Genomic DNA, 57671 nt, shown 5'->3' on the forward strand with positions numbered 1-57671 from the left:
CCGATAGAAACGGATACCCCACAGCAGAAAAGGCAAAGGAAGGCTTTAAGCCAGGGCTAAGATCGGCGCGAGGAGTAGCAGTGGATAGCGGGAATAAGCTCCTGAAAATATATGATATGTTGTATTGCGGGACTGTTTGGGTTTCTATTCACGCATATCTGTCTAGATGGATCGGTGAGAACGTCGGTTTTATGGTCAGGATGCCATGTAAAGATGATATGAGAGGCTAATGTAGTTCTAATAAAAAAGCCTCTGGTAAAGACCAAAGGCTATATTTTTTAATTAGAATATCCGATTAATTCTTCTTTCTTTGAATTGTATATTCTGTATTCTAAATATTTAAAAGAATCTCTTGGGACAACAGTTACCCATTTTTTGTATTTCATGAACCATTTTGTCTGAATGCTGTTCAGCCCCTTTGTGAGGTAAGCTTCAACAAACGGATGAACATGCAAGTAGAGCTTTCCTTTTTCTTTTTGCATGATCGTTCTCAGGGTTTCACCCATTCTTTCCACAATAACTATAGGAGCAATGATTTCTCCGTCTTTATTGGGGTTTTCTTCTTTGGTTTCAATCTGTTTTTCCGGACGATTCCTTTGTCTTGTGATTTGTATCAGCCCAAATTTACTTGGTGGGAGTATTTTGTGGCGGGCTTTATCACGTTTCATTTCTTCCCGAAGATGCTCATAGAGATCTTTTCTGTGTTCGGGATTGGTCATGTCGATAAAGTCGATCACGATGATGCCTCCCATATCGCGGAGACGCAGCTGTCTTGCAATTTCGGTGGCAGCCATTTTGTTGACATTAAGCGCATGTTCTTTATTCACGGATGTTCCGGTGGTAATGTTGTTACCGGAGTTTACATCGACTACATGAAGGGCTTCGGTGTGTTCTATCACGAGGTAAGCACCTTTTGAGCTCGGTATGTTTACATGTTTCCCAAAGCTTTGTTTAAGCTGTTTTTCGACGTTGTAATACTCGAGGAGAGGAATGTGTGAATTGTAAAAGTGGACAATGTTTTTTCTTTCAGGAGCGATAACTTCCAGGTAATTCTTCATTTCATTAACCATATCTTCGTCGTCGCAGGTAATGCTTACGAAATCCTGATTAAAATTGTCTCTCAGAATCGCTGAAGCTTTATCGTCTTCGCTCAGAACTCTGGAGGGCACTTTATTTTTCTGGATATTCTTGAAGGTAGTTTCCCATTTCTGGATCAGCTGATTCATATCGTTATGAAGATCAGCTACTTTTTTTCCTTCTGCAACGGTCCTGATAATGACTCCGAAACCTTCAGGTTTGATGCTTTCGATCAGTGTTCTGAGTCTTTCCTTTTCCTCAGCGCTACTGACTTTTTTAGAAATTGAAACTTTATTGTCGAATGGAATCAGTACCAAAAAGCGGCCTGTGAGCGAAATCTGGGTAGATATTCGCGGCCCTTTTGTTGAGATGGGTTCTTTGGTAATCTGAAGTAAAACGACGTCATCTTTGGCGATTACTTTGTCTACAGTACCGTTTTTATCAATTTCCGGTTGTATTTCAAAGTTCTTTAAGCCTGAAGTATTCTGTTTTTTGGAAATCGTATCCCTAAGAAATTTTCTGTAGGTAAGGTATTGAGGTCCCAGATCCTGGTAATGAAGGAAGGCATCCTTTTCGTAGCCGATATTTACAAAGGCTGCATTCAGGTTGGGCGCCAGTTTTTTTACTTTTCCGATAAAAAGATCTCCAACTATAAAATCACTTTTGTCCTCTTGCTCATGAAGTTCACATAGTCTTCCGTCTTCCAGCAGTGCAATCTTTGTAAGATCATCCTCATGCGAAACTATTAGTTCTTTCTTCATTTTATTGTAAGATAAAAATTGTTAAGATGGTAGAAAACAGCCATATATTTCATCATATAAATTTATCCTTAAGTTAAGAATTAGTATTGAATGAATAGCAATTTTTTTGATAAAATATAAAATCCTTTCATTGGCATCTTAATAGTTGCAAAACAAAATATAGTCGGTGAACCTTTAAAAATTTAAAATCACCAACTATATTATATATTATAAATCTCAGGAAATGAGATTATTTTTTCTTGTGTCTGTTTGCTCTTCTTCTCTTTTTTCTTTTGTGAGTTGCAACCTTGTGTCTTTTTCTTTTCTTTCCGCTTGGCATAATTATAATTTTTTAGTAACTAGTTAATATTCAGTTGATTTATTTTACCTTAACTTTGGTTTTTACTTTCTCTACGAAAGATTTTGACGGCTTGAAAGCAGGAATGTTGTGAGCAGGGATTTCAATAGCAGTGTTCTTGGAGATGTTTCTTCCTGTCTTTGCTGCTCTTGTTTTAATGATAAAAGATCCAAAACCTCTCAAATAAACATTATCTCCATTATACATAGAAGTTCTGATTTCCTGCATAAAAGCTTCTACAACTTTCTGTGTTTCATTCTTTTCGGTTCCCAACTTATTTGAGATGGTGTTTACCAATTCTGCCTTTGTCATTTCCTTATTTTAATTTTAAATTTTAGGTGTGCAAATTTAGTTAAAAAAATTGAATATTAGCAAATTAGTGGCAAAATATTTTTTGGTAAGCGATTGAGAATTGTACGTTTACTCAATATTACGAAATGGTAAAATCTCTTTTTACATGCTGGAATTATAATATCCGTTCTCGACACAGAAGCGAATGAGGTGAAGTTTTGTTTTCAATCCGAGCTTTTCGGTGAGGCGGTTGATGTAGGTGTCTATAGTTCTTGTACTGAGGCTCAGTTTTTCACCGATTTCTTTATTGCTGAAGCCTTCGTAGCAGAATTTCATCAGCTGGATCTCCGTGGGTGAGAGTTCTTCCTGGCTTTTTTTCTGCCGGTCCATATACTCCATGACGGCGAGAGGCTGCTGCTCCCACTGTTTGGTATAGGCATCGTAATCGAAGCTGTCTGACGTTACCTTACCTTTGATAATCTCCTTGATGATGCTGCTTTTTTTCTGGCAGTAAAAAAGATTGGGAATTTTTGAAAGAATTTCTGCCATATCCTCCTGATAGGTACCCGAATAAGTAATAATGGGGGTCTCGCTGTTGCTTTTGCGAATGTACTTTATGGCTTCCAGACCGCTTAGTACAGGCATAAAAAGTTCTACAATGAACACGTCTTCCTGCCTCCGGTAATTTCTGCTGATCAGCTCATGTCCGTTGTTGCAATCATTAAGAAGCATATAAAACGGATTTTCGGTAAGCATTTTGATTAATATTTTTTTAAAATAAAAATCACTGTCTGCTATGGAAAACCGAACAGTATTGGTCAATAATTTGCTCACTTTAATATCGATTTGGTGAATGATAATTAAAAATCTGATCACTAAATTATGAAAATAAGATGAAAGTGAAAATTAATCTTAATTTAATTGGAAAAATAATATTACATCAACATAATATTTAAATTTTGTGAATAAATTATTTTTTTATAATTTCACATTCCAAACAAATCACATTATATGTCTTCGAACCGGGAGAAAAAACTAAACAAGGCAGACGTCAGGATAGGCATTTGGAAATTTGTTCTATCGTTCATCGTTTTATCAGGTGTTTCCTTCATCTGTGTATTTTTCTTTTTTAAAAGCTACGACATCCAAAGAGAAGGGATAAAGAATGAAGCAGACAGGTACCGGGATCTGCTTACCAGAAGCACTGTTTTGAAAGACCATATCGACAGTATATTTTACCGCATGGATCAGCTTGACATCAACAGGGTGCAGAATGATATTTTCCTGAGAAATGCCATCATGGAGGATGTCAGGAACGCCAGAGGAGCCATGGGGACAGACAGTGCGGGTAACTTTAAACACTATTCTATCCTGATGAAGCAGATCGAGCCAATGCTGGCCCTAAAAAAACAGATCATTGATGTTTCTTATAAGGAGCAAGTGGCGCTGAGAAATCTCAACGAATGCAAAGGGAAAATAGGAATTATCAATAGTGAACTTAAAGTAGATCCTACCAGGAAATTTTCAGGAATGAGAAGAAGAAGATAAAACGAACACTATGCAAGCACAAGTCACTTTATCAAAAAAAGAAAGGCATTACCAGTTTTTATACTTAATTCTGATGCTTTTTACAGCCCTTATTTTTATGGGAATCTTATTCTTAAGAGGTTATCAGTCTCCTTTTTCGGACAGCGATATCGTATCGGTCCAGATGCTGGAAGAGAAGGCTAAATTCGACCAAAAACAGAAATCGTCTTACAAAGTGCTGGACAGTACTTTTTCGATGATCAATAAGCTTACCGACGCAGCTCCGCAGCCTTTTGAAGAAAACAACATTATGTATGGCATCAATGATGTAGCCGGTTTTTACAAGAACGGGGAAGAAATCAATGATATCAGGAAAGAGGCATATCCGCAGATCGCCGAATTTTATAAAATGTACTTCAACGACAAAAAAATTATTTCAAGCAAAACTGAGAATATCAAAAACTTTGAAAAACAATTTGAAGAATGCTCCATCGGCTTCAAGGAAAAGAAAAGCCAGCTTTTCCAACGCGAAACAGCTTTGAATTCAAGGACTCAGTAATCTTTTTACACTAAGGAAAATTACAACACAATACACACATCACACATTAACTATGAATTACTTTCAGAAAAACAAGAAGAACATTATTATCGGTGTTATTACAACATTGTTGATAGCGGCATTGGTTGCATTATGGCTGCAGAAGAAAGTGATACACTCTTCCGCCGATATTGCCGGACTCGTCTATCCGTCTAACCTCAAGGAGGGAGATACGCTTTCATTCGAAGATAAAACGTCGTTTGCCAAAACCAAAAGATGGAATTTCGGAGACGGAACCACCAGCGATAAAAGCAAAGGCATCCACTTTTACAACAAGCCTGGATATTATCAGGTAACATTGATTATCGATAATAAATATTCCAAATCTTTTCCCGTCATTGTTTCCGCCAGAACAGTTCCGAAAATGGACAGCGTAAAAACGGTAACCCTTATCGACGCTCCTTCTCAGGCCATGCAGTTTGAAAACGTGCAGTTCCGTGCCATTTCAGACGGTAAGCAGTTTACCTGGAAATTCGGGGAAACCGGTAGAATCGATTCTAAAGATAAGCTGGCAATCTATTCGTATCAGAAGCCGGGTGATTATGTGGTGAGTCTTATTACCGATGAAACAGCAGAACCTGTTCTTCACCAGATCAAAATTCTTCCTTACTACGATGCGTTGGAAGATGAAGTAAGCGTGGAAGATACGTATGCTAAAATTGATAATGATTTTAAGTATCATCTTCAGCAGATTGCCTACGGAAATAACTTCAATATGCATTACAACTATCTCCTCAGAACGTACCTGTGTAATAATGAAAACACGGTAGTGAAGGTAAATGACAGCAAAGTCAATAACTTCTACATGTACTGCGCAGGACTTCAGTTTGATAAAAACAATGTTATTCAGACCGTCAAGGTAAATTTTGACGATGCACAGAACTGTGTTACCAAAGTAGACATCAACCAAAGCAAATAATATTCGTCCCGTTGAAGGACATCACCAATCATAAAAAGATAAACAGGATGAAAAATAAACTTCCTCTAGCAGCATATTATATCGGAATTTCGGTATTGCTGACCGCCTGTCAGGTAAAATTACCGTCAAAAAGAACACCCGAGCCGGCACATTACGGACAGGTTGATAACTCACCCGTCGTTAATGGTTTTCCGAAAAAAGCCGTTCCGTGGATTGCGATTTCAGACCGGTCCAGAAATACAGCTTATCTGGATAAAAGTGATGAAAAATCTTATAAAGAGGTTAAATTTCTTGAGCCGTTGATGGTCCTCAAACACCGCGACGGAATGGTAAAAGTAGCAGAATATATTCCTGATGCTTTAATGAAAAAAGTTTCCTCTAAACAGGTGAAAACCTACGGCTGGATCCCGGAATCTGATCTCCTTTTATGGAGCAACGCCCTCAAAGGAGAAAAAACAGGCTTTCCGGTAAAAGTGGCTGTCGTACCAAGCAACAGCGAAGTCATCAGAAACTCCGAAAGATATTATAAAAATGATTCGATCATGGTGTTTAATTCGCCAAGCCTCATCGAGGAAGCCGGAGTAAAAATACCGAATGGGCAGATGGTTTATGTCTACAAACAGGCCGAAAACAACAAAAGATATCTGGTAGGGAAGAAGCCTTCGGTTGATATAGACAGCATCGGGACAAGCCTTTACGGTTGGGTGAGTTCAAACGTTATTTCGAGCTGGGGCGAACGTTCTGCCGTTAAAATGAAAAACACAACCGGCATTACAGAAACCACCTTGGGAATTCACGAAGGGTCTCCCGGAGGAAATGACGCTGAAAACAGAACCGCAGTTCTTCTTACGGATGTCAACAAGAGAACACCTCTTGAAAATATTTTCCCGGTAACTTTACCGTTAAACGAAACACCGACCCCGGATTCCAAAACGAAATATTTTACCAATATCCTGGATTACAGCAAAAACTATGTTTTCAATGTGTTGGGTGAACCTATTGATTTTAACCGATACAGAGAGATCACAGAGAAAGATAAGAAAATAAACATTGTATTTACCCTTGATATCAGTGCGGCCAATGCCCCTTATGCCCCAATCGTAAAATCTTTGCTTCAGGATTTACAGCTAAGGTTTGAAAAGCCGTCGTATTTTAATCAGGTGCGGTACGGGGTGGTGCTCTATAAAAATAACACTTGTGGCGATAACGTAGCCGTTTCTCCGCTGAATACCGATTACAGTAAAATCACAGCATTCATCGATCAGAAGACCAATGAAATGAATTGTGCCAGCAACAGCGGGTATCAGCCGGTAAACGAAGGCCTCATGGCAGCAGGAAACCTTCTGTCGAATTTCCCGGATGAAACCAATATTGTAGTTACCGTGGGAACATCAGCAGCCCAGAACGGGAATATGTACGGCGTGATTAATTCCCTTACACAAGCCCAGGCGAGAGTGATCATGTTCCAGACGAGTTCAAGATCATCAGATACATACAATGATTTCGTTCTTATGGCCGAAAATGTGGTAACCAACACCGCCAAAAATATTGCCGAACTTAAAAAACAGAAAATCATTAATCAGAATGATGTTTTAACGAAAAATAATTTTAACCTTGTGGAAGGAGACGAAGGCTTTTTCTCCCTGGATTATCCTAAGCAAAGCATGTCTCAGGGGTTTGTCATTTTCCCTAAAAAAGGAGATATTGCAACGCCGGGTTATCTTAAGAAATCGGTAGACAGTCTCATTGCGCAGGTGACATTAGATAATACCACTCTGGATAAATCTTTAAACGATTATTTCCATTCTTCGGTAGGAGCAGGAAGAACAGATGTCGATCTCAAATACAAATACCTTTATCCGGGGCTTACAAATCCGGTTCCTGCAGGCATTGCCGCGCAGCTCATCAACTACGGAAGTCCGTTTCTGGTAAAAGGTTACATTCCTAAGGAGCTTAAAGATTATAAGCCGGGTCTGGAAAAAGGAATCCTTATCTCGGAAAATGAATATGATAATTTAAAATTATTCTACACCGAAGTTTATCAGAATACCGGCGCGGAAAGATCAGACTTCAGCCAGGGAAGGGCAGTCCGGGAATTTGTAAAACTTCTTAAAAAGTATAATCCGACCTTAAAATTCCTTGATAAGGGAGAACTCTACAAGCAGCCGATGTCATACGCGGTCGGTGTAAGTACCGGTTTTGATAACTCGGAAGAAGAGCTGATGTCAAAATACATGCTGAAAGGCTGGAAAAAATCCAAAATCGTTACCAATGAAACGGCCAGGAACTATTTCCGGCATTACAAAGATCTGGCCGACAGAATGCTGTCACACAGAAACGATCCGGCTGTGAAAATTCAGCAGAACGGACAGACTTTCTACTGGCTGAACGAATACTTTATGCCAACCATGCTTCCAACGGAAGAACCCGATTATACTAAACATTAATGACTTATAAAATCAAAAAGCGGAAATAATTTTCCGCTTTTTGATTTTATTCATGTAAATTTTTTATCTTTGATATTACCCAAATCATAGATATTATGTCACAGCAATCATCTCCTCATGACGGAAAGCATTTCGTCATACAGAAAGGTAAAGCCCAGTGCGATCAGGGTGATCAGTTTCCCATGTTTAAAGTAACGTCCCATCAGAAACATTTCTGGAATGATTCTGACGGTAATAATGATTTTCTGGCTGTTACAGAAGACGATCTAGAATTTAATCCTTCAGGCCCGAGTTTCGGAAAATGCAAACTGAAACCCAGTTCAGGAGGAAATCTGCCCTGTTCATACGCTCCTGCAGGAAAATGGAAGAAAACCTACGATAAAGTAAATATTTTAGGTAAAAAAATTGTCACTGAAGCTTCCGAACTATCATGTACCATTGGGGGGAAAATTACCATTAAAGACCACGGACAACGCGGACAGATGAGTAAACAGAATGTGAAAAATGCCGACAATAAAACAGTGCAGCACATCAATCCGCTGGTAAAAATGCAGGACTATAAAGAAAATGTTCTGGAGAATGAAATCGACGCATATTAATCATCCTTAAACACCTTTCTATGTCTAAAAAAGGAGTTTCAAAAATTTCCGGGAACCCTAGTCCCACAATAGGCGAAAAAACAACATACATTGTCGCTGACTGGTATCCTGCCACACCCGCTGCAGAGAGGAACCCCGCTGCCGTAACCTGGGAGCTTTTCAAAAAACGGAATGATGGGAGTTTCACCACCACCAATATCAGGAAAGTAGGAGACGGCAGTTTTACATTCGGTGACGTGGCCGCTAAAAATACGTACCGCATCGAAGCTTATCTTCATCAACCGGAAGGAAAAGGGCCGACCACCATGGATATCACGCCTCAGCCGGCAGGAATTCCACAAATCAATAAAGTTGATCTCCGATATGTCGACGATACTCCTGGTACTGTTTTCAGCTATACCGAAAAACTGGTGGCCAAAGCCCAATGTATAAATCTAACCGGAAAAAAACTGGTGTTCACACTCTGGGAAGATGATGCTGCCGGTGAAGGACATAATGCCAGTAATAAATTTGTGGAAAGCCGCGAAGCCATAGTAGACAGAACGGGAACGGCCACCACAGAATTTGTTTTAACGAAAGCTTTGATGCAGAAAGCCTCTCAGGGAGAAAGAGATCCTAAAGAGCTGGAATTCTATGTGACGGTAGAATATTATAAAGATAAAAAACACGCTTCCGAAAACCGCGAAGTAAAGAACCCTGATTATAAAGCCCCGGCAACACCGGCGCCAAAGCCAACGGCTCCGGCCACCGCTCCCAAAGCTCCTCCGAAGGCCGAAGGATCTCCTGCCTCCCAAAAGCCTCAGTCTAAAAAAGAGGAAAAAGGGATCATGGATAAAGCCGCAGAATGGTGGGATGAACTCTGGGACTATGCAGAATCAAAAGGCATCGTAAAACCCGAGAAAAAACCTACCCCTCAAAAACCGGAAGGAAAGACCGTAAGCGTAGTAAAAGATCAGGATGCCGGAAGTATCGACTGCGGTGAAAAATACTGCATCAAGAAAGGGGATAAAAATGAACTGATAAGAGAAATCAATATCCGCCTGGCAGGATTTGGTGGAAATGTGCCTACCGACGAGTTTACAGACCGTACCGAGAAAATGATAAAACAATTCCAGCGGGATTATATGAAGGTTCCTGAAACCGGTAAGGTATGTGGGAACGTTTTAAGGGCTATTGATGAGTTTTCGAGAAACTTTGATATCAGTGCCAGCTTATGGAATCAGTTGAAATGCAGCTGCTCTACCAAAGGCAAGAAAGCCAGAAGTAAGCTCCGCGGTATTGAAGAATTAAATAACTGTGACGGTTTCGGAGACGGAACAGGAAAAAATACCTATAAGAACGACGTAAAAAATGAGGCGTACCATAAATACGAATATCCTGGGATTCACCGTTCTCTTTTATTCGGATTTAAAGCTTTACGGTTTTATTTCAGTAAGCAGACAACCTATAAAATAGATTCTTTTTCTTCAGGGTACAGATGCCGTTTTAAAAATTATACGACCACCAACCATCAGGGAAAGGCGATGGATATCCAGTTCAGTAAAGGAACATGGGCGATCAGAAATGCCGTGAAAAAAAACCTCGTGGAATTAAGAAAAATACGGGACGACATTTTTAAGAAATACCTGGGAGCCCAGGAAGAATGGCCCAATCCGAATTTGTATTCGATAGAACCCATTGATTTGCTATATACGCCGAAGGGAGCTTTGCGCTATGACCATACTTTCAGCTGGATTCACATGGATGTGAGGAAATTTGATGCCGTTTACCTGGACGATAAATATTTCTGTAAAAGCCTCACCGCTCTCAATGGTAAACCTATCGTTGATCTAGCCATAGAATTAGGATTTACCAATACCTGCAAATGCTATAAAAAGTTCGAATCACAGACCGCGAAACCAGTTGCTGCAAGTTCAGATTCATGTGAGGATAAATTTAAAAAAGTCGCCCCTATCATTTTGGAGCATGAAGGCGGGTACAAAAATGAACCCAGCAAAGACAAAGGTGACCCTACCAATCGGGGAATATCCTGGCCTGTCTGGCAGAAATACGCCAAAGAAGATCTCGGTGTCGAACCAACAGAAGAGAATCAGAAAAAGCTTACTGAAGCCCAGGCCACCATAATCTATAAAAAGAGATACTGGGAACCTAAAGGATATTGTGAGGTCGAAAATTTAAAAGTTGCAATGATGGTGTATGACTGGAGCATTACCTCCGGAGGCGCCATCAGGGAGGTGCAGAAATTGCTGGTGAATGAGTTCGGCCAGACCATAACGATAGACGGAGGTATGGGAAAAGATACTGCAAAAGCTCTTAATGCACCTGAAGACCAGGAAAAACTCCTGAAAAGGATCAGCGAAATAAGAAAAGCCTATTATGATCACGGAGCCGAACAGGGATGGTTTTCACAGGATTATCTGAAGGGCCTTAAAGCCAGGGTTGATAAGTGTATGAATTATTCATTATAAATTTCAAATATGATTAATAGATTTTTGGTGCTGATGTGCATTATATGCACCATGATGGCCTGCAAAGGCGGAAATTCGGGAGATAAGATTACTTCCGACAGCTCAGCAACGGCAAAAAAAAATGAAGACGTTTTAAAATCAGTTGCGTTACCGGAAACCTGGCGATGGAGATCCGACGATAAAAGTCGTGAATTTACCGTTAAGATCTTAAGGCTGACCAAAGACTCACTGGTGGCACAATATTGCGCGGTCTATAATAACGGTGAAAAGATGGATTGCGATTTTGATCAGAATATCAACATAAAAGCGGCATTTGATAAAAAGAAAAATGCTTACGTAGGTACTTTTAACAGCTTTTTCAATTCCGGTAAAGGGATTTGCAGCATACAAAGATCTGACAACAGCCTTTCCTGGAAGATTTTAAAAATACCTGCAGGAGAATATTATGCACCAACGGACTGTATTCTTAAAAAACAGGAAAATGTTGTTGAAAAAGCACCGTCCCCGGACAAAAAGAATACAGGTTTAAATTCAAATATTTATCCTTTCGACAATAGCAATTTCAGTGAAAAGATCAGTCTCAAAACAACAGCTGATGATCAGCTGAAGCAGCTTTTCAATCAAAAATACCAGCTGAATATCGATGCGTATTCAGAATTGCCCTCCAATGGAGATTACAGTCTCTATCTTATCAACAATGTAAGCGGAGACAGCGATCTTATGTATCTTGTTACTGTGAAAGGACAGAAACTTATTGATGGTCTCGAAATCGCAAACAGCAACGGCGGCGAAGACGAAGAAACCGTGTTCTCGGTAGATAAAGCTGACCAAGTTTCGATTTACTCTAAAACAGGTGACCGGAAGACCTTGCAGGACATCTATCAATTATCGGATAACGGTAAATTTATCAAAAGAAAATAATAATATCTAAACGGTAAAATTCAGAGAAAGCCCTTGAAACAAAATCATCTGAAACAATTTAAACTCTAAAGTTAAGGGACTGTGCCGCGCATGGTCTCTTTCCGTTTGATGATTATTGAAAATAAAATTTTTTTGATGAAAAATTATGGTATTTTTGAGTCATCAACACATAAAGAAAATGGTATGATCACGAAGAATTTTATTGGTCTGTGCCTGCTCACAGCGCTTTCAGTAGCCTCATGCAAAAAGAATGAAGATAAACATGCTGAGCATAAAAAAGATTCATCAGCCGTTTCCCCGGCAATAAAACAGGTTCCGGAAGCTGTTAAGGGTCGAAAACCTGCCGAAACGGATTCAGCAGAGGTCGATACAAAGGACAACGGTAAAGCAAATGTGCCGGCTTCAAAAAAGGTGGTCGAAGGAACTTTTGTTGCAGAAAATTGTGACGGCGGAAGATTCTCAATAGAAATAAAAAATTCCGGCGGACAGTCTACTTTCAAAATTTTTGACAGGAAGAAAATCATAGCAGCCGGCAATGTCTCCTCTGAAACCGATGAGAAAACGGGAGAGATTACCAATCTTGAAATGGGTGAAATCGGAGGCCTTTATGACGGCGACAAAATTGTGATTCAGAATTACGGGAATTCTATGAATGAATTCGACCATTTTACCCAGTGCGGCGACAAATATCTGGAGTTTACGAGAGAACAGTAAGATCCGGCTTTTCGATCCGCGAAAGATAAATTTTTGTTAAATGGAATTTTTCTCCTAAATTAGGTTAAGCCAAAAACAGAATATATGACCGTTCATTTTATACTTTCCGGGGAAACGCTGGAAAGCATATCTGAAGAAATTAAACTGGAAAACCCAAAATACCTTAAAGAATTTCACAATCAGCATTGTGCAAGGGAAGATTATATTCATGAAGAGCTTGTTCCACATAAAAGGCTATTGATTCCGGATATCTATAAAATCCGTGAATACAACAGCCGGAATGATGCGCCTTTCAAAGCTCCGGAACTCAATCCTGTTATTCCTTTCAATCCTGAGAATTTCAGCAGGATATATGATGTTTTTACGGAAGAAAAGTACGAAAACGAGCTTGGAAAAAAACAAAACTCACTGTCGTATACGGTTTCCGTAAAGTGGATCAGAAGAGAACCGGATTCGCACATTTTCCATTTGTTTAAAAACAATTTTTCTGAAGAAAGAGAAAGCATGCTGGCCGATCTTGCCTCAGAATCCATTCGTTCTCTCCATCCGCTGGAGTTGAAAACGGATCTCCTGGGAAATGTTTTGACGGTAGGCCTCACTCCCCAGACGACCGATAATTTCGAAAAGATCATGGAACGCCTGACGGATCGATTTCCTGACCCATACGCGAAAATATATCTTGAAGAATTTAAAAGGGCAGTTCTGGATCGAGAGTTGTTCAATGTAAGAATGAAGGAGGATGTTTTCATTAAAACCTATTTTGCCGCTCTAAGAAGTTCGTTTGAAAACGGAAAATCATTCCTTCGGCAGTCGATTGGAGAAGAAAATACAGAGATAATGCTTCATCAGAAAGTTGAAAACGCGGAAAATGATCAGGAAATCGTATTGGTCCAGACCCTCACTGAACCAGCAAATGATACAAAATTTTCCGGAAAGTATATATTGGCAGCAGAGACCGGAATGTTAAAAAATATTGAAATTCGCTATACAATTTCCCAATATGGTGTTAAAAATTCATGTTATTTTAAAGCTGCCGAACTGTTGTAAGGCCCTTCATTAAAGGGTTTGTGAGGTAATATTTATCATGTGTCGTAGAATTACTACATCAAATCGTAGAATTACTACAAAAACTCAGATTAGGGTCAAAAAGCTTTTCTAAGAAAATTGGCTCTCCTACCTTTGTAACACAATCACCGAATCACAAAATATTATTAACGATTAAAATTTACCATCATGGCAGCAAATTCAAGAGGAATTCTTAAATTCAATGGAGGAGAAGGTCAAAAATTATTAAAGCTGAACTACAGCGTATCCAGATCTACGGACGTATCAGGTAGAGTAGCTTCAGATCCTTCCAACGCAATCATCAAAGTTACCGTAGAAGCAACTGAAAAATCAGATATTCTGGAAAGCTTACTGAACGGAAAATACAAACCTACAACAGGGGAAATCACTTTCAACAAATCTCACGAAGAAGGTACTTTAATTACTTTAAACTGGGAAAACGGATATGTGATTCAGCACGAAGTAGACTTCGATGCCGTAGACGAAAACAGCATGCTGATCAGCTTTATCATCAGCGCTGAAACTATTGATTACGGTAATTCCAAGTTTGAGGGACTTTGGCCTTCCAACTAAAAATTCACGTAATTTAATATTCATAAGGGAAAAGACTGTCATCAAGAGGCGGTCTTTTTTTACCATTATGAACCAGTCATTTATTATGTTTTAAATAATATTTTTTATTTCACATGGGTGAACGATTTTATCTTTTCAAAAAAAACTGATATATTAGTAAAAGGTAAAATTTCAGGCGATTATGGATTAATTTTTGCTGCTGTTAAGCGAAAACATAATCGGTGGAAAAATTGCCACACCACAATAGAATATTAATTTGAAAAATACACAATGGGAGTACTAGTAACCAACGAGACCGTAAAACAGCTGTTTCATATTGCACAGTCTATCGCGAAAGAAAATTACAACGCAAATTACGGTGGTCCGCATATCCTTCAGGCTTTAATGCATAAAGATATCGGTCTTTCAGATTTCCTTAAAAGCATTGATAAAGATCCCGGATATTTCTACGAATGGGCAGATGTCCGCATAGAAGATTATCCTAAAACCTCGCATCTCCCCGATGAGGTAAAAGAAGATGAAAACGTAGATACTATTGTTGAGGAAGCTGATGATATCCGTTTAAAACTTGGTCTGGACGAAATAACACCGATATGCATCCTTACGGCTATCGTAAAACCGCAGGTCGCTTTTTCACTGCAGCAGTTGAAATCTCTTCCATTGCGGGAACATGAAATTTTCAACCTTTACAGGAAAGATACTCCATATGAAAACTTGGGAAACAACGAATTTTCATCCGTTTTTTCAAACGGATCAGAATATTCCGACAATTCTTTTCCGTCTATTAAAAATTATTGTGTAGACCGGACGGCACAGGCCCGAAAAGGTGAGCTGGAAAACATTATCGGAAGAGATAAAGAACTGAGAATGCTGGTAGAGATCCTCTGTCGCAGAAGCAAACCGAATGTTATCATCATCGGCGAGCCGGGTGTGGGTAAAACCGCATTAGTAGAAGGCTTTGCTATAGAAATTACAAAAGGGAATGTTCCTGAAATGCTTAAAAACGGAACATTGCTGGAGTTGGACACAGGTGCATTGCTGGCCGGAACTTCTTATAAAGGCGAAATTGAAGACCGTCTCAAAAAAGTAATCAATGAATGCAAAAAAATAGAAAAAGCCATTCTTTTTATTGATGAAATTCATACCCTCTTAGATCCGAAAGGCAGCATCGGAAATGTTGCTAATTTATTGAAACCGGAGCTGGCAAGAGGGGAAATCACCGTAATCGGAGCCACCACACAGGAAGAGTACCGGAAAATTATCGAGCCGGAACAGGCTTTTAACAGACGTTTCGAAGTTCTTACCATTAATGAACCCGATGAAAAAACCTGTGTGAAAATGATCGACGTTTTGCTGGAAGGTTACAAAAAACATCACGGCATCGAAGTTGAAAAAACAGCCTTGCCTGAATGTGTACGCCTTGCTAAACGATATGCTAAAGGTAAAAAACTGCCGGATGCCGCGATCGATTTGCTGGACCGTACCATGGCTGCCATTAAAATGCTCGATGAGCTTTCTGAAAAAGAACTGGAAAGCTGGAAAAACAGATATGATGAAATTCTCAAGGAAGAATTTTTTGATGATAAAGATAAAGCGGATGAGCTGATCTGGACCTATAATTTACTGAGGGATAAAATCAGCCCGATCTTGTGGGGATCACTGAGTGAGCAGCCCCAGATCGACAATTCCATGCCGGTGGAGCAGATTCAGAAAACGATTGAAGATACTTATGCCGAACTTCTGCAACATGCCGCTAAAAAAAGAGAAAAAGTAGACCGCCTTGAGCTGGCAGCGGTGATGGCCGCAAAAACAAATATCCCGATCGGGAAAATTCAGGCTCAGGAAAAGGAAAAGCTCCTGAATATGGAATCCCTCTTAATGAACAGGGTTGTAGGACAGGATCATGCGCTTAAAATTCTTTCCGATGCCATTGTTGAAAATCGTAGCGGACTGAATAAGCCCGGGCAGCCGATCGGTTCCTTTTTCCTTCTGGGACCTACGGGAACCGGGAAAACAGAATTGGCAAAATCTATGGCAGAGCTTCTTTTCAATGATGAAAAAGCAATGGTCCGTTTCGATATGTCGGAATTTAAAGAAGAACATTCTGCCGCATTGTTGTATGGTGCACCTCCGGGATATGTAGGCTATGAAGAAGGCGGTATGCTGGTGAATAAAATCCGTCAACAGCCGTACACCGTGGTTTTGTTTGATGAAATTGAAAAAGCGCACCATTCGGTTTTTGATGTGTTTTTACAGATCATGGACGAAGGGAAAGTACATGATAAACTCGGAAAAGAAGGAGATTTCAGCAATGCTTTAATATTATTTACCTCAAACATTGGAAGCGAAGAAATTGTAAAGCAGTTTGAAGAAGGCAAAATTCCCGAATCATCTTCTTTAATGCAGATTATGTCGAACTCAGGACGTTTCAGACCTGAATTCCTGGCCAGGATTACAGAAATTATTCCTTTTGCGCCGATCACCGAATCTATTGCAGAAAGAATCTTTAATATTCAGCTGAAATCACTTCATACTTCACTCACAAGGTTGGGCATTGCTCTCAAAATATCAGATGTAGCCGTAAAAAATCTGGCATTGGGAGGATTCAGCAGTAAATACGGTGCCCGACAAATCTCGGGAGTTATAAGATCTCAGCTGGCAAGACCAATTTCTAAAATGATTGTCCGTGAAGAGGTGAAAGCGGGGCAGACCATTCATGTCGACTGGAATACAGAAGAAGAAAAATTAAACTGGAAAGTGGAATAAAACACACGGTATACGTTAAATTTTTAATTTACGTTAATAGTATATGAAACCAAATCTCAAGAATATCGTCCTTACAGGATTATTGCTGTTGTATTCACAGATCGTGAGTGCGCAGTTTCTCTCTGCTTCGGATACTTCAGAGAACAGTGTGAGGAAATATAAAAGTATCATCAGTGCCAATAAAGAAATTGTACAATTCATCGAATATTCTCTGGCGCAGAAAGGCTTGCCGAAACACCTGAGAAATCTTGCGCTGATAGAATCACATTTTAACAGAAATATCACTTCTGGCGCAGGCGCTGTAGGGGTGTGGCAATTTATGACGTCCCATGCCAATCAATACGGACTGACAGACCAAAATAGGAATGATCTATATAAAAGTACAAAAACGGCAGTGATCTCTCTCGCCAATTTATACAAAAAATACAACAACTGGGTAACGGTAGTCGCTGCCTACAATTGTGGAGAAGGAAATATTGCAAAAGCGATGGCGGCAGCCAATTCTTCTCAGTATCATATATTTTACAAGTTTTTGCCGGAAGAAACCATCAATCATGTCAAAAAATATCTGAACGCATGCTACGCCACCGGAGAACTGCAAAGTGTTCTGAGTAATTATAATTCATCCAGAATGAATACCGTATTTTTTGTTAATGGCGGCAGCGGCAAAAACAATGGAACCATGGCGGAAACAGATATTAATGCCGGTTTTAATTTAAATGTTATTGCCGATGAGCTTGATCTCGACGTAGCCAGACTTCTGTCCTGGAATCCGGACATTTCCAGGGAACTTCAGGACAAAGGTGAGGGAACGCTATATCTGCCGAAAGATATTATGCCGGATTTTTTATTAAGGAAAAATAAAATTCTCTCCCGGTCCGTAAAAGAGACCCATACAATGAACACCCAACCGTAAGAAACAACACTAAGCGATCATGTTTAACCTATCCAAATCACAGGTCTTATGAAAACAGAATCACCAAATATACCGCAAAGCCCATCATTCCGTCCTTCACAAAATGCAGACGGAATTTCGGAAAACCACCATTTCGGAATCAACCGGTTGGTAAAGCTTTCTCTTGTTATTGAAGGAAAAGTTATTAAATATTACAAACACTTTAAACTGACGCAAAGTACCAGGAAGCACCATGAATTCAGTGTTACTTTGGCGCATGATGCTTTGGGTGACCGGCAGACACATACCCTGGATGAGGCAAATAAATTTTTGGGAAAACGGCTTACCGTAGTGATTTCCTATAAAGATATCGATAACAGCCCTGAAAGAACGTTTGTCGGTGTGATCACAGGCGTAGGTTTCAGTCAGGAGAGAATGAGCCTTGGAAATATTGTGCTGACAGGCTACAGTCCTACCATTCTTTTGGATGGAGCGCCTCATATTCAGAGTTTTGGAGGAGAGTCGCCTGTGAATATGGGAATTATTGCCAATGAGGTAATCAAACAGGGAATTGATACAGGGCGTTTTGATGTGAGAGTTGATACCAATGATTATTCACAAATCATATACAGCAGCCAATACGACGAAACGCATTACAATTACCTGGCAAGAATGGCCGAAGCCTATGGCGAACAGTTCTATTATGACGGTGAAGTGCTTCATTTCGGAAAGCTTCCTCCACAAAATAAACCTATAAAATTAACGTACGGCAGCAGCGCAAATGACATTCGCGTTGAATTAAAAGCCGTTCATACCAAGCCCCAGTTTTATGGCTACAACAGCAGTAAAAATGAAAAGCTGACTTCGGGAGAAACACCTATCCAGCATGTGGGAGATTTAGCCAAAACAGCTTATGCTCACAATGAAAAAATTTATAAAACGCCAGCGCTTCAGATCGCCCCGATCAAAGCAACCACGCACCTTGATGTAGAATATTCCCAGAAAAGTACTTCGGGAAGCCAGGCTGTAAACGTATTTTCTCTGTCGGGAAATACCACCGTGCCGTTTCTGCATCCCGGATGTGTCGTAGATGTGCAAATGCGCAAGATCGACACCAACGAATCTTCCTATTTTACAAGAATTATGGTCACTGAAGTTTCACATGAAGTGGATACGAGAGGCCATTACAACGGAAGTTTTGAAGGAATCGCTTCTGATACAGGTTTTTTACCTAAACCTGAATTCAAAATTCCGAAAGCGGAACCACAGATCGCAACCGTAATTTCAAATACAGATCCTGAAGGTCAGGGAAGAGTGCAGGTGAAGTTTGACTGGCAGACGAATGATACAACTCATTTTATAAGAATGATGAGCCCCGATGCCGGAGGAACCGATCAGATCACTCAAAACAGGGGGTATGTAGCCATTCCTGAAGTAGGAGATCAGGTAATGGTGAATTTTGTGCATAGCCATCCCGACAGACCTTTCGTGATGGGAGGAATGTTCCACGGTGGCATAGGATTGGGTGGCGGTGTCGACAACCGTGTAAAATCGATTCAGACCAGAAGCGGGCACCGATTGATTTTCACCGAGGATGAAAGCATCATCATCACGGATAAATCAGGAAATAAAATTCACCTGGATACCACCGGCAGTAATATTACCATCACTGCTCCGGAAACCATGACGCTGAACTGTAAAAATATGAATATCAACGTAGGAGAAAACATGACGACCAACGTAGGAATGAATATCTCCGAAATTGCCGGAATGAACCGAAACAGCAATGTGGGAATGCTCAATATGCTGAGCGTAGGAACCGATTTCATTACCAACGTGACAGGAGAAATGGTAGAGTACATCCAGGGAAACAAGGAGTCTCATACTGATAAAGACCGCGTAAGCACCAGTAACGGGAAAATTACGTCGCAAAGTGTAGGCAACCACGAACATCACTCTGATAAAGAGGTACAGAATAATTCAGGAGAGAAATCTAAAAATTATTAATGCGCTATGAAACAGACATTCGTAGGTGGAAATATTTTGGAAACAACCGGAGGAAATAATCTTTCCTACGCCAAGGATGTTATTGAAAATGTCGGAAGTCAGGTCATTCAGAAAGGGCAGGAAAAAGGTGTAAGCTACGGAAAGCAGGCTGCCCCACCTAAAAATAAGAAGATTTATGATGTCGTCATGTTTGTTGCGGGAACTACGGATCCCGTCAATACTACCGGACTGAAACACCAAGCCAACACCGATTACTGGCAAAGCAGTAAAGATAATTTCTGGAACAAAATAAAAGAGCTGAAACCACAGTTTCTCAACCTTCATATCGAAGGCAGCTTTTTCAGCTGGTCGGGAGATAATGACACCAAAGAGAGAAATCTTGCCGCTGCCAGGCTTTTAGACCTTTTTTTAAGAGTTTATAAATTCTGGACCAATCAGGAGGTGCATCTCCATCTTATAGGGCACTCTCATGGTGGAAATGTGATCAATCAGTTTACAGAGCTTATTGCAAAAGATTCAAAATTTCCAAAAGAGTGGAAGGTAAAAAGTATCACCTATTTATCGACACCTTTTTTTCAGCACAAACATCAGCTCAATCATGCGAAGCTTCATAAGCAGTGTCAGATCATTAATGTTCACAATGAGTATGACCTTACGCAGCAGTTGATTGCAGATTTCAGCCTTGTCAATCTTGAAGGTCTCATCAAGCAGTTCCAGATGGAAAAGTTTGACAACGGAATCACAACACTGAAAAGTGTAAATAAGGAAGCGATTACAAAATACCTGAAAGGATTTCCTACCAGGAAAACAGCAACCGCCGCATGGGCAGAAATGGCAAAAGGATTTTTAGGGATCGGTATGATTACCAAAGAATTTATTGCCTATATCAATTCATTAAAGCTGGAAAATTCTAATCTTACGGCAGAAAAAGATTCATTTGTAAACCTTCTCAATCATTTCCTGCAATGGACCAATGATGTACGCAGAAACTACGAAAATGGCGGAAGCTACGATAAAATAACCTGGGCAAAAAACCTAAATCTTACCCAGGGAATGAGAGTTTTAAATATCCTTTTCGACATAAGAAGCGGAGTGAATGACAGCTATATTTTGAATTTACTGGCAAAACTTTTCAGGGCCCAGGCAGGAATTACAGATACCATCGAAGTAACCTCCTGGAATCCGTCGAAACAAACCAAGGGTTTACCGCTTACCCACGTTCCGATTTACGATAAAGATCCTTATCACAGCAGAAACAAAAGAAATCAGTGCAAAAACTTTATTGCGGGTGCTTCTGCTGCGGTACACAACAATAATCTTCAGGAAGTTTTAATGAGGCTGCTCAGTCAGTTTATAAAACCGGATCAACTGGCAGATTATATCGACTATATCAATTACGCCGAATTTGTTTTTACCGGAAATCTTGACGCCGAATTAAAAATATTAAGAGGAAATTTTGAGAGATATCATACATTGGTAGAAAGATATTATGCAGATCTGGTAACTCCTAAAGATGAAGCAGAAATAAAAGATATGATGCACAGGCCGGGAACCATTCCTTATCTTGCAATGGCATCTCACAGTCTCAGCCATACCCGCTTTTGGCCGGAAGTAGAAGAAGGACTCAAAAAATCTTTCAGCTCAGGCCGAAACCCGGGATATATTAAACAGTAGAGCATGAGGAAATCTAAAAAACCGGCAATAATAAGTATCATCGTATTTGTTCTGTCTGTGGCAGCTGCATCGTATTGGTATATTGTATTGCACTATTACCGGGAACATGATCTGAAGAATATTTCTACCATCATTACCCAGGTAGGGCTGGTATCGGGGGCGGTGACAACGTTGATATTTATATTGATCAATCTTGTGGTAAAAAATATAAAGGATAAAGGATTACGGGCTTTTCTTGTGGCTTTATTGGTTATTTCTTTCATTGTTTTTGTATATCATCTTACCCTGAATATGGTTTTTTATCATACAGACAGCCCCAAAACCTTTCTACAATCTTTACTGGAATTTTGATAAGATATCTGAAAATTTAACAATAATGAGAAAAACAGCTTTTTTATTCTTCTTTAGTTTGTCTCTGGCAGTTTTTGGACAGTCGGTTCAGAAGATTGTTAAAGATCTCGATGGAGATTCAGTAAAGGATACCGTACGTATTGACAATGGTTCCAGGACGATTATCTGCGCATTATCGACCCAAAAATATAAAAGGGTACAGAGCGGAAAAATTCAGAAACTCAATTTCGGAAATACGCTGGTGGACACCAAAAAAGGTTTCGAATTCTGGAATGACTTCGACAGATCGGGATTCAGATGCGTCTTCGAATATGATCCGAAAGCAAAAAAAATGCAGCTTGTTCAGATGAGACGGATTGATGATGTTTTGAGCTACGAATATGGAGATAAAGCCAAGGGAAAATCTACAGTAAATCTCATTACCCATCAATATACAGGTGATTTTTTTAAGGCAGTTCACGGAAAGCTTCAAAAGATCCCGACGATAAAAACGAAAATGATCTTTCCAAAAACTTACCTGGAAAATTTCAGCGATGCCATCTGTTTTGATTATGAATCAAAATGCCTGGCGTTGTATAAAAGCCACGAAAAGTGATAAGTTGTTTTTTTTATATATTGGATCCGACAGATACATTTTTCTGTCGGATTTTTTAGGCTTAAAATTTTAAATTATTCCATGTTAAAAATGTTTTAAAAATATCTTAAATAATCCTTAATAACTCCCTGTGTTGTGTAATGGTTGTATGTAATGATGTTTAATTTTTTAAAGATAAGGTATTGTTGATTAGTTATTTAAGATTATTTTTATATCTTTTATCGTAGAATTACGACATGAAATCGTAGAATTACGACAAAAAATAAAATTGATATTCTAAAACTTTTTAAATAGAAAATTGTGATCTATCTTTGACTCAACAAATCAGACAAACCAACCAAATCACAAAATATTATTAACGATTAAAATTTACGAATCATGGCAACAAATTCAAGAGGAATTTTAAAATTCAACGGAGGCGAAGGTCAAAAATTATTAAAGCTTAACTACAGCGTTTCGAGATCCACAGACGTATCTGGTAGAGTAGCTTCAGACCCTTCAAACGCATTGATTAAAGTGACAGTAGAAGCTACTGAGAAATCAGACATTCTCGAAAGCTTACTCAACGGAAAGTACAAGCCTACGACAGGTGAAATCACTTTCAACAAATCTCACGAAGAAGGTACACTTATCACCCTGAAATGGGAAAATGGTTACGTAATCCAGCACGAAGTAGACTTCGATGCTGTAGATGAAAACAGTATGCTGATCAGCTTTGTGGTAAGCGCTGAAACCATCGACTACGGAAACTCCAAGTACGAAGGGCTATGGCCAGGCGGTAAATAAAACCTGGAATCATCTTAGTAAAATAAAATTTGTTACAGAATAGCTCAGCTCGCCGGAGTAGCTATTCTGTTTTTTCATTTTGAATCAAATTATTTTGTGCGGCAAATGTACAGTCATCATAGTTCATTACGACTATGTAAGGTTATCTGGCCCGTTTCAGATAAATTCAGCATTTAAAAACAAACACACCAATAATCAAAATTTAAGGCTATGTTTCAGGATGATCATACACCGAAAATATCTTCTGGAGGAACTCCTTCAAAGATACAGCCTATGGGGGAAATCAGGAAAGTGGCGGAAGATCAGGCGGTAAATAAGGCGACCGAAAAGATTCAGGAAAAAACAAAAGACACCGAAAATAGGGTGACGCAGAAAATGGCGAAAGCACAGGCCTACACCGGTATTGCACAAAGTACTTCAGGAATGTTGCTCAACGAAAAGATGCAGCCCAATTCTCCCACCTTGGTAGAAAATAAAGTCTGGTCTCAACAACCCACATCAAAGATCCACAATGCCAATGCTATTCCTGAAAGCCAGATCCAGGGCATCAACCGGGTGGTAAAACTTGACATCATGGTGGAGGGAAAACCGGTAAAGCATTTCAAGAATTTCCGTCTCGATCAGAGCGCTACCAGGCATCATGAATTTACCTTAATGCTCGCCCACGATACTTTAGGAAATGCAGAAAACCATAACCTTGAAGAAGCACAAAGTTTTCTGGGAAAAAGAATCACCGTTACTTTTAAATACAAAGATGTTGAAGAAGGTCCCGAGAGAAGTTTTGTCGGCGTTATTACGGAGGTCGGTTTCAGTCAGGAAAAAGGAAGTTTGGGAAACATTGTACTCACGGGTTACAGTCCTACGGTTCTTTTGGATGCTGCGCCTCATATTCAAAGTTTCGGCGGCAGTCAGGAAATCAGCCTGAATAGTATAGCCGACCACATTATCAAAGAAGGCCTTGGAAACGGAAAATTTGATTTCCGGGTAGATGCCCAGCACGGAAATGTTTCATACAGTTCACAATATGAAGAAACCCATTACAATTATCTGGCAAGAATAGCAGAAGCGTATGGCGAGCAGTTCTATTATGACGGTGAAGTACTCCATTTCGGGAAGCTTCCACCGCAGGAACAGCCGGTAAAGCTTACCTATGGCAGCAGCGTCAATGACGTTAAAATCAGAATGAAGGCACAGCATGTCAATCCGAGTTTTTATGGGTACAACAGCAGTAAAAATGAAAAACTGACGACCGGAAGCTCAAAAATTACCCATACTTCAGATATTGCAAAACGCGCTTACGAAATCTCGGAAAAAACATTCACCACTCCTTCATTAAGGGTGGCTCCCATCAAAGCCATCTCTTTCATGGATGTGGAAGCCTCGCAGAAGGGAACCGCCGGAAGCAGGGCAGCAGATGTTTTTGTAACTTCAGGAACGACCACAGTCCCGTTTTTATATCCCGGATGTGTTGCCGACATTGAAATGCGCAAGACCGAGAGCAATGAAACCTCATATTTCACCAAATTAATGATTACCGAAGTCCATCATGAGGTAGATGCAAGAGGATATTACACAGGAACTTTCGATGCCATTGCATCAGATACGGGCTTTATTCCGCGTCCTGAGTTTCAGTTTCCGAAAGCCGATGCACAGTTTGCTAAAGTTATTTCCAATACCGACCCTTTAAATCAGGGAAGAGTGCAGGTACAGTTCGACTGGCAGAACGGATCGACCACTACAGAATACATCCGCGTAATGACTCCCGATGGAGGTGGCAGTGAGAAAGTGAGTAAAAACCGTGGTTTTGTGGCCATTCCTGAAGTGGGCGATCAGGTGGTCGTCAATTTCGCACACCAGCATCCCGACAGACCGTTTGTCATGGGCGGAATGTTCCATGGCGGTGTTGGCGGCGGCGGCGGTACCGGAAATAATATTAAAAGCTTAAGCAGCAAAAGCGGCCATACCATCAGCCTTGACGATGGCGGAGGAATGACCATGCGTGATAAAGATCAGAATACCGTTTTCCTGGACGGTGCCGGTAATATCAGCATCGACAGTAAAATCTCCATTGCCCTGACGTGTGGAAGCAGTTCCATCGTCATGGATAAGGACGGAAATATTACGATTAAAGGAAAAGAAATTATTGTGCAGGGCATTAATATCGGAGTTGGAGGAACCGCCAGCGTAGGAATTGGTGTCGGTCCTGAAGGCGGAGATCCGAGTTCAGGGATCGGTATTGAATCGGCAAAGCTGGATATCGGAACCACCACTCTTTCGATGGGAGCCCAATCAGAAGCAAACCTGAGCAGTAAAAAAATCAACATTGGCGGAGGACAGGAAACGAATATTGTAAGCGGTACGGTAAAACTGAATTAAATTTAAAGCTTATGAATCCGGTAGATCTGGAACTGGTTAAATTAAAAAGAAACTGGCATAATGTCGTTAAAAACAATATGCGGAAACCCATGTTTATTGCCTTGGGCGAAAAGCATGAAACCGATCTTTTCGACGGATTTATAAAATCAAGATTATCCGAAGATTATGATGGAGATGATATTTTTTTAATTCATTATCAGGAATTTACCGGATCGGATTCCTTTGGGCAGATCGTATTCGATGAATGGAAAGAGTATTATGAAATGCTAGAAAAGAACCAGAAAGGCACTCCGGAATGGAAATTCAATATTCCCGATAATGATTTTAAGACTGATGCTTACAAGGCTTTTTTTCCTCTCTTGGAAATAAAGAAAAATTTTCCGGCAGTTAGAGATGCAAAGATCTTTCTTTATATTGCTCCGATCCGGATCAGTAATATTGAAGAATTGTCATTGTGGGTAAAAGAATGGTGTAAAATCTGTGAAAATTCAGGAAATAACGATATCAAATTAGTCTGGGCCGAGCATCACACCTATAAAACATTACCGGAAAATCCGTCGGCGCATTATTTCAGGGTTGAGGTCGATATTCACCAGCTGATGCAGAACACGGCGGCCCACACCAACCGGAAGAAAAACAGTGCAGACACCGATTTTCAGCAGCAGATCCTGATAGCCAGTAACCATTTAAGCAAAGGCAGATTTAAAGAAGCAGAATTTTCATTAAAAAAGGCCGTAAAATTAGCTAGAGAGCAAAAAAATAAACAGGGCGAAATTTCTGCATATTTTATGCTTGCACAGGCCTATATCGCCGATAAAAAAAAGGAAAAAGCAGAAGATACCTACCGTACGATATTCGAAGAAGTGGAATCCGGGTCGTCCCTTGAAGTTCAGATGTACATGAATTACGGAAGTTATTGTCTGGGGAATTCAAAAAAAGCAAAAGCCGAAAAAGCATTTGAAAAAGCAGCTGAAGTGGCTTTATCAGCAGATGAGCCGGCAATGGCTATCGAATGCTACCGCATCACAGGAACTCTGAATGACACGGTACTTACCCGGGAAAAAATGATCCGGTATTTTGAAAAATGCCTGGAAATTGCAAAATCCATGACTCCGGCAACAAGGGAATCAAGCAGTCTCAAATTTGTCGCATCCATGCTTTTTATTAAATATGAAAGGGATACGGACAAGAAAACAACTTTAGATCAGGAAATGAAAGGTTATTTCGGAGAAGATTGGAAAGTAAGCGTCGAAAAGCCATCTTATGGTTAAAATACGCAGGAGTTAAAAAGTTTCACTATTGAGATTTTCATGGTTTAAATTTTTTAGATCAACCCAAAACAAATCAATCACAAATTGAAGTATCATGGCAGATCAGAACAAAATAAAAAAGATTAAGGTTACCAAGCCAGATATGAACCCCGACCGGTCGTGGATAGTAAATTCGGATGTCACCTCGTTGAGCAGGGATAAAACCACACAAGGCTGGAACAACGGGATGAAAAATAATTTCGATTCCCTGAACCCTGTTTCTATGGTTAAATCTCTTGCCGGTTCAGACAATGATGCTTCAGCATCTGGTGGCAGTGGCGGAGGTGAAACAACCGTGACCTCCCAAAATGCAGCCCCCACAAGCAAAGTAAAGCTGATTAAAGTGAATACTCCGGCCATCAGTCCGACTGCCATTCAGCATACCAGTAAACATTTTGACATTGTGCTGGCCATCGATATTCACTGGACCCTGATCCCGCCACCGCCCTCATTTATGCTGATCCCGCTACCGTTGCCGCATCCTTTTATCGGTATTGTTTTCGATGTGATGGATTATCTTACCTTCACCATACCGATACCGCAGTTCATCAGAAACCTGAAACCCGACCTGCCGGAAGGAATTCCGATGGGCGGTTCCATATTTGTTCACGGAAGACATAAGGCAACCACCACAACCAGTGTTATGGGGGTGGTTATTCCGTTCAGGCATGTGACTTCTCTTATTCCGGTGTACATGATTCCTTTTCTTCAGGAGGCGCCGCATGAAGGTGAAGTCTACTACGGAGCACAAACCGTTCTCGGACAAGGCAGCAAGATGAGCGGAAACCAGCCCCAGCAGGTTTTAACTTGTATGGGATTGCCTTTCGGAATGACGATGTTGCCTGCAATGCCCGATAAACCGAAGAAAAATCCGTTGGCTTACTTTGCCTTTTATAATAATTTTTCAAGTTTATATATTCAAATCAATACCGGCGGCCCGGTTCTCGTAGGCGGCCCGTTTGTTCCTCATGTATACACCCCGGGTGAAATGCTCATGCGTTTTGCAGGAATGGCTTTGATGAAAGGTTTAACGAAAAGCCTGGGTAAAGGTGTTACTAAATTTAATCATTTTTTGCAGGGGAAGTTCGGGAAAACAAATCCTGTTTCAAAAGCCTTGTGTAAAGTTGGTTTAGAGCCTGTCAATTTTGCATCAGGAGCGATGTTGTTTGAATGGGATGATTTCCAAATTGAAGCAGGAACACCTTTAGAATGGACAAATGTTTGGTACAGCGACAGACCTTACACCAAAGGAATGCTTGGTAACGGAATTTTTAATTCTCATGATCTTTATATTGTTCGTAACGAGGAAGATGGCGTTGCGGCATGGGCTCATCCCGAAGAATTGCAGCCAATGCCGATTCCTGTTCCACCGGTTGGAGAAGAATTGACCTATTACAGAAGTCAGAAAATCTGGCAGTACCGTCCAAGTGACAATATTTGGATCATCAGAAAAGGAACGGATATTTATACTTACAAACGTTTTCATCATATTACGGAAGGAAGTATTTTTAAAGTAATTCGTATTGAATATGGAGATGGAACAGTAAGAGAATATGAATATGAAGGAAGCAATATTGTTTTAAAAAGTATTCAAGATGTTAAAAGTGGTTTTAGTATAGAAACTACGATTCACCCTGAGCTTAAAAAAGTCACTGAAGTTTATTACTGTTTTAAAAATAAAAGAGATCTGCAGGTTCGCTATACGTACGACGAAAACGGAAACCTTACGCATGTCTGGGATATTCACAAAAAAGCAATCGTTTTTGAATATGATGATGTAAATCGTGTGATCCGAAGAACCAATCGAAACGAAATGAGCTATCATTGGGAATACGATAAAAAAAATCGCGTGGTTCATACAAAAGGGCTGGAAGGTTTCATGGAAGGTTTTTTAAATTATAATGAAGAAGAAGGCTACACGGAAGTTATTTATCCAAAACAGAATAATAAAGCCGAAAAATATTATTACGACGAGGATTTTTTAGTATATAAACAAGTTGACGGTGAAGGTGGAGAAACCTGGTACGATTACACCTCCCACAACGAATTGAAAATAACCGGAACACCGGAAGGAAGAGTTCAAGGATTCACTTACGATGACTTTGGAAATATTAAAACTTTCCATACCCCCGATGGTGAAGAATATCATTATCAGTATAATGAATTCGGACAGATTACCGCGCGTTTTTCCCCTGCAGGAACTTCAGAAACCTGGAATTATGATGAAGAGGGAAGATTACTAAGTTATACCGATCCCACCGATGAAACGGTCACTTATCAGTATCATGATGATGATAAACTTCCTGAAAGCAGCAGAAAACAGGAAATTGAAACGCAGTACGAATACAACAGCAGAAACCAGATCATCAGGCTGACGAATACGATTGGTGATGAGCAGTACTGGAAATACGATGATTATGGAAGGCTATTGGTTTTCAGCCCGAAACCTTTAAACAGAACCATTTGGAACCGTGATAAAATGGGGCGCGTGGTTGAAGTGCAAGAACCTGGGCAATTGCCGCTGAAACTTCGCTACGATGCTTATGATCTTCCAATATACGCGACCGACGGAAGAGCAGAATGGCTCATGAGCTACACACCGATGGGAAGCCTCAAAAGACAGGTACGAAGGAATGCTTTGACCTTTAAAAAAGAAGAAACCCTGATTTTTGGCTATAATGCTTATGAAAACTTAATGAGCATCACCAATGAAAAAGGCGAAGTTTATCATTTTGAAAGAAATAACAACGACGAGATTATCGCAGAAACCGGCTTCGACGGGCAACGTAAATTCTTTGTAAGAGATAAAGACGGATTGGTGATCCAGACCGGAAATCCGAACGGAAAACATATTTTCTATGAGTATGATTTAGGCGGCAGGTTAACCCAGGCTCATTATCCCGACGGAAGCTGGGAAGCTTATCAGTACGATACCTCAGGGCTTTTGGCCAGAGCCGACAACGAAAGCAGTACTGTTGTTTTTCAGCGTAACAAATTAGGATTGGTCACCAATGAAAAACAGGGTGAGCATTCAATTAATTACGAGTATGATGATCAGGGAAACCTCATTGGCCTGAACAGCAGCCTGGGAGCGGAGGTCAATTATGCCTACAATGAGATCGGTCAGCTTAAAAATGTAACGGCCGTCACAAAAGATGTTCACCAGCCTTGGCAAATGAATTTAAGCGTCGGTAGGGACGGTCAGTTATTCTCCCGGGAAATGACGGGAGGAGTAGAAAGTATATTCGAATTCGACCATGTCGGAATGCCAATAAGCCAGAAAGTAATGGTCAATAAAATCCAAATGGCTTTCCATAAAGAATATCAGTGGGGATCTGGTAGTCGTTTGACGCAGATCCTGGATCGGGTTACAGGAGGCAGAACAAGATTCGATTATAATGCTTTTGGAAGCCTTGTTGCTGCTGAATATCCGAATGGTGAAGTGCAGTTCAAAAACCCGGATGAAACGGGCTGCCTGTATGAAAGCGCCAAACGAACCGATCGTATTTACGATAAAGGAGGAAAATTGATGCGCGATAAAAACTGGTTTTATCATTACGATGAAGAAGGAAATTTATTGCTGAAAAGTAAAAGGCCGGTCAATAATGTAAAATCAGATCAAAAACATAAACAGGAAGATATACATCCATACTATAAATCAATCGCCGCCGACTGGCTCAATACACCTAAGCTTCGCGATAAAAACGATCTGCCGGATGTCCATGAAAACTCACCGGACCAGATACAGAGTCCCGAGTGGCAACCCGGCGACTGGGCTTACTTCTGGAAAGCCAACGGAATGCTGGATAAAGTAATACGTCCAAATGGTAAAGAAATAAGTTTTGAATATGATGCACTGGGAAGAAGGACTTCAAAAATTGGAAACAAGAAAATAACTCGGTATATTTGGGATGATGATGTTTTGCTACACGAATGGAGTTATGATATTGAACATATTCCTAAGACAAACATTGATGAAGAGGGAAAATTACAAATCAATCGAGAACCTGTAGAGAATATCATCACATGGGTTTATGACGGAGGGGGATACAGCCCTGTAGTAAAATTACTTGCAGATAAAAAATATTCTATAATAAACGATTATTTGGGAACCCCAATTCAGGTTTTTGATGAAGACGGGCATGTGGTTTGGAAAAGAGAATTGGATATTTATGGCAATGTAAAGGAAGAAAAAGGGGATTTTAACTTTATACCTTTTCAATATCAAGGTCAATATTATGATCATGAGACTGATCTTTCCTACAATAGATTCAGATATTATGATCAGGAGTCAGGATTGTATATTAGCAAAGATCCTATTGGTTTGGTAGGTGGTTTTGGGTTGTACAATTATGTGAAAGACTCCAATGTTTTGCTGGACGCTTTAGGCCTAATGCCTAATAATACGCCGATTGGAGATCTTGCTGAAGGAGATTTTGTTTCCGGCCTGAAAAAAAGAGGATGGAATGTATATGCAGAGATTAAAAATGGCTCTCAGAATGGGATTGACGTCGTTGCACAGCATCCATTGAACAAGAAAGTTTATGTATATGAGGTGAAAGCAAATTCTTCAAGATTAAGTCCTTTGCAAAAAGGAGATGATTATGTACAGAATATTCTTGATGAAGTAAGAAATAAAGGAACATTGAGAGGGCAGAAAGTCGATGCAGCAATGATAAGAACTGCCAATACAATAGACAGAGATATTAGAGCTCATGGTATACAAAGCAGGGAAGTACGATATAAAGTAGATAAGAGAACTAAGCGGGCAGAACTGAGAAAAATGAAAAACTGGAATCAGAAGTATAAATAAAACTATGGAACACAAAAAGATAATAAGCGAATTTAAAAAACAAATCGGTAAAACAAAAAAAGAGGGAGTAAGCCAAGAAGAAATCAATCAATATTATGATTTGATAAAGCAAAGCATTCAGGATGATATTAAAGACGGTTTCAAAGAAACAATCGCCAGAAACCTTACTTTGGGAATTGGAGTTCATGCCGGAGAATATCCTAAACATCTTATTTTGAACGATCAAAAAGAAGGTTGGAAATATATCACTCGTTTTTTACTTTGGCAGGAACATATTTTACAAAAACTTTTTACCTATAAAGAAGTTACATCAAGATCAATTGGCTGTATCATTGGCTTGTCGTTGCTTTGGAGTATGAATGATCTGGCAAAACTTTCGAGAGAGTATTTTCAATTGTTATTTGAAGAAGATAAGAAAAAGTATAAAGAAAAGGAAACTCATCATTTATTTATGGCTATTTTGCATGACTTAAATGAAACAAAAGAAGTCAATAAAGAATTATATGCTGTATTGCCAGAAGAGAATATTTATAAAAAGTTTCTTGATCATTGGCTGACAGCAGATGAAAAACTATTAAGCAAATTGCTTTTTGAAATGTGTGATTTCCATATTTACAGTTCATTAGATTTAAAAGATAAATTCTCTGAAATTCTTTCTTTAAATTATATTCCATACGAAATCAGACTGATTGAAAAAATTAGAGATGAACAAGGATTGGTTAACGTCAAAGTTGATCATCCATTATTAGAAACTCAATTATCAGAAATCCCTAAGACGGCTTATGAGTGGGATTTATCTAAAGATGAAATTTATCAGTTTTTAATAAGAAGAGAAAGCAAAAGTTAATAAATGTTATAAAAAATTAAGAAGCTGAGAAATTTATTATCTTTAATATCATTTAAAAATAATAAAGTATGGAAGCGTACAATTTTGAAACGGCCATCAGACCTTTCTTCTGGGTGGCCTCAGAAAAGACTTTTTCAGTATGTTTAAATGCAGGAACCTACAAACCCGAAATTTTCGAGTGGCGGAAAAATGAAGGTTTTGAAGGCAACGGGTACGACTGGGCGTCGCTGGCGAAAGTTTTCCTGGAAGAAAAAAGGCCGGACCTGGCAGAGGAAATCAAGTTTGATCCCGAAGCCGATATGTTCTGTGCCTATTCCGATAATCCCGACCGCCTGAAAGAATTCATAACAGACTTTAAGAAAACCTGCGAAGATGAAGTTCAGATCCAGGATCTCTTCCTGAAAGCAGAAATAGATTAAAATTAAAAAGACCTCATTGAGGTCTTTTTAATTTTTTAAATAAAAGCATGGATATTCGTAGTAATTTAACCTTAGCAAGAATAAAACCGGGGGAAGAGAGAAAATATATGAGCAGAGTAAATCCTCCTGAGAAGCATTATGCTTTGAGCAAAGCTCTCGCCCGAAACTTTTTTACAGAAAACTTCAATAAAAAAATATTAATTTAGATTAAAATCTGGAAAAATGCAACCCAACTTCTTCCCCACACCCAAAGAATTCCGCCAATGGCTCGAGAAAAACCATCAGACCGAAAAGGAACTGCTGGTGGGCTTTTATAAGGTCGGTTCCGGAAATCCTTCGATGACGTGGCCGGAATCGGTGAATCAGGCGTTGTGCTTCGGATGGATCGACGGGGTGAGAAGATCGATTGATAACGAGAGCTACAGCATCCGCTTTACGCCCAGGAAACCAACAAGTATCTGGAGTGCCGTCAATATCAGAAAAATAGAGGAACTCACCAAAGCCGGGCTGATGCAAGAGGCCGGACTAAAAGCTTTTAAACTCCGGAAAGAAGAAAAATCTGCGATCTATTCCCATGAAAATGAAACCGCTACCCTCAATCCTGAATTTGAGAAACGTTTTAAAGCCAATACAAAAGCCTGGAATTTTTTTACCAGTCAGGCTCCGTCTTATCAAAAAGTGATGCTGCACTGGATCATGGGTGCAAAACAGGAAAAAACCAGAGTTTCAAGGCTGGAAAAGACGATCCGAGAAAGTGAAATAGGAAAAAGAATGACATAATTATGATGGGTGGTATACGCTGTCATATTAAACCTCATAGGTTTTCAGAAACCTATGAGGTTTAGCGGTGATATCATTTATAATGGGCTGGTTTTTTCCTGAGATTATCATACCTTTGAAGCTTTAATTTAGAAAAAAGAACCAATGAATACGGATACATTAGATTTTTGGGTAGGAAATTTTCAGAGCGAAGAAGATTTTTATGATTTTGTGGAGGAAGATGAGAACTATTATCTTCTGGAAGAATCCGATGACATCCACATCTCCAAATTTGCCGCTTCGCAGGATACCGTATGGCTTGACCACGATTTTGTAGAATACGGTTTTGAAGACGGAAACCGCACGATTTACGAAAAGTTCGCCAACTATTCCTTTGCCGAGCAGTGGCTCCCGATCCTTGTCAACAGGCTGAATGAAATCAACCTGAAATTTGAGGTGAACTGCATCATCTTTTTAAACCGCGGGCAGGTTCCGAAGCCGGTTTCCGTAGAGGATGACTTTTTCTCGCTGACGTATGTAGGGGGAATTGAATTCAGTGCCTGACAGGTCATGGGAATAACGATAAAAAACTATGAAAATCTGCTGAAGGTTTTTTCTGAGCTGAGAAAATACGGCATTATTGAAAACAGCGTCATCACGGAGTGGGCAGATGGAATTTTAATGACAGAAAATACCTCGGATTACGAGTTTATTGAAGTTTCCACGACCAAAAGTACTCATGATTTAATTGTAATTTTAGACAAGAATTCTCAGCATGCCGATTGGAAAATAGTTTGCCGGGCCATGCTTGGAGCCCTTTACCATTCGTTGACAACAACATCCCTGGAATTTAAAAAAGCACTTCAAGTGATCCGTGAAGTTTCTTGTGAAGAGAAACTGACAAATGATGAACAGTTTCTGCTGTATGGATTTTCAGAAGTTTCAATGTATGATCTTAGAGGTAATTATGAAGGTTTTCGCCTGTTTAAAGAAGATTGTATAGAATTTTTAAAGATTTACAAAGAGTTCACCTTAGCAAATTATAAAGAATGGGATTTGATGCATGAAATTCTCTCAATTGGCCTTACCGAAAAACTGGAAAAAATCAATCATAACTTTCCTTACTGATAACATTAAATTTGACTATTGTGCATAAAACCATATCCCGAAAATTATTAATGGTAAATATTGCTGTTTTAGTACTGCTTTTTTCAGCTTACATTTTCGGGTATTACCTCTTTAATTATCCTTTGAAATTTAGCTTTTTTCAAATCATCAGAGACTGTGGAATTCATTATCTTTTCATTGCATTATTATTCCTGGCTTTGGTTTCCTGGATGATCAGTACGTTGAAAATTAAAAATCTTAATTCAATCAATAAGTTCCTTTTAATTTATACCATACTTTGTGGTTTACTGCTGGGTTACTTTCTTTACGTTTCCGCAGATACCTATATTTCAACCCAAAAAGCAATCAGAGAATCCGAAAATAAATACATTCTGCAGGCTAAAGAAGATATTAAAAAAGATGATGTAACCTACAGATTTGCGGGCGGATTTTCTATTCCGGAATACGATGCTGAAACGCTTGACAAAATTGATAGTATCCGGAGAAAATTTGGAATAAGTTATGAAAATACGGGCTGTGTCATTGATGCCATCGATATGGAAGGATAAAAGAAATATGAAGAGACCGTAAAGCCTTACCTCGATAAAAGAAACGGAAAAGGCTGGGAAGAAAGAATGGATAAAGAAATAGAAAAGGTAAAAAAAATTAAAGTATCAAATCCTGGTGATCGATAAATAAAAAACTTCCACTATCTGTGGAAGTTTTTTATTTAAAATTGTATTAATGAGCTTCCAGCCAGTTATCGCCCACGCCGACTTCTACCAGTAGCGGGACCTGCGTTTCAATCGCGTTTTCCATTTCCATTTTAATGATATTGGTGGCGACTTCTATTTCGTTCAGTGGCGATTCAAAAACCAATTCGTCATGTACCTGCAACAGCATTCTGGTCTGCAGCTTTTCTTTTTCCAGTTCTTTTTGAATTTTGATCATGGCCATTTTTACCACATCGGCAGCACTTCCCTGGATCGGCGCGTTTACCGCGTTTCTTTCGGCATGGCCACGCACCACAAAATTATTGGAATTGATATCCTTTAAATGTCGTTTTCTTCCCAGAATGGTTTCCACATAACCGATTTCGCGGGCTCTCTTTACCTGCTCTGCCATATATTCCTTCAGTTTCGGATACGTGGCATAATAGGCATCGATCATCTGTTTGGCTTCACTTCGGGATAACCCGGTCTGCTCGGCAAGGGCAAAAGCTCCCTGTCCGTACAGGATTCCGAAATTTACCGTCTTGGCCTGGCTTCTCTGGATCTTCGAAACTTCTTCGAGCGGAATATCAAACAGCCTCGCCGCTGTAGAGGCGTGGATATCTTCCCCATCCTGGAATGCCTTGATCATGTTGTCTTCGCCGGAAATCTCAGCGATCAGACGCAGTTCGATCTGGGAGTAATCCGCAGAAATAATCTTCTTTCCTTCACCGGCAACAAATGCTCCCCGGATCTGCTGACCTCTTAATGTTCTGATCGGAATATTTTGAAGATTCGGATTTACACTCGCCAGACGGCCGGTTGCTGCTGTCGTTTGCGAGAAATTGGTATGAACGCGGTTGTCTGTTTTTTCAATCTGGGACGGCAATGCATCCACGTAGGTGGATTTTAATTTCTGATAAGTTCTGTATTCCAGGATATGCTGGATGATTTCATGTTTGGATGCCAGTTTCTGAAGGATATCTTCCGAAGTCGCATACTGCCCGGTTTTGGTTTTCTTGGCTTTCGGGTCGAGCTGCATTTTTTCAAACAGGATTTCTCCAAGCTGTTTCGGGGAATTGACGTTGAATTCTTCTCCGGAAAGTTCGAATATTTTGGCTTCCAGCTGTTTCAGGTCGTTTTCAAGGTCGATGCTTTCCTGGGCAAGCCATTTTTCATCCAGGGAAATCCCGGCAAGTTCCATTTTAGCCAAAACTTCCATCAGCGGCATTTCTATGCTGAAGAACAGCTCTTCTAAGTTTTCTTTTTTCAGCTGCGGCGCAAAAAGTTCGTACAGCTGGAAGGTTACATCGGCATCTTCCGCCGCATAATCGGTCTGGGTCCTGAGATCCGCATCCCGGAAACTGCCTTGGTTTTTCCCTTTTTTTCCGATGATGGTTTCAATGGAAACGGGTTTATAACCTAAATACATTTCGGAAAGGTAATCCATACCGTGTCTTCCGTCCGGGTTCAGGAGATAATGGGCGATCATCGTGTCGAACATGGCTCCTTTTACCGTGATATTATATCTTCTGAGAATTTTATAATCAAACTTTAAATTGTGGGCTACTTTTACCAGATCTTCCTTTTCAAAAAACGGCCTGAAGATCTCAAGGGTCTGCAAGACTTCACCCTGGTCTTCGGAAAGCGGGACGTAATACGCCAAACCTTTTTTGTAAGAAAAGCTCATTCCCACCAATTCGGCTTCCAGCTCGTTGAGCGAGGTCGTTTCGGTATCAAAACATACCACTCTCTGTTGCAAAAGATTTTTCACCAGCATCTTTTGAGCCTTCGGATTGTCTATAAATTGGTATAAATGATCGTTTTGCTCAATGGTAGATTTGGTAGAAGTGGCCTGATCCAGCTCTTCGTAAGTTGCAAACAGGTCTAGCTGCCCGACCGCCTGGGCTACTTTCTGCTGCGGTGTGGTTTCCGTTACGGTAGTTTCAACATTGGCAACAGCGGCATTTTCGGTAACAAGCGGAGCAAAAGCCCTGTATAAATTATCATATAATCTTCTGAACTCGATTTCGTCGAAAATTTCTTTTACTTTTTTAAAATCGGGTATTTCAAGATCGTATTGTTCCTGGTGGAATTCAATAGGGGCATCACATATAATGGTCGCTAATTTTTTGGATAAAATTCCTCTTTCTGCTGAAGCTTCTACTTTTTCTTTTAATTTGCCTTTAAGTTCGTGGGTATTCGCCAGCAGGTTTTCTATGCTTCCATATTCTTTCAGGAACTTCATGGCTGTTTTTTCACCGACACCTTCCAGGCCTGGAATATTATCCGATGAATCTCCCATCATGGCAAGGAAATCAATCACCTGCTTTGGGTTTTCAATCTCATATTTAGCCTTGATTTCTTCAACACCAAGAATTTGAATTTCACCACCCCTAAAACCTGGTCTATAAAGCTTAATGTGATCAGTAACCAACTGGCCGAAATCTTTATCTCCGCTTACTATAAAACTTGTATACCCTTCTTTTTCAGCTTTACAAGCAATCGTTCCTATTACATCATCTGCTTCATATCCTTCAATTCCCAAACTTGGAACATGCATCGCTTCTAAAATACGATGTATATATGGAATGGCGATTTTAATTGCCTCCGGAGTATCGCTTCTATTGGCTTTATATTCTGCATAATCATCAGTTCTTATGCTTGCCTGGCCAACATCAAAAACAACGGCTAAATGAGTGGGCTGTTCTTTTCTTATCATTTCAATCAAAGAATTCATAAAACCGAAAATGGCCGTTGTTTCCATTCCGGAACTGGTATATCTCTGATTTTTGGTCATCGCGTGATACCCTCTGTAAATCATTGCATAAGCATCGATGAGAAATAACCTTTTATCTTGTGTAGCGTCCATAGTATCCATAGGCAACAAATATAAGAAAAAGTGTTGTTTTTATGTTGAAATAAGGGAAGGGATTGATATGGATGTTCATGAATCTGATTTGATTATTTACTATTTAAAAACCACCCTTTTTGCTTCAATTTCCACCCTTTTAGGCTGGTTTTTCAGTCTTTTAGGTTCACCGGTGAACCTTTTTGCCTGGTCGTTGAGTCTTTCATACTGGTTTTTGAGTCATTTTGCCTCGTCGTCGAGCCTTTTACACTCAATATTCACTCTTTTGCCTGGTCGTTGAGTGTTTAAGACTGGTTTTTGAGTCTTTTTTCCTCATCGTTGAGTCTTTTACATTCAATATTCACTCTTTTGACTGGTCGTTGAGTGTTTAAGACTGGTTTTTGAGTCTTTTTTCCTCATCGTTGAGTCTTTTACATTCAATATCCCTCCTTTTTGCATGGTTGCACAGTCTTGAAGGTTCAAATTTGAGTCTTTCTGACACGATGTTTTGAGAATTAACCACTGTGCTTGTCATTCCCGCAGGGAATCTCAACATCGTATTAGAGATTCGCATGGAAAGATTCGCGTTTGGATTCCCTTCGGGAATGACAAGCGAGACGCATATTCCGGCACTCGTCATGAAAATCTGGCTCCGTCAACTTATGTCATTCCTGCAGGGAATCTCAGCGTAGTATTAGAGATCCGCATGGAAAGATTCACGTCTGGATTTCCTTCGGGAATGACAAGCGAGACGCATATTTGGATCTGAAATGTTTAAATCGGCGAATCTTAACAAAAGACGCAGAGTTCTTTTTGTATTGCTTACATTTGTATGGCATTCTGGATTTTAGAATGAAAATGATTGATATGGCAGATAAAAAATACAGCGAAAAAATTCATAAAGATAAAAATTACGAATACTTAACGATTACAAATGATGAAAACAAGGTAAGAATCTACACCTTGAAGAACGGTTTAAAAGTCTTCCTTGCCCAGAATTTCGATGCTCCGAGAATTCAGACTTATATTCCCGTAAGAACCGGAAGCAACAATGATCCGGCAGATAATACCGGGCTTGCGCACTACCTGGAACACATGATGTTTAAAGGAACTTCAAAACTGGGAACCTCCGACTGGGAAAAAGAAAGTGTACTGCTGGATAAAATCTCAGATCTATACGAAGAGCACAAAGCGGAACAGGATCCTGAAAAAAAGAAAATCATTTATCGTACAATCGATGAGCTTTCCCAGGAAGCCAGTCAGTACGCTATTGCCAATGAATATGATAAGGCGATTTCTTCGCTGGGCGCCACGGGAACCAATGCCCATACCTGGTTTGATGAAACGGTATACAAGAATAATATTCCCAATAACGAGCTTGAAAAATGGCTTACCATTGAAAAAGAAAGATTCTCAGAACTCACATTGAGGCTTTTCCATACGGAGCTGGAATCGGTATACGAAGAATTCAACAGGGCACAGGATAACGATTCCAGACTGGTTCAGTATGAAATGATGGATGCCCTTTTCCCGAAACATCCCAACGGGCAGCAAACCACGCTGGGAAAGGCGGAACACCTGAAAAATCCTTCCATGAAGGCGATCCATAAATATTTTGACGAGTATTATGTTCCGAACAATTATGCGATGGTGATGGTGGGAGATCTTGATTTTGATGAAACGATCCGGCTGATCGATCAGTATTTCGGAACCATTCCTTACCGCGAGCTTCCGGAAAAAACGCCGGTGAAAGAAGAGCCGCTGACAGGAATCGTTGAAAGAAATGTGAAAAGTCCGACCACCCCGAGGGTTCAGCTGGCATGGAGAACGGACAGCTATGGAACAAATGAAGTGATGCTCGCCGATATCGTTGCCAATATTTTAAGCAACAGGGGAGAAGCGGGATTATTGGATTTAAATATCAACCAGACGCAGAAATTGCTCTGGGCACAGGCGTATTCGATCGGCTTAAAAGAATACGGTTACTTTTCCATAGTAGCCGTTCCGAAGGAGACGCAGACATTACAGGAAGCCAGAGATCTTGTATTGGAACAGGTTGAGCTGGTAAAAAAAGGAGATTTTCCGGAGTGGATGCTGACAGCCATCATTAATGATTTTAAAATTCAGAGAATGAAAGCCCTCGAAACGGCTGACGGGCTGGCTACCAATCTTTACGACACGTATATTAAAGGCAGAACGTGGGAGCAGGAACTCAATGAAATGGATGATTATGCGAAATTTACGAAAGAAGACGTCGTGAAATTTGCCAATGAATTTTTTAAAGAAAATTATGTTGTCGTTAATAAAGAAAAAGGAGTCAATGACAAGCTGATCCGCGTTGAAAATCCCGGAATAACGCCGGTAAAGATCAACCGTGAGGACCAGTCGGATTTCCTTAAGCAGATTTTAGCGGAAAAAACAGAAGACATACAGCCGGAATTTATCGATTACCAGAAAGAGATTACCACAGATCTGATAAAAGATAAAAAGCTGAGTTTCGTACAGAATAAGTACAATGATATTGCCCAGGTACATTTTATTTTTCCTTTCGGAAGTGATCATGACCGGGACATCGGAATTTCCACGCAGGTTCTGCAGTATCTCGGAACGGAAAGATTTTCACCGGATGATCTTAAAAAAGAGTTTTTTAAAATCGGCGTTACCAATGATTTTAAAACCACCAATGACCAGCTCACCATCTCACTGAACGGCCTTGAAGAGAATATCCCGAAAGGTATCGAGCTGTTGCAGCACTGGATGAGAGAATTGAAAGCCGACCAGGAAATCTATGAACAGTTCGTGGAAACGGTGCTGGAAAACCGTGCTGCCATGAAGAAAGACAAAGGAAGGATCATGACTGCGCTTACCAACTATACCAAACTGGGGGCTTTCTCACGTTTTACCGACGTGATTTCCAGGGAGGAGCTTGAAAGCATCCATGTTGAGGTTTTTGCGGAAAGAATGAAGAAACTGTTCCGTTTTCCGTATCAGATATTCTTTTACGGAAGAAACTTCGAAGCTTTTAAAGGATACATCGGTACTTATATCGAGACAGAAAGCATGGCCATCCCGGAACCGAAACAGTACCCCGAGCCTGATACCAGCGGAGACGTTTATTTCACAAGCTATGATATGGTGCAGATGGAAATGAGCCGCGTCGGAAAAGGCCGGATGGTGGATACCGGAAATTTTGGGAAGATCAATGTTTTTAATGAATATTTCGGGAGAGGATTGTCGTCCATTGTTTTCCAGGAAATCCGCGAGAGCAAAAGTCTTGCTTATTCTGCGTATGTATCTTATGCAGCCAACGCAGAGCTGGATCATCCGGATTATATTACGACGTACATCGGTACACAGCCGGATAAATTGCAGATCGCCGTGGATACTTTGACTACGCTGATGGCTGAGCTTCCTGAAGTTCCCGCACAGTTTGAGAACGCCAGAAATGCTGCTTTAAAACAGATCGCTTCCGCAAGAATTACCAGGACCAATGTTTTCTTTAATACCTTAAGGCTGAAAAAGCTGAATGTGTATCATGATTTAAGAAAAGATATTTACCGGCAGATCGAAAGCCTGAGTTTTGAAGATCTTAAAGGATTTTATGATGATTATATCAAACCGGTACATTTCAATACATCCATTATCGGCAAAAAAGAAAACCTGAATATGGAGGCTGTCCATCAAATGGGAACATTCAGAGAAGTAAGCCTGAAAGATATTTTCGGACATTAAAAATCTGATTTAAATACTATTGAAGTGCTTCACCGGCATTTTTGAAAAGCAAAAAACAGGCTGTCTCAATTTTGGGACAGCCTGTTTTTTATAAGGTGGAGTGGAATTTATTTCACAATTTTCATTTCGTTGATCAGCCACTTTGAATCGGCAAATTTATCAATGATGAAAAGAATATATTTGGTGTCTACCATAATATTCCGGCTGAAACGCGGGTCGTAGTTGATGTCGCTCATTGTTCCTTCCCACTGTCTGTCGAAGTTTAATCCGACAAGGTTTCCGTAGGCGTCGAGCGCCGGACTTCCGGAGTTTCCTCCTGTCGTATGGTTGGTGGCTGTAAATCCTACCGGAACATCACCCGTTTTGTCTTTATACTGCCCGAAATCTTTTTTACCGTAAAGGTCGATCAGTTTTTTAGGAACATCAAATTCATAGTCTCCCGGAACATACTTTTCCATAACCCCTGCCAGATGTGTCTGGTAATTGTAAGAAACGGCATCCCTCGGAGAAGAGCCTTTCACTTTTCCGTAGGTTACACGCAGCGTAGAGTTGGCATCCGGGAAGAATTTACGGTCTTTATCCGTAGCCATCTGCTGGGCCATATAGGTCTTCTGCAAGGCATCAATCTTTGTCTGAAGAGCCATAAACTGAGGATCTGCTTTCGTCATATAAGCATCTCTTATCACGATGTAGATCTGGAAGACAGGGTCTTTTTTCAGGGTTTTGATTAATTTATCCGGATTAGAAAACGCTTTGTCGATGTCTTTGCTTAAAAAAGCACCATTCACATCACTTCTTCCGGTGATAATGGAGTTTTTGGAAGCGTCTTCAATCGCCTGGATGTTCTGGGCTTCATTTTTATACTTGTCGAATCCTGCAGGTAAGAACTGAGCGTCTGTTTTATTAGCATATAAAGCCAGTAATTTTGCCGTCACTTTTGCATCGAGTTCAGCGTTATAATCTTTGTAGAAAGAGGTAAGCTTCTTTTTAAGGGCAGTGGTTCCTTTTTCGTCCATTCTCCCGGTTTCTACTGAGGCAATATAGTTGTAATACAGGCTGGCCAGCGTCAACGTCTCGGCATTTCTGATGGTTTCGGTATAATAAGCGTTATTTAGGGCAAAAGGCGCCTGGTCGTTGTATAGCTTGTTTAATTGATCTAAAGTGGTTTTGATTTCAGGATTTTTAGCCACTAAAGAACCTTCGTACATCACTTTTTTCTCTACGGCATTGGATTTCTTCAGGCCTTCCACTTCGCCGATCCATTTTTTCCAGTAATTGGCTACTGAAGCGTATTTGGAAGCGTATTGAATACGGGTGGCATCATCGGTACGCATTTTTTCGTCTAATGTTTTCAAAGCGACATCTCTCACGGCGATTCTTGCAGGATCGATCTCCTTCATGATTTTTTCAACTGCAATGGCAGGAAGGTATTCGGTCGTTCTGCCCGGAAACCCGAAGACAAAAGTGAAGTCATTTTCATTTTTATCTTTAATGGAAACCGGAAGATAGTGCTTTGGGACATAAGGTATGTTGTCTTTGGAGTATTCCGCAGGCTTGTTGTTTTTATCAGCATAAATCCTGAACATCGAAAAATCTCCTGTATGTCTCGGCCACACCCAGTTGTCGGTATCGGAACCGAATTTCCCAATGCTTTGTGGCGGAGCACCTACCAGGCGGATGTCTTTGTAGGTTTCAATGGTATACGCGTAATATTTGTTTCCATAATACATGGGTTTTACGGAAATCGACTGATAAGGCTCTACTTTCTGCGAGTTCTTATAAATTTCGATATTTTTTGCTACCTGTTTGGAAAGCTCCGGCTCTGTAAGATGATCCGTTCCCTGAGTGATCTGTGGGGTCACTTCTTTAATATCAACAATAAAATCAACGGTTACACCGGGATTCGGAAGTTCGCCTTCGGTATTTTTGGCCCAGAAACCATTCGACAAGAGATCATTCTGAACGGTGGAGTGCGCCTGAATCTGGCCGTATCCACAATGGTGATTGGTAAGCAGCAGGCCTTTGGGAGAGATGATTTCCGCAGTACATCCGCCGTTAAACTGTACGACCGCATCTTTTATGCTTGCTTTCTGAGGGTTGAAGATGTCTTTGGCAGAGATTTTCATTCCCAGATCTTTCATTTCCTTTTCATTCAGCTCTGTCGGTATCCACATTCCTCCGTATTGCTGTGCGAAAGTCATTACAGCCGGCAAAAGAAATACGGATAAGAGTATCTTTTTTGTCATAATCAAAATTTTGCTCCAATTTACGAAGAAATTACGAGTTTGGTGTTTTTGGGGGATGCTGTTGTTTTAGATATTGGAAATGAGTTTGTTGTGCTTTTGTTTCTCAATTTAAAAACGGCTTATTCATTCATGGTTGGTGAAATAAATTAACCTGATGTTAGAAACAGGATAAAAAATAAATCAGTTCTGGCTAAAACTGATAGGCAATGATACGTTCATCTTCCATAAGGCTTTTCATCAACGCTTCATGATTGATATTTTTTCCTGTAATGATCCAGGACGTAGCAAGATTTCCCTGGGTATACTGCTGTTTTGAAATGGCGTATCTTAAGTGATGCTTTTTGAAGAGGTCTTCACAATGAGGAACATCGTGATAATTAACAACCGCAATTTTATATTCCCTGATTTTATGCTCCCTGTCGATAAATTTTTCAAAGCGGGTCAGTGAGCTTAGTATCAGCAGTACCAAGACGGTACCCATCAATGCGAGGTAAACGTATCCCGAGCCGACTGCCATTCCGATGGAGGCGGTTGCCCAGATGGTGGTGGCGGTGGTGATGCCGTCTATTTTGTTGTCGCCTTTAAAAATAACGCCGGCTCCCAGGAAACCGATTCCCGTAATGATATTGGCGGCAATACGATCGGGATCATCTACGCCGATTTTGATGGAAAGAATGGTAAAAAGGCTGGATCCGAAGCAGATCAGGATAAAGGTGCGGAGTCCGGCCGATTTATTTCTGTATTCGCGCTCAGCACCGATCATCAGGCCCAGCACCACTGAGATGAAAACCAACAACAATTCATTTTGAATGGAGTGATCTTTTAAAAATTCCATAATTAAAATATTTAGCTTCGCAGAATAAATGTACAACAAAAAATATTTTCCCCGTATGATTCAGATTAAAAACGAAAAAGACTGCCCAAACGGACAGTCTTTGTATTATTTATTCTGGAATTAATTCCTGATAAATTTCTGAGTGAATACTTTATCCTTTGTGTACAGTTTGATGATGTAATTTGCTTTTGCCAATTCAGAGACGTTGATGGAATTTCCTTTTACCGAAGTTGAAATTAAAATTCTTCCGGCTGCGTCAAAGATTTCCGCTTTCGTAATTTCATTTTTAGATTGAATATTTAAAATATCTTTTACAGGATTCGGATAAATTGAAACGGTATTGTTTTCTTTATTGCTTTCCGCAGCAGCCAGAGTGTTCTCAACGGTCGTGATATAGTTGTTTGTGATGATCGGCGCATTGTAATCAAAATAAATACTGGCTTTGTTGCTGAAACTGTCGCCAAGGGTCAGTGTAGATTTGGTTTTGATCTTAAATGAAACATAGCCGTCATTATTGGCATCGTCAAAAGGAAGCTGGATGTTTTCAAAGATAAATTCCATGCTGTTTCCTGTAATTCTTGTGACGAAGTTGTGGCTGCCGGTCAGGGCTACTAAACTTGCCAGGTCAAATCTGGAAGCGTCAATATCGTCTTTTACGACAATATTCTGTGCATTGGCCGTTCCTGTATTTTCAAAACGGATGAGGTAATGAACATAATCGCCCACTTTTGCCTGGGTAATCGTTGTTCCTTCAAGGCAGGTTTTATCGTTCGGATCGAAAGAATTTACGACCGTTTGGTTTAAAGTAAAGATATTATCTGAAGGTGTTTCGTCAGTTCCGGCATTTACCTGTGCTGTGTATTGAAGGTTGTCACCTGCATTCAATGATGGATTCTGGGTAGGTGTATTCAAGGTGAAAGATGCTGTTGTTTCTTTTACTTCCAAAGGATTAAGATTCGTAAAATTCCAGGTCAATACGCCGGATGACTGCGATGTTGGAATTGTGGACGATGTAAGGTAATTCATTACATTATCATTATAGTTAAATGACACAGTTCCCGACTGAGCGGTCGTTCCTTTATTTTTGTAAATGATCTTATATTTTGCTTCAAAGCCCGGTCTTGCTGCGATAACAGGAATAATAACGACTTCCAGGTCATTATGTGTTCCGTTTGCGGACAGGCAGAAGTTCTGGTTAAGAGGGCTTGTCTGTGCAGGAAAACTTACCGTTACACTTGTGGGTGAAACCGTAAAGTATGCAGGATTTTCGAGTACAGGTGTAATGACGTGATTACCTGCCTGCACGGGAATGGAGAAATTTCCTGAGGCATTCGTTATGATATTCCCGGAATTTGCGGCATTGGTGATCAGGAATTTCTGGAATGCTTTTGCCGGATCACTGGCATCACAACCATTGTTATTGATATCATATTTGGTGCTTCCCTGAATCGTGTAAAAATTTCCTCCTGGAGTGAAAGAACAGTATGTGTTTATTTCGACATTAGGCTGATTGTACCAGTTTGTAAGCGCGCCGATCACTGCCTTTTCAAAATCATCAGCGCAGATATAGCTTAAATTTGGTGTGTTTGAAAACATCGGAGTTGCTCCCTGAGCATAATTATGTTTTCCGTTCTTGATATTAAAGCTGATAAGATTAGGATTGTTGGAAAAATCAAAATTATTTAGTCCTGTCAGCTGTCCTGCATCAATAGTTGTAAAAAGATTATTTTTAAGATACAAATTACTCAGATTAGGGGCCTGCTCAAGAGCAAGGGTCGTAAGCTTATTATCTGCAGCATGGAGATTTAATAAACCATTATTGTTGTTTAAAATTATTGTTGTTAATAAATTATTGTTGCTTTCCAAGGTTACCAAACTCGGAAGAGCGGAAATATCGATTGATTCCAGCTTATTATTCACAACATCTACAGTGTGAATACTGTTTAAATTACTGAGAGAAACATTTGAAAGATTGTTATTTCGTAAACTTAAGGACTGGAGATATGATAATCCCGAAATTTGCAGACTGGTTAAAGCATTGGAAGAAGCATTTAACACCACAAGATTAGTAAACTCACTAATTCCCGTAAGATCTGCGATCGCATTGCCTTGCTGCCCGGTAATATTTAATACGTACACATTTAACGCTTCTGAAACCTGGATTTCACCATCTCCATTGGTATCGATTACCATATTTTGATTACTGCTGTTTAATGCAATGCCACTGTTTGTATTGGCTGACAGAAGTTTTGCTTTAAAATTAGCATCCGGAATATTAACAATCTGTGCCTGGAACCCGGCAAACATCATAAAGGAAATTATCAAGTAGATTTTTCTCATGGTTATTATTTAAATTTCGGGCAAAAATAAACCATTAAGAAAGAATCTCAATGGTTTATTATGTTAAATATCTTAGAATATTATTGCTTTTCTATCAAATCCAGAAACTGCTGTTCATCAAGGATGCCGATCGTTCCGATATCCTGAGCTTTCTTCAATTTGCTTCCGGCTTTTTCACCGACAACCAGGTAGTTTAAATTCTTGGAAACGGCAGAAATATTCTTCCCACCATGCTTTTCTACCATTTCTTCTGCGGCTTCCCTGGTGAATAATGAGAGTTTCCCGGTGAAAAGAAAGGTTTTTCCTGCCAGGACGTTGGATAAAACTTCATTGGTGCTTTCTCCTTTTTCAAGCTGAACCCCATAAGATTTTAATCGTTCCAGCATCAGGACATTCTCCGGATTGGCGAAAAACTCCACGATGCTAACGGCGATTTTGGTTCCGATATCTTCGACCTGGCAAAGTTCTTCAACGGTAGCATTTTTGAGCTCATCTATGGTCGGGAAATTTTTCACTAATTTCTTGGCAACGGTTTCTCCGACATGCTTGATGCCAATTCCGTATAAAACTTTTTCAAAAGGGATTTCCTTGGATTTTTCGATCCCTGAAATGATATTCTGGGCAGATTTTTCCGCCATTCTTTCCAGAGGGAGGAGCTGTTCTTTGGTTAAAACATAAAAATCGGCCGGGTTTTCAACCAATCTTTCCCTGTAAAGCTGTTCGATGGTTTCGCTTCCCAGATTTTCTATATTTAAAGCCTTTCGGGATACGTAATGAATCATTCTTCCGACCACCTGAGGCGGACAGTGCAGGTCGTTCGGACAAAAATGGATTGCCTGATCCTCGATTTTCACCAGCTCGGTTCCGCATTCAGGGCAATGTTTTATGTATTCTATTTCTTTGCTTTCGGAGGTTCTTTTTTCTGTATTTACCCCAACAATTTTAGGAATGATTTCACCGCCTTTTTCCACGTATACAAAATCGTGCTCATGCAGATCGAGTTTTTTAATAATGTCTTCATTATGCAAAGAAGCTCTTTTCACAATTGTTCCTGCCAGTAAAACTGGTTTTAAATTCGCCACCGGAGTGATCGCGCCCGTTCTTCCGACCTGATAAGAAACAGTCTGCAATTCGGTTTCCACCTTTTCGGCTTTAAATTTATAAGCCATTGCCCAACGTGGAGATTTTGCGGTGTAGCCGAGCTGTCGCTGTTGTTTCAGGGAGTTGACTTTCAAAACGATCCCGTCGATTTCAAAAGGAAGGTTGTGTCTCTCGATGTCCCAGTGGCTGATAAATTCTTTAACTTCAGCCATTGTTTTGCAGAGTTTGGCCTGCTGAGAGGTTTTAAAGCCCCATATTTTTGCCTTTTCCAGGAGTTGCCAGTGAGATTCGGCAGGAATTTCTTCGGAAATGTACTGATATAACACCGATGATAATCCGCGTTTCCTTACTTCACCGCTGTCCTGCATTTTGAGGCTTCCGCTCGCTGTATTTCTGGGATTCATGAAGGGATCGAGGCCGTCTTCTTCACGCTGCTTATTGATTTTATCGAAATTTTTCCGGGTTAAATAAATCTCACCACGCATGAAAAATTGCTCGGGAAAATCACCTTTCAGCTTTAAAGGAATATCTGAAATGGTACGTACATTCGAGGTAATCTCATCGCCCTGGAAACCGTCGCCACGGGTCACAGCCTGTACAAGTTTTCCATTTTCGTAGAGAATAGAAATGGAAGCACCGTCGTATTTTAGTTCCGCAACAAATTCTACCGGTTCGTCAATGGTTTTAATGATTCTTTTTTCCCAGTCTTCAAGGTCATCAAAATCATAAGAATTGTCAAGAGAGTACATTCTGAATTTGTGCTGAACGGTCGGGAATACTTTTGTAATGCCGCCGCCGACTCTCATCGTTGGGGAGTTTTCATCATAAAACTCCGGATGTCTGGCTTCCAGGTCACGAAGTTCTTCGAGCAGCATATCAAAATCATAGTCTGAGATCGTAGGCGTGTCCAGAAGATAATAGTTTTCGTTGTGCTGATGAAGTTCTTTACGGAGATCTTCTATTTTCTGTTGAATGTTTTCGATATTGTCGGGCATTTATTTTCTGTCTTTCAGCAAAAATAGTAAGTATTGCGGAGATTCTGATGATTAGATTTAATATTAAATTAAACAATTTTTATATTCATTTTAAAGCATTATCAGAAATGTCTTTCTAAATTTGTTCTTTATTTTTTGCCGCAATTCCTGCGGATCATAAATTTCTCAGATATTCAATAAAGAATTATTATCTATATTATGAAAAAACTTATCTTAGGGTTAGCAGTTGTAAGTACAGTAGTCATGAAGGCACAAACCCAGATTATTGCCCACAGAGGGTATTGGCAGACACAGCCACCGACCACGGAAAATTCTCTGAAGTCGTTGGAAAACGCCCAGCATCTTAAAATCTACGGTTCCGAATTTGACGTGAGAATGACAAAAGACGGAATACTAGTCGTAAACCATGACGAGCATCACGCAAAAATGGAAATCTCAGAAACGGATTTTAAAGAACTTGAAAAAGTAAAATTATCCAACGGTGAAAATTTTCCAACCCTGAAGGATTATTTAAAACAGGGAAAAAAAGATAAAGCCCTTAAGCTTATTGTCGAAATAAAACCGGATAAAACCAAGGGAAAAGAAGATGAGCTGACGGCAAAAACGATCAAAATGATCAAAGATATGAAGCTGGGATCGCAGTGTGAGTTCATTTCTTTCAGCTTAAATATCTGTAAAGAAATTAAAAAGCTGGAACCATCGTTCAAAGTACAATATCTGAGGGGGGAACTTTCTCCGCAGCAGATCAAGGAAGAAGGACTCGACGGGCTGGATTACCATTACAGTGTTTTTGAGAAAAATCCGACCTGGATCGCAGAAGCCAAAGCTTTAGGGTTAATTACAAATGCCTGGACGGTCAATGAGGTGGCGGTATCAGATGAGCTGAAAAAGCAGGGCATTGGATTTATTACCACCAACATTCCGGATCAGCTTAAATAGAAATATTTTTTTAATCTGCTGAAGTCTGTCTTTTCAAAGGCAGACTTTTTATTGTCTTAAATACGGATTAAATGGCTGTAATTTTGCATTCGTGGTATAGATGTGGTATATTTTATTTTCTCAAATAAAGACAATAAAAATAGGGAAATTTATCTTCAGATTTTCATTAAAAATCATTCATCAATTTAAAGGATTGTGAACCAAACCGGTATGAGCAGATGTTAAAAATAAATTAATATATCGTTTAATAATTCTTTAATAAATGTTAAAATTAAGTTAAAGTCTTACCCATAATGTCGTTCTAATTTTGCGCAAACAAAAAAGGATATGCGTAAAGAGACACAAAAACTACTAATATTATCAGTATTAGGATTGGTCAGTGTGAACGTGGCGGCTCAGCAAAAAGTAAAACGGGACACCATTAAAAACATTGACGAAGTTGTAGTAACGGCATTGGGGATTAAAAGGCAAAACAAGGCTCTTGGGTATTCTACGGAAACCATTAATTCAGACCAACTTTTAAGGACCCAGAATAACCACTGGACGAGCGCTTTGGAAGGTAAAGTAGCCGGACTTAAAATTCAGACGGCCGGTGCCGGACCGCTCGCTACACCAAGAATTACTTTAAGAGGTGATGTTTCCATGAGTAGCATGGGCGACAATCAGGCGCTTATCGTTTTGGATGGTGTTCCCCTGAACTCCAGAACAGTAGGTACCGGTACTCCCGCTTACGGAGCCGGAGCCGGAGGAGATATCCCGATCGATTATGGAAATGACCTCAGCAGCATTAACCCTGATGATATCGAAAGCATTACTGTTTTGAAAGGACCCAGTGCATCTGCTCTCTACGGTTCAAGAGGAGCACTTGGAGCAATCATGATTACAACGAAATCCGGAAAAACTAAAAATGGTAAAATCCAGATCTCTCTAAATTCTTATACCAGTTTTGAATCTGTTCTAAAATGGCCGGATTATCAATATGAATATGGCCAGGGAACAATGCTGAAAGATAAAAACGGGAATTATTATTACTCCTACGGGTTGTCAACGGACGGTGTGAATACAGGATCCACAAGTAGCGCTTTCGGACCGAGGTTTGACGGACAGTATTTTTTTCAATACGATCCTAATGAGCAGGGGCAAAGCAAAGAAAGACAGCTCTGGAGACCTTACAAGAATAATATAAAAGATTTCTGGGAAGTAGGAACGACATTTTCAAACAATCTTGCGATAGAAAGTTCCAACGACAAAACGGCGTTCAGAGCATCTCTCTCTTACCTGAAAAACGAGTGGATGATGCCCAACACTGGTCTGGAGAAATGGGGAGCAGCTATATCCGTCGATCATAAAATTAACGAAAGGTTTAAAGCGAATATCAAGTTGTCTTACAATCAGATGAAAAGTGATAACCTTCCTGCAACGGGATATAATAACCAGTCGATTTCTTACTTCATGATTTTCCAGAATCCAAATGTTGATCTGGCATGGTATAAACCCATCTGGAAAGCAGGACAGGATCAGGTAGATCAGATCCACCCTTTCAGCTCGTATATTGATAATCCTTATTTGATTGCCTATGAAATGACCAATAGTCTGGATAAAAAGAATATCGTCGGAAATGTGAGTTTAAGCTATCAGATCGACAAACATTTTGATGTCCTTTTACGATCAGGAATGGCTGTAAATGATGAACTCCGTACCCAGAGAAGACCTTGGAGTTCTGCTAATTTTCTGCAGGGATATTACAGAGAACAGTATGTAGACGGATTTAATTTTAATAATGATTTAATGGTCAATTACAAAAATACATTCGGAGCATTCAACTTTTCGATGACAGCAGGAGGATCTACGCAGTATTTTGAGCAGCTTACTAAAGATTATTATGCTTTAGGTTTAAAAAAAGCAGGCGTGTACAGTCTTACCAATGCGGTAGCTCAGCGTTTTGATCTTCCACAGCCTTATGATAAAATGGTAAACAGTATGTATGGGCTGGCTTCATTAAGCTATAAAGATAAAATCTTCCTTGATATTACAGCCAGAAATGACTGGAGCAGCACCCTGCCAAAAGCAAACCGATCTTACTTTTACCCGTCGGTTTCCTCGTCATTTATCCTTTCCGATATTTTTGGGCTGAAAGGTAAGAATTTTAATTTCTGGAAGCTAAGAGCCTCATGGGCGCAGACCGGAAACGATACGGAGCCTTACCAGCTTTTAAATTACTATAATCCAAGTCTTGCATTTCCGGGATCCGTTGAGGTATCCAACCGATATCTTAATCCGAACCTTAGACCCGAAATGATCACCAATATTGAAGCGGGGATGGATTTCAGTCTTTTCAATAATAGATTGACATATAATATTACTGCGTACCAGAGTAATTCTGTGGATCAAATTATCAGAAATGTGCCGGTTTTATGGGAGACAGGATATACGCAGAGGGTAATCAATTCAGGAGAAATCAGAAACAGAGGAATTGAAATGATGATGAATGCCTATCCCGTGAAGAGTAAAGACTTCTCCTGGAATGTCTCGGCAAACTGGTCGATGAACAGAAATAAGATTTTATCGCTTCCTGAGGAATTCAAAGGGGAACCCTATACGTATGCAAGCGTTGGCGGAGCGGTGTACTACAATGCAGTAGTGGGAGGATCGCTTGGAGATCTTTATGGATACGGATTAATGTATTCTCCGGACGGCCAGGTCGTATACGGAAGCGACGGATTAACCGCCAAGCCGGCACAGATGAAGAAAATCGGGAACGCTTATCCCAAATGGAGAGCCGGGATCCAGAATGAGTTCAGGTATAAGAATATTTCCATCAGCTTCTCTTTCGACGGACAATACAAAGGAATGGCTTACTCACAGTCTCACCATAAAATGACTGAGCAAGGAAAGCTTGGCCACACACTAGAAGGAAGAGACAATCCCGGAGGCCTGATTGTTGGCCAAGGAGTCGTACAGAATGCAGACGGTTCGTATGCTCCGAATACAAAAGGAATTCTGGTATCTGCTTATTACGCCGATTATTACAGAAGAGCCAACGTAGAGACCAATACATTTGATACTTCCTTTATCAAATTAAGAGATGCGAGAATTGCTTATTCTTTCTCTAAATCAGTTACGGCTCCTTTAAAAATAACCGAGCTTACCCTGGCACTTTTTGGAAAGAATCTCTGGATGTGGACGAAGTTCCCGCTGTTTGATCCTGAAGCGGCCACTTTAGACAATTCCACCATTACGCCTGGTGTGGAAATGGGACAGTTGCCTGCCTCACGAACCATTGGTTTTCAGCTAAATGTAAAATTTTAAATCTTAAACATGAAAAAGACAATATTTAAATATATTTTTCTGGCGGGTCTGGCATTCACGGTGGCTTCCTGCGACAGAAGTTTTGATGAAATAAACGTAGATGATAGTAAAATCTACGAACCTGAAGTGTCCAGTTTTTTAGCGCCGCTTCAATACAATCTTGCTTCTGTAGGATATTTAAGGGCTAATGATTTCACGTTTGATATCATGCAGGTTTCCCTGGATTTTCCAAATGAAGGAAATACACTGAGCCGATACAATATTACTGAAAATACCGGCGCCGGCTATTGGAATAACAGTTACAAATGGATCAAGCAGATCTATGAAATGAAAAAGGCGGCAGTAAGCAGCAATGATAAAAATTATGAAGCCATTGCTCTTGTTATGAATGCATGGGCGTATTCCAATCTTACAGATACCTATGGAGATGTCCCTTTTATAGAAGCCTCAAGACTGGATGAAGGAATCAGCCAGCCTAAATTTGATCAGCAAAAAAATATTTATATCCAGATGCTGGATGATCTGAAAAGGGCAAATTCTCTTTTCGTCACCACCAAAACATTAACGGGACCAGACCTTTTCTATAATGCAAACAATGATGTAAACGGAATAAACAGCTGGAAGAAATTCTGTAATTCGCTTTCTTTAAGACTATTAACAAGGATTTTGAAAAGAAATGGTGAGGTAAATGTCTACGAAAGAATCCAGGAAATTGTTAATAATCCTACGGTTTATCCTATTTTCCAGAGTAATTCTGAAACGGTAAAACTGAATGTTACCGGTGTGGCTCCCTTGATGCCACCGATCGCAAGACCCCAGGATTTTACTACAGGGCGCGCAGCATCAGAATTTTTCGTGGAAACACTGAAGGGAAATAACGATCCCAGAATGTCCATGTTTTTCAGTCAGGCTAAAAACCTTCAGGGTGCCAATATCGGTTATAAAGGAGCTCCTTCAGGCTATGCTTACGGAACTACTTTCGATTACCAGCCTTCTAATATGAACCAAAACCTGGCAAAAGCCCCATTGAATATTTTGGTTTACCCTTACGCCGAATTGCAGTTTATCCTTTCGGAGCTCGCTTTTAAAGGAATTATTACGGGAAATGCACAGGCCTTCTATGAGAATGGAGTAAAAGCAACCATCGAGCAGTGGGGTGCTGCCTTTCCTTCAAATTATTTCTCCAATCCCAATGTAGCTTATAATGGTACCCTGGAAAGAATTATGCTTCAGAAATATGTGGCCTTATTCTTCGTAGACCAGCAGCAGTGGTTTGAAAAAAGAAGAACCGGCTTCCCGGTACTGCCGAATAACGGAGGACTACTGAATAATGGCGTTATGCCGTCAAGGTTGATGTATCCGCCAAACCCGAGGGTATTGAATTCAGTCAATTATCAAGCTGCGGTACAGCAGATGGGTGGGGATGATATTAATGTGAAAATGTGGTGGAATAAGCCATAAACTCATCAGTAGGATCTGCTTTAGCCCGACTCTTAGAAAAATAGTCAAATTGACTTCAGTCAAAACTTAAATTTAAATATCAATACAATGAACATAAAATTTTTAATGCCGTGTCTGTTAATTTCAGCGATGGCATTCTCACAGGCTTCAGTTTCAGGATATGTATATGAAGACCTTAACAAAAATCAGAAGAAAGAAAGCCGGGAAAAAGGAATTGAAGGCGTAGCGGTATCCAATGGAGCGCAGGTTGTTCTTACGGATAAGAGCGGAAGGTACAGTCTGCCGATCATGGAGGGACAGTCGGTATTTGTGATCAAGCCTTCAGGGTACATGACGCCGGTTAATGGAAATAACCTGCCGCAATATTATTACCAATACAAACCGAAAGGTTCACCCGCAGATTTTAAATACAAAGGATCTGCACCGACAGGCGAACTTCCCAAAGAGGTCAATTTTGCTTTAAATAAACAGAATGAAAGCAAAAACTTCGATATTCTGGTTTTCGGAGATCCGCAGCCTTATACAGAAAAGCAGCTGGATTATTTTAAAAGAGCTATTGTCAATGAAGTAAAAAGCACCAGGAAAAATGCCGTACTGGGAATCAGTCTTGGAGATTTGGTGGGGGATAATTTAAGCCTTCAGAAGCCTTATGCTGATGTGATGAAAGAAGTTGGATTGCCATGGTACAACGTAATGGGAAACCATGATATGAACTACGATGCAAAAGAAGATATGCTTTCCGACGAGACTTTTGAATCCAATTTTGGTCCGGCCAATTACTCATTCAATTATGGAAATGTGCACTTTATTGTCCTGGATGATATTCTGTATCCTGATCCGAGAGACGGAAAAGGGTATTGGGGAGGTTTCCGTGAAGATCAGCTGAAATTTGTTGAAAATGATCTGAAGCTGGTGGATAGAAACAAGCTGATTGTCGTTTCTTTCCATATTCCGCTGGAGCATAAAAATGAAGATAATTTCAGGAATTCTGACCGTCAGAAGTTATTTGACTATTTAGTGCCTTTCAAGAATGCATTAATTTTATCGGCCCATACGCATATTCAGCAACAGCTTTTTTATGGAAAAGAAGCGGGCTGGAACGGTTCGAAAGACCTTCATGAATACAATGTAGGGACCACTTGCGGCGACTGGTGGTCAGGCACATCCGACGATCTGGGACTGCCGACTTCCACCATGAGAGACGGCACGGCCAAAGGATATTCTTTCATCAGCTTTAATGATAATGAATATAAAGTCAAATATAAAACAGCAGGTAAACCTGAAGATTACCAGATCAACTTATATGTTCCGAAAGTCATTCCTTTCCCTTCGAAAACATCGGCAAAAGTATTGGCCAATTTCTTTATGGGAAGTAAGAAAGACAAAGTGGAATACAGAATAGATGGCGACCAGTGGGAAGAGATGCAGTATGACGAAACGGTAGACCCGAGTTTTGCGATGTCCGTTTTCAAATGGGATACCACGAACAGCCTTTTCCCTGGAAGAAGGCCATCAAACCCTGAAATATCAAAACATATCTGGACGGGAGATTTCTCTAAAAAGCTCTCTCTTGGAAAGCATAAGGTAGAGGTAAGAGCAGTAGACATGTATGGAAATAAATTTTCAGCCTCAGAAGAATTTGAAGTTCAAAATCAGATCCTTATACCTTAATTTTTCATTTTATTATTATACTTTCAAAGAAACCGGCTTCCTCTGAAGCCGGTTTTATGGTATGCCAAAAAAAGCTGTTATTTTTAATGTCTATGTTTACAATATCATTATTCATCAGTGCTATACAAATGATGTTTCGTAAATTTGCAGGCACAATAAAATTATTACAATGAACATCAACGGAAAAAATGCCATCATCACAGGTGGAGGAAGAGGTCTGGGGAAAGCAGTAGCCCTTGCCTTAGCCAATGAAGGCGTAAATATCGGAATTACCGGAAGAAATGAAGAGAACCTGAAAATGACAGTGGACGAAATCCAGAAGCTTGGGGTAAAAGCCGCCTATGCTGTTTTCAGCGTTGATAATGAAATACACGTAAAAGCCGGAATCGAACATTTGGCAGAGCAGCTGGGAGGTGTTGACATCCTTATTAACAATGCCGGGATCGGCGACTTCGGATCCATTGAGGAAATGCCTTCCG

40 protein-coding genes and 1 pseudogene (1 of these 41 running past the window's edge) are annotated in these 57671 nt (G+C 40.1%); 33 read left to right on the forward strand and 8 right to left on the reverse strand.

Annotation, left to right across the window (positions count from 1 at the left end; all coding sequences use genetic code 11):
• The coding region (locus AC0N32_RS18690; RefSeq protein ID WP_476395358.1) for a hypothetical protein at positions 1-230 on the forward strand (230 nt) is incomplete at its 5' end.
• Positions 231-278: 48 nt separating this feature from the next.
• On the opposite strand, the gene AC0N32_RS18695 is transcribed toward AC0N32_RS18690, so the two are convergent.
• From AC0N32_RS18695 to AC0N32_RS18705, 3 genes are all read right to left on the reverse strand, one after another.
• Positions 279-1838, reverse strand: coding sequence for an Rne/Rng family ribonuclease (locus AC0N32_RS18695; protein WP_476395359.1), 1560 nt, complete (start codon positions 1836-1838; stop codon positions 279-281).
• A gap of 358 nt (positions 1839-2196) precedes the next feature.
• Entirely contained in the window at positions 2197-2487 is a 291-nt protein-coding gene (locus AC0N32_RS18700) for an HU family DNA-binding protein (protein WP_089999690.1), read from the reverse strand.
• Between the two features lie 141 nt (positions 2488-2628).
• Complete coding sequence (locus AC0N32_RS18705) at positions 2629-3300, reverse strand: LuxR C-terminal-related transcriptional regulator (RefSeq protein ID WP_476395360.1); 672 nt, start codon at positions 3298-3300, stop codon at positions 2629-2631.
• 177 nt (positions 3301-3477) lie between these two features.
• On the opposite strand from AC0N32_RS18705, the gene tssO reads away from it, so the two are divergent.
• The 26 genes and pseudogenes from tssO to AC0N32_RS18835 all read left to right on the forward strand — a co-directional run bounded on the left by tssO (position 3478) and on the right by AC0N32_RS18835 (position 35697).
• Complete coding sequence (gene tssO, locus AC0N32_RS18710) at positions 3478-4014, forward strand: type VI secretion system TssO (RefSeq protein WP_476395361.1); 537 nt, start codon at positions 3478-3480, stop codon at positions 4012-4014.
• 10 nt (positions 4015-4024) lie between these two features.
• Positions 4025-4552 carry a type VI secretion system transmembrane protein TssO gene (locus AC0N32_RS18715; protein ID WP_476395362.1) on the forward strand — a complete coding sequence of 176 codons (528 nt, stop codon included), beginning with the start codon at positions 4025-4027 and terminating at the stop codon, positions 4550-4552.
• 52 nt (positions 4553-4604) lie between these two features.
• Positions 4605-5510, forward strand: coding sequence for a PKD domain-containing protein (locus AC0N32_RS18720; RefSeq protein ID WP_476395363.1), 906 nt, complete (start codon positions 4605-4607; stop codon positions 5508-5510).
• Between the two features lie 47 nt (positions 5511-5557).
• Complete coding sequence (gene tssR / locus AC0N32_RS18725; RefSeq protein WP_476395364.1) at positions 5558-7957, forward strand: type VI secretion system protein TssR domain-containing protein; 2400 nt, start codon at positions 5558-5560, stop codon at positions 7955-7957.
• A gap of 95 nt (positions 7958-8052) precedes the next feature.
• Positions 8053-8556 (forward strand): DUF4280 domain-containing protein, encoded by a 504-nt coding sequence (locus AC0N32_RS18730; RefSeq protein WP_476395365.1) that lies wholly within the window; start codon positions 8053-8055, stop codon positions 8554-8556.
• A 20-nt stretch (positions 8557-8576) separates the two neighbouring features.
• Complete coding sequence (locus AC0N32_RS18735) at positions 8577-11024, forward strand: glycosyl hydrolase 108 family protein (protein WP_476395366.1); 2448 nt, start codon at positions 8577-8579, stop codon at positions 11022-11024.
• A gap of 9 nt (positions 11025-11033) precedes the next feature.
• The gene (locus AC0N32_RS18740) at positions 11034-11945 is read left to right on the forward strand and encodes a hypothetical protein (RefSeq protein ID WP_476395367.1); all 912 of its coding nucleotides are present in this window, start codon (positions 11034-11036) and stop codon (positions 11943-11945) included.
• A gap of 135 nt (positions 11946-12080) precedes the next feature.
• The gene (locus AC0N32_RS18745) at positions 12081-12659 is read left to right on the forward strand and encodes a hypothetical protein (protein ID WP_476395368.1); all 579 of its coding nucleotides are present in this window, start codon (positions 12081-12083) and stop codon (positions 12657-12659) included.
• Between the two features lie 84 nt (positions 12660-12743).
• A complete protein-coding gene (locus AC0N32_RS18750) occupies positions 12744-13706 on the forward strand; it encodes a hypothetical protein (protein ID WP_476395369.1) in 963 nt (320 codons plus the stop codon).
• A gap of 186 nt (positions 13707-13892) precedes the next feature.
• Positions 13893-14297: a type VI secretion system tube protein TssD gene (gene tssD, locus AC0N32_RS18755; RefSeq protein WP_476395370.1), complete on the forward strand. Its 405-nt coding sequence runs from the start codon at positions 13893-13895 to the stop codon at positions 14295-14297.
• A gap of 270 nt (positions 14298-14567) precedes the next feature.
• On the forward strand, positions 14568-17063 hold the full coding sequence (locus AC0N32_RS18760) for an ATP-dependent Clp protease ATP-binding subunit (RefSeq protein WP_476395371.1): 2496 nt from the start codon (positions 14568-14570) through the stop codon (positions 17061-17063).
• Positions 17064-17106: 43 nt separating this feature from the next.
• Entirely contained in the window at positions 17107-17979 is an 873-nt protein-coding gene (locus AC0N32_RS18765) for a lytic transglycosylase domain-containing protein (protein WP_476395372.1), read from the forward strand.
• 48 nt (positions 17980-18027) lie between these two features.
• Positions 18028-19965, forward strand: coding sequence for a type VI secretion system Vgr family protein (locus AC0N32_RS18770; RefSeq protein ID WP_476395373.1), 1938 nt, complete (start codon positions 18028-18030; stop codon positions 19963-19965).
• 6 nt (positions 19966-19971) lie between these two features.
• Positions 19972-21639, forward strand: coding sequence for a hypothetical protein (locus tag AC0N32_RS18775; RefSeq protein WP_476395374.1), 1668 nt, complete (start codon positions 19972-19974; stop codon positions 21637-21639).
• A gap of 3 nt (positions 21640-21642) precedes the next feature.
• Positions 21643-21990: a hypothetical protein gene (locus tag AC0N32_RS18780; protein ID WP_476395375.1), complete on the forward strand. Its 348-nt coding sequence runs from the start codon at positions 21643-21645 to the stop codon at positions 21988-21990.
• A 25-nt stretch (positions 21991-22015) separates the two neighbouring features.
• Positions 22016-22585: a hypothetical protein gene (locus AC0N32_RS18785; protein WP_476395376.1), complete on the forward strand. Its 570-nt coding sequence runs from the start codon at positions 22016-22018 to the stop codon at positions 22583-22585.
• Positions 22586-22963: 378 nt separating this feature from the next.
• Complete coding sequence (gene tssD, locus AC0N32_RS18790; RefSeq protein ID WP_476395377.1) at positions 22964-23371, forward strand: type VI secretion system tube protein TssD; 408 nt, start codon at positions 22964-22966, stop codon at positions 23369-23371.
• 210 nt (positions 23372-23581) lie between these two features.
• The gene (locus AC0N32_RS18795; protein WP_476395378.1) at positions 23582-25747 is read left to right on the forward strand and encodes a type VI secretion system Vgr family protein; all 2166 of its coding nucleotides are present in this window, start codon (positions 23582-23584) and stop codon (positions 25745-25747) included.
• Positions 25748-25758: 11 nt separating this feature from the next.
• On the forward strand, positions 25759-27018 hold the full coding sequence (locus tag AC0N32_RS18800) for a tetratricopeptide repeat protein (protein WP_476395379.1): 1260 nt from the start codon (positions 25759-25761) through the stop codon (positions 27016-27018).
• A gap of 94 nt (positions 27019-27112) precedes the next feature.
• Positions 27113-31870: an RHS repeat-associated core domain-containing protein gene (locus tag AC0N32_RS18805; protein WP_476395380.1), complete on the forward strand. Its 4758-nt coding sequence runs from the start codon at positions 27113-27115 to the stop codon at positions 31868-31870.
• Positions 31871-31874: 4 nt separating this feature from the next.
• The gene (locus AC0N32_RS18810) at positions 31875-32717 is read left to right on the forward strand and encodes a hypothetical protein (protein WP_476395381.1); all 843 of its coding nucleotides are present in this window, start codon (positions 31875-31877) and stop codon (positions 32715-32717) included.
• 68 nt (positions 32718-32785) lie between these two features.
• Positions 32786-33136, forward strand: coding sequence for an immunity 51 family protein (locus AC0N32_RS18815; RefSeq protein WP_476395382.1), 351 nt, complete (start codon positions 32786-32788; stop codon positions 33134-33136).
• Positions 33137-33358: 222 nt separating this feature from the next.
• Complete coding sequence (locus AC0N32_RS18820) at positions 33359-33916, forward strand: YdeI/OmpD-associated family protein (protein ID WP_476395383.1); 558 nt, start codon at positions 33359-33361, stop codon at positions 33914-33916.
• Positions 33917-34060: 144 nt separating this feature from the next.
• Positions 34061-34459, forward strand: a complete 399-nt coding sequence (locus AC0N32_RS18825; protein ID WP_476395384.1) for an immunity 22 family protein — start codon at positions 34061-34063, stop codon at positions 34457-34459.
• Between the two features lie 6 nt (positions 34460-34465).
• On the forward strand, positions 34466-35023 hold the full coding sequence (locus AC0N32_RS18830) for a hypothetical protein (protein WP_476395385.1): 558 nt from the start codon (positions 34466-34468) through the stop codon (positions 35021-35023).
• A 209-nt stretch (positions 35024-35232) separates the two neighbouring features.
• Positions 35233-35697: pseudogene (locus AC0N32_RS18835) on the forward strand (FEKKY domain-containing protein).
• Positions 35698-35743: 46 nt separating this feature from the next.
• On the opposite strand, the gene polA reads toward AC0N32_RS18835, so the two are convergent.
• Entirely contained in the window at positions 35744-38584 is a 2841-nt protein-coding gene (polA, locus tag AC0N32_RS18840) for a DNA polymerase I (RefSeq protein WP_476395447.1), read from the reverse strand.
• Between the two features lie 846 nt (positions 38585-39430).
• Between polA and AC0N32_RS18845 the strand changes: the two genes are divergently transcribed.
• Positions 39431-42295, forward strand: coding sequence for a M16 family metallopeptidase (locus AC0N32_RS18845; RefSeq protein WP_476395386.1), 2865 nt, complete (start codon positions 39431-39433; stop codon positions 42293-42295).
• 107 nt (positions 42296-42402) lie between these two features.
• Here the strand turns inward: AC0N32_RS18845 and AC0N32_RS18850 are convergent, their stop codons facing one another.
• The 4 genes from AC0N32_RS18850 to ligA form a co-directional block, all read right to left on the reverse strand.
• The gene (locus AC0N32_RS18850; RefSeq protein ID WP_476395387.1) at positions 42403-44541 is read right to left on the reverse strand and encodes a S46 family peptidase; all 2139 of its coding nucleotides are present in this window, start codon (positions 44539-44541) and stop codon (positions 42403-42405) included.
• 190 nt (positions 44542-44731) lie between these two features.
• Entirely contained in the window at positions 44732-45376 is a 645-nt protein-coding gene (locus AC0N32_RS18855) for an MgtC/SapB family protein (RefSeq protein WP_476395388.1), read from the reverse strand.
• Between the two features lie 120 nt (positions 45377-45496).
• Positions 45497-47716 carry a DUF7619 domain-containing protein gene (locus AC0N32_RS18860; protein WP_476395389.1) on the reverse strand — a complete coding sequence of 740 codons (2220 nt, stop codon included), beginning with the start codon at positions 47714-47716 and terminating at the stop codon, positions 45497-45499.
• Positions 47717-47796: 80 nt separating this feature from the next.
• The gene (gene ligA / locus AC0N32_RS18865) at positions 47797-49812 is read right to left on the reverse strand and encodes an NAD-dependent DNA ligase LigA (RefSeq protein ID WP_476395390.1); all 2016 of its coding nucleotides are present in this window, start codon (positions 49810-49812) and stop codon (positions 47797-47799) included.
• Between the two features lie 198 nt (positions 49813-50010).
• On the opposite strand from ligA, the gene AC0N32_RS18870 reads away from it, so the two are divergent.
• The 5 genes from AC0N32_RS18870 to AC0N32_RS18890 all read left to right on the forward strand — a co-directional run.
• Complete coding sequence (locus AC0N32_RS18870; RefSeq protein ID WP_476395391.1) at positions 50011-50751, forward strand: glycerophosphodiester phosphodiesterase family protein; 741 nt, start codon at positions 50011-50013, stop codon at positions 50749-50751.
• 327 nt (positions 50752-51078) lie between these two features.
• Positions 51079-54060: a SusC/RagA family TonB-linked outer membrane protein gene (locus AC0N32_RS18875; RefSeq protein WP_476395392.1), complete on the forward strand. Its 2982-nt coding sequence runs from the start codon at positions 51079-51081 to the stop codon at positions 54058-54060.
• 9 nt (positions 54061-54069) lie between these two features.
• Positions 54070-55521: a SusD/RagB family nutrient-binding outer membrane lipoprotein gene (locus tag AC0N32_RS18880; protein WP_476395393.1), complete on the forward strand. Its 1452-nt coding sequence runs from the start codon at positions 54070-54072 to the stop codon at positions 55519-55521.
• An 87-nt stretch (positions 55522-55608) separates the two neighbouring features.
• A complete protein-coding gene (locus AC0N32_RS18885; protein ID WP_476395394.1) occupies positions 55609-57192 on the forward strand; it encodes a calcineurin-like phosphoesterase C-terminal domain-containing protein in 1584 nt (527 codons plus the stop codon).
• Between the two features lie 169 nt (positions 57193-57361).
• Positions 57362-57671: the start of a 3-ketoacyl-ACP reductase gene (locus AC0N32_RS18890; RefSeq protein WP_476395395.1), read on the forward strand. It continues 404 nt past the right edge of the window; only the first 310 of its 714 coding nucleotides appear in the window; the start codon lies at positions 57362-57364; its stop codon lies beyond the right edge, outside the window.

The sequence above is a fragment of the Chryseobacterium endophyticum genome (genome assembly GCF_056333165.1).

What these genes read in the sequence shown, in the direction of transcription:
- AC0N32_RS18720 (WP_476395363.1), top strand. Translation starts at nt 4,605, where the DNA reads ATGAATTACTTTCAGAAAAACAAGAAGAACATTATTATCGGTGTTATT.
- AC0N32_RS18810 (WP_476395381.1), top strand. Translation starts at nt 31,875, where the DNA reads ATGGAACACAAAAAGATAATAAGCGAATTTAAAAAACAAATCGGTAAA.
- AC0N32_RS18770 (WP_476395373.1), top strand. Translation starts at nt 18,028, where the DNA reads ATGAAAACAGAATCACCAAATATACCGCAAAGCCCATCATTCCGTCCT.
- AC0N32_RS18695 (WP_476395359.1), bottom strand. Translation starts at nt 1,838, where the DNA reads ATGAAGAAAGAACTAATAGTTTCGCATGAGGATGATCTTACAAAGATT.
- AC0N32_RS18760 (WP_476395371.1), top strand. Translation starts at nt 14,568, where the DNA reads ATGGGAGTACTAGTAACCAACGAGACCGTAAAACAGCTGTTTCATATT.
- AC0N32_RS18765 (WP_476395372.1), top strand. Translation starts at nt 17,107, where the DNA reads ATGAAACCAAATCTCAAGAATATCGTCCTTACAGGATTATTGCTGTTG.
- AC0N32_RS18740 (WP_476395367.1), top strand. Translation starts at nt 11,034, where the DNA reads ATGATTAATAGATTTTTGGTGCTGATGTGCATTATATGCACCATGATG.
- tssO (WP_476395361.1), top strand. Translation starts at nt 3,478, where the DNA reads ATGTCTTCGAACCGGGAGAAAAAACTAAACAAGGCAGACGTCAGGATA.
- AC0N32_RS18805 (WP_476395380.1), top strand. Translation starts at nt 27,113, where the DNA reads ATGGCAGATCAGAACAAAATAAAAAAGATTAAGGTTACCAAGCCAGAT.
- AC0N32_RS18830 (WP_476395385.1), top strand. Translation starts at nt 34,466, where the DNA reads ATGGGAATAACGATAAAAAACTATGAAAATCTGCTGAAGGTTTTTTCT.
- AC0N32_RS18885 (WP_476395394.1), top strand. Translation starts at nt 55,609, where the DNA reads ATGAACATAAAATTTTTAATGCCGTGTCTGTTAATTTCAGCGATGGCA.
- AC0N32_RS18750 (WP_476395369.1), top strand. Translation starts at nt 12,744, where the DNA reads ATGACCGTTCATTTTATACTTTCCGGGGAAACGCTGGAAAGCATATCT.
- AC0N32_RS18820 (WP_476395383.1), top strand. Translation starts at nt 33,359, where the DNA reads ATGCAACCCAACTTCTTCCCCACACCCAAAGAATTCCGCCAATGGCTC.
- AC0N32_RS18730 (WP_476395365.1), top strand. Translation starts at nt 8,053, where the DNA reads ATGTCACAGCAATCATCTCCTCATGACGGAAAGCATTTCGTCATACAG.
- AC0N32_RS18795 (WP_476395378.1), top strand. Translation starts at nt 23,582, where the DNA reads ATGTTTCAGGATGATCATACACCGAAAATATCTTCTGGAGGAACTCCT.
- AC0N32_RS18850 (WP_476395387.1), bottom strand. Translation starts at nt 44,541, where the DNA reads ATGACAAAAAAGATACTCTTATCCGTATTTCTTTTGCCGGCTGTAATG.
- AC0N32_RS18875 (WP_476395392.1), top strand. Translation starts at nt 51,079, where the DNA reads ATGCGTAAAGAGACACAAAAACTACTAATATTATCAGTATTAGGATTG.
- AC0N32_RS18880 (WP_476395393.1), top strand. Translation starts at nt 54,070, where the DNA reads ATGAAAAAGACAATATTTAAATATATTTTTCTGGCGGGTCTGGCATTC.
- AC0N32_RS18855 (WP_476395388.1), bottom strand. Translation starts at nt 45,376, where the DNA reads ATGGAATTTTTAAAAGATCACTCCATTCAAAATGAATTGTTGTTGGTT.
- AC0N32_RS18860 (WP_476395389.1), bottom strand. Translation starts at nt 47,716, where the DNA reads ATGAGAAAAATCTACTTGATAATTTCCTTTATGATGTTTGCCGGGTTC.
- AC0N32_RS18870 (WP_476395391.1), top strand. Translation starts at nt 50,011, where the DNA reads ATGAAAAAACTTATCTTAGGGTTAGCAGTTGTAAGTACAGTAGTCATG.
- AC0N32_RS18800 (WP_476395379.1), top strand. Translation starts at nt 25,759, where the DNA reads ATGAATCCGGTAGATCTGGAACTGGTTAAATTAAAAAGAAACTGGCAT.
- AC0N32_RS18715 (WP_476395362.1), top strand. Translation starts at nt 4,025, where the DNA reads ATGCAAGCACAAGTCACTTTATCAAAAAAAGAAAGGCATTACCAGTTT.
- AC0N32_RS18745 (WP_476395368.1), top strand. Translation starts at nt 12,081, where the DNA reads ATGAAAAATTATGGTATTTTTGAGTCATCAACACATAAAGAAAATGGT.
- tssR (WP_476395364.1), top strand. Translation starts at nt 5,558, where the DNA reads ATGAAAAATAAACTTCCTCTAGCAGCATATTATATCGGAATTTCGGTA.
- AC0N32_RS18700 (WP_089999690.1), bottom strand. Translation starts at nt 2,487, where the DNA reads ATGACAAAGGCAGAATTGGTAAACACCATCTCAAATAAGTTGGGAACC.
- AC0N32_RS18775 (WP_476395374.1), top strand. Translation starts at nt 19,972, where the DNA reads ATGAAACAGACATTCGTAGGTGGAAATATTTTGGAAACAACCGGAGGA.
- AC0N32_RS18780 (WP_476395375.1), top strand. Translation starts at nt 21,643, where the DNA reads ATGAGGAAATCTAAAAAACCGGCAATAATAAGTATCATCGTATTTGTT.
- AC0N32_RS18825 (WP_476395384.1), top strand. Translation starts at nt 34,061, where the DNA reads ATGAATACGGATACATTAGATTTTTGGGTAGGAAATTTTCAGAGCGAA.
- AC0N32_RS18845 (WP_476395386.1), top strand. Translation starts at nt 39,431, where the DNA reads ATGGCAGATAAAAAATACAGCGAAAAAATTCATAAAGATAAAAATTAC.
- AC0N32_RS18735 (WP_476395366.1), top strand. Translation starts at nt 8,577, where the DNA reads ATGTCTAAAAAAGGAGTTTCAAAAATTTCCGGGAACCCTAGTCCCACA.
- tssD (WP_476395377.1), top strand. Translation starts at nt 22,964, where the DNA reads ATGGCAACAAATTCAAGAGGAATTTTAAAATTCAACGGAGGCGAAGGT.
- polA (WP_476395447.1), bottom strand. Translation starts at nt 38,584, where the DNA reads ATGGACGCTACACAAGATAAAAGGTTATTTCTCATCGATGCTTATGCA.
- AC0N32_RS18815 (WP_476395382.1), top strand. Translation starts at nt 32,786, where the DNA reads ATGGAAGCGTACAATTTTGAAACGGCCATCAGACCTTTCTTCTGGGTG.
- ligA (WP_476395390.1), bottom strand. Translation starts at nt 49,812, where the DNA reads ATGCCCGACAATATCGAAAACATTCAACAGAAAATAGAAGATCTCCGT.
- tssD (WP_476395370.1), top strand. Translation starts at nt 13,893, where the DNA reads ATGGCAGCAAATTCAAGAGGAATTCTTAAATTCAATGGAGGAGAAGGT.
- AC0N32_RS18785 (WP_476395376.1), top strand. Translation starts at nt 22,016, where the DNA reads ATGAGAAAAACAGCTTTTTTATTCTTCTTTAGTTTGTCTCTGGCAGTT.